The organism is Sphingosinicella sp. YJ22 (assembly GCF_011320075.1).
Classification (GTDB): Bacteria; Pseudomonadota; Alphaproteobacteria; order Sphingomonadales; family Sphingomonadaceae; genus Allosphingosinicella.
Window position 1 is genome coordinate 1 of sequence record NZ_JAANPA010000032.1, and the last position, 40,732, is coordinate 40,732.

At 68.3% G+C, this 40,732-nt stretch carries 35 protein-coding genes and 1 pseudogene; 17 read left to right on the plus strand and 19 right to left on the minus strand.

What is annotated here, in order from left to right:
• Positions 1 to 981: 2-oxo acid dehydrogenase subunit E2 (locus G7B71_RS11535; protein ID WP_166041014.1), on the plus strand; the 981-nt coding region annotated here is incomplete at its 5' end.
• Complete coding sequence (lpdA, locus tag G7B71_RS11540) at positions 981 to 2,396, plus strand: dihydrolipoyl dehydrogenase (protein ID WP_166041016.1); 1,416 nt, start codon at positions 981 to 983, stop codon at positions 2,394 to 2,396. The genes G7B71_RS11535 and lpdA, both read left to right, overlap by 1 nt.
• A 255-nt stretch (positions 2,397 to 2,651) precedes the next feature.
• Here the strand turns inward: lpdA and G7B71_RS11545 are convergent, their stop codons facing one another.
• Together G7B71_RS11545 and G7B71_RS11550 are read right to left on the minus strand one after the other, a co-directional pair.
• Entirely contained in the window at positions 2,652 to 3,311 is a 660-nt protein-coding gene (locus tag G7B71_RS11545) for a DUF4175 domain-containing protein (protein WP_166041018.1), read from the minus strand.
• Between the two features lie 884 nt (positions 3,312 to 4,195).
• Positions 4,196 to 5,236 carry a rod shape-determining protein gene (locus tag G7B71_RS11550; RefSeq protein ID WP_166041020.1) on the minus strand — a complete coding sequence of 347 codons (1,041 nt, stop codon included), beginning with the start codon at positions 5,234 to 5,236 and terminating at the stop codon, positions 4,196 to 4,198.
• A 210-nt stretch (positions 5,237 to 5,446) separates the two neighbouring features.
• Between G7B71_RS11550 and G7B71_RS11555 the strand changes: the two genes are divergently transcribed.
• On the plus strand, positions 5,447 to 6,361 hold the full coding sequence (locus G7B71_RS11555) for a hypothetical protein (RefSeq protein ID WP_166041022.1): 915 nt from the start codon (positions 5,447 to 5,449) through the stop codon (positions 6,359 to 6,361).
• Positions 6,362 to 6,407: 46 nt separating this feature from the next.
• On the opposite strand, the gene G7B71_RS11560 is transcribed toward G7B71_RS11555, so the two are convergent.
• From G7B71_RS11560 to G7B71_RS11590, 7 genes are all read right to left on the minus strand, one after another.
• Complete coding sequence (locus G7B71_RS11560; protein ID WP_166041024.1) at positions 6,408 to 7,457, minus strand: glutathione synthetase; 1,050 nt, start codon at positions 7,455 to 7,457, stop codon at positions 6,408 to 6,410.
• Positions 7,458 to 7,464: 7 nt separating this feature from the next.
• Positions 7,465 to 9,309, minus strand: coding sequence for a tyrosine/phenylalanine carboxypeptidase domain-containing protein (locus G7B71_RS11565; protein WP_166041026.1), 1,845 nt, complete (start codon positions 9,307 to 9,309; stop codon positions 7,465 to 7,467).
• Entirely contained in the window at positions 9,306 to 10,106 is an 801-nt protein-coding gene (locus tag G7B71_RS11570; RefSeq protein ID WP_166041028.1) for an N-formylglutamate amidohydrolase, read from the minus strand. Before G7B71_RS11570 ends, G7B71_RS11565 begins: the two co-directional genes overlap by 4 nt.
• Positions 10,107 to 10,230: 124 nt before the next feature.
• On the minus strand, positions 10,231 to 13,260 hold the full coding sequence (locus tag G7B71_RS11575; protein WP_166041030.1) for a hypothetical protein: 3,030 nt from the start codon (positions 13,258 to 13,260) through the stop codon (positions 10,231 to 10,233).
• A 205-nt stretch (positions 13,261 to 13,465) separates the two neighbouring features.
• A complete protein-coding gene (locus G7B71_RS11580) occupies positions 13,466 to 15,334 on the minus strand; it encodes an ABC-F family ATP-binding cassette domain-containing protein (RefSeq protein WP_166041031.1) in 1,869 nt (622 codons plus the stop codon).
• Positions 15,335 to 15,444: 110 nt separating this feature from the next.
• Positions 15,445 to 16,371: a leishmanolysin-related zinc metalloendopeptidase gene (locus tag G7B71_RS11585; protein WP_166041033.1), complete on the minus strand. Its 927-nt coding sequence runs from the start codon at positions 16,369 to 16,371 to the stop codon at positions 15,445 to 15,447.
• 129 nt (positions 16,372 to 16,500) lie between these two features.
• Positions 16,501 to 18,039: a toll/interleukin-1 receptor domain-containing protein gene (locus G7B71_RS11590; RefSeq protein WP_166041036.1), complete on the minus strand. Its 1,539-nt coding sequence runs from the start codon at positions 18,037 to 18,039 to the stop codon at positions 16,501 to 16,503.
• A 122-nt stretch (positions 18,040 to 18,161) separates the two neighbouring features.
• Between G7B71_RS11590 and G7B71_RS11595 the strand changes: the two genes are divergently transcribed.
• Positions 18,162 to 18,590, plus strand: coding sequence for a GFA family protein (locus G7B71_RS11595; RefSeq protein ID WP_166041038.1), 429 nt, complete (start codon positions 18,162 to 18,164; stop codon positions 18,588 to 18,590).
• Positions 18,591 to 18,600: 10 nt separating this feature from the next.
• Here G7B71_RS11595 and fixJ read toward each other — a convergent pair whose 3' ends face one another.
• Together fixJ and G7B71_RS11605 are read right to left on the minus strand one after the other, a co-directional pair.
• Complete coding sequence (fixJ, locus tag G7B71_RS11600) at positions 18,601 to 19,212, minus strand: response regulator FixJ (RefSeq protein WP_166041040.1); 612 nt, start codon at positions 19,210 to 19,212, stop codon at positions 18,601 to 18,603.
• Complete coding sequence (locus G7B71_RS11605; RefSeq protein WP_166041041.1) at positions 19,205 to 20,716, minus strand: PAS domain-containing sensor histidine kinase; 1,512 nt, start codon at positions 20,714 to 20,716, stop codon at positions 19,205 to 19,207. Before G7B71_RS11605 ends, fixJ begins: the two co-directional genes overlap by 8 nt.
• Positions 20,717 to 20,877: 161 nt before the next feature.
• Here G7B71_RS11605 and G7B71_RS11610 point away from each other — a divergent pair, with 161 nt between their 5' ends.
• From G7B71_RS11610 to G7B71_RS11635, 6 genes are all read left to right on the plus strand, one after another.
• Positions 20,878 to 21,567, plus strand: a complete 690-nt coding sequence (locus G7B71_RS11610) for an alternative oxidase (RefSeq protein ID WP_166041043.1) — start codon at positions 20,878 to 20,880, stop codon at positions 21,565 to 21,567.
• A gap of 58 nt (positions 21,568 to 21,625) precedes the next feature.
• Positions 21,626 to 21,994, plus strand: a complete 369-nt coding sequence (locus tag G7B71_RS11615; protein WP_166041045.1) for a response regulator — start codon at positions 21,626 to 21,628, stop codon at positions 21,992 to 21,994.
• Positions 21,995 to 22,011: 17 nt separating this feature from the next.
• Positions 22,012 to 22,419 (plus strand): group III truncated hemoglobin, encoded by a 408-nt coding sequence (locus G7B71_RS11620; protein ID WP_166041047.1) that lies wholly within the window; start codon positions 22,012 to 22,014, stop codon positions 22,417 to 22,419.
• A gap of 175 nt (positions 22,420 to 22,594) precedes the next feature.
• The gene (locus tag G7B71_RS11625; RefSeq protein ID WP_166041049.1) at positions 22,595 to 23,017 is read left to right on the plus strand and encodes a DUF2147 domain-containing protein; all 423 of its coding nucleotides are present in this window, start codon (positions 22,595 to 22,597) and stop codon (positions 23,015 to 23,017) included.
• A gap of 50 nt (positions 23,018 to 23,067) precedes the next feature.
• Complete coding sequence (locus G7B71_RS11630; RefSeq protein WP_166041051.1) at positions 23,068 to 23,313, plus strand: hypothetical protein; 246 nt, start codon at positions 23,068 to 23,070, stop codon at positions 23,311 to 23,313.
• A 63-nt stretch (positions 23,314 to 23,376) separates the two neighbouring features.
• Positions 23,377 to 23,778 (plus strand): cupin domain-containing protein, encoded by a 402-nt coding sequence (locus tag G7B71_RS11635; protein ID WP_166041053.1) that lies wholly within the window; start codon positions 23,377 to 23,379, stop codon positions 23,776 to 23,778.
• Between the two features lie 40 nt (positions 23,779 to 23,818).
• Here G7B71_RS11635 and G7B71_RS11640 read toward each other — a convergent pair whose 3' ends face one another.
• Positions 23,819 to 24,526, minus strand: coding sequence for a queuosine precursor transporter (locus G7B71_RS11640; RefSeq protein ID WP_166041055.1), 708 nt, complete (start codon positions 24,524 to 24,526; stop codon positions 23,819 to 23,821).
• A 171-nt stretch (positions 24,527 to 24,697) separates the two neighbouring features.
• Between G7B71_RS11640 and G7B71_RS11645 the strand changes: the two genes are divergently transcribed.
• Positions 24,698 to 25,975, plus strand: a complete 1,278-nt coding sequence (locus G7B71_RS11645) for a nucleoside transporter C-terminal domain-containing protein (RefSeq protein ID WP_166041057.1) — start codon at positions 24,698 to 24,700, stop codon at positions 25,973 to 25,975.
• 74 nt (positions 25,976 to 26,049) lie between these two features.
• A complete protein-coding gene (locus G7B71_RS11650) occupies positions 26,050 to 27,513 on the plus strand; it encodes an aldehyde dehydrogenase family protein (RefSeq protein WP_166041059.1) in 1,464 nt (487 codons plus the stop codon).
• Here G7B71_RS11650 and G7B71_RS11655 read toward each other — a convergent pair.
• Genes G7B71_RS11655 through G7B71_RS11670 form a run of 4 tightly spaced genes read right to left on the minus strand, consistent with a single transcriptional unit; the run spans position 27,510 to position 32,176 of the window.
• Positions 27,510 to 28,502: an LLM class flavin-dependent oxidoreductase gene (locus G7B71_RS11655; protein ID WP_166041061.1), complete on the minus strand. Its 993-nt coding sequence runs from the start codon at positions 28,500 to 28,502 to the stop codon at positions 27,510 to 27,512. The two genes, G7B71_RS11650 and G7B71_RS11655, sit on opposite strands and share 4 nt — an antisense overlap.
• Positions 28,503 to 28,507: 5 nt before the next feature.
• Positions 28,508 to 30,211 carry a hypothetical protein gene (locus tag G7B71_RS11660; RefSeq protein WP_166041063.1) on the minus strand — a complete coding sequence of 568 codons (1,704 nt, stop codon included), beginning with the start codon at positions 30,209 to 30,211 and terminating at the stop codon, positions 28,508 to 28,510.
• Positions 30,208 to 31,143, minus strand: a complete 936-nt coding sequence (locus tag G7B71_RS11665) for a lysylphosphatidylglycerol synthase transmembrane domain-containing protein (protein WP_166041065.1) — start codon at positions 31,141 to 31,143, stop codon at positions 30,208 to 30,210. Before G7B71_RS11665 ends, G7B71_RS11660 begins: the two co-directional genes overlap by 4 nt.
• 4 nt (positions 31,144 to 31,147) lie before the next feature.
• Entirely contained in the window at positions 31,148 to 32,176 is a 1,029-nt protein-coding gene (locus G7B71_RS11670) for a glycosyltransferase family 2 protein (protein WP_166041067.1), read from the minus strand.
• A gap of 248 nt (positions 32,177 to 32,424) precedes the next feature.
• Here G7B71_RS11670 and G7B71_RS11675 point away from each other — a divergent pair, with 248 nt between their 5' ends.
• The 3 genes from G7B71_RS11675 (at position 32,425) to G7B71_RS11685 (ending at position 36,576) form a co-directional block, all read left to right on the plus strand.
• Positions 32,425 to 33,669: a coenzyme F420 hydrogenase/dehydrogenase beta subunit N-terminal domain-containing protein gene (locus tag G7B71_RS11675; RefSeq protein WP_166041069.1), complete on the plus strand. Its 1,245-nt coding sequence runs from the start codon at positions 32,425 to 32,427 to the stop codon at positions 33,667 to 33,669.
• Positions 33,666 to 35,264 carry a hypothetical protein gene (locus tag G7B71_RS11680; protein ID WP_166041071.1) on the plus strand — a complete coding sequence of 533 codons (1,599 nt, stop codon included), beginning with the start codon at positions 33,666 to 33,668 and terminating at the stop codon, positions 35,262 to 35,264. The genes G7B71_RS11675 and G7B71_RS11680 overlap by 4 nt, the downstream gene beginning before the upstream one ends.
• 94 nt (positions 35,265 to 35,358) lie before the next feature.
• A complete protein-coding gene (locus G7B71_RS11685) occupies positions 35,359 to 36,576 on the plus strand; it encodes a glycosyltransferase family 1 protein (RefSeq protein WP_166041073.1) in 1,218 nt (405 codons plus the stop codon).
• Positions 36,577 to 36,579: 3 nt separating this feature from the next.
• On the opposite strand, the gene glpX is transcribed toward G7B71_RS11685, so the two are convergent.
• Positions 36,580 to 37,608 (minus strand): class II fructose-bisphosphatase, encoded by a 1,029-nt coding sequence (gene glpX, locus G7B71_RS11690; RefSeq protein ID WP_243406222.1) that lies wholly within the window; start codon positions 37,606 to 37,608, stop codon positions 36,580 to 36,582.
• Between the two features lie 66 nt (positions 37,609 to 37,674).
• The gene (locus G7B71_RS11695; RefSeq protein WP_166041075.1) at positions 37,675 to 39,075 is read right to left on the minus strand and encodes a Mur ligase family protein; all 1,401 of its coding nucleotides are present in this window, start codon (positions 39,073 to 39,075) and stop codon (positions 37,675 to 37,677) included.
• A gap of 49 nt (positions 39,076 to 39,124) precedes the next feature.
• Between G7B71_RS11695 and G7B71_RS11700 the strand changes: the two genes are divergently transcribed.
• Both G7B71_RS11700 and G7B71_RS11705 read left to right on the plus strand, forming a co-directional pair.
• A complete protein-coding gene (locus G7B71_RS11700) occupies positions 39,125 to 39,943 on the plus strand; it encodes an LD-carboxypeptidase (protein ID WP_166041077.1) in 819 nt (272 codons plus the stop codon).
• 125 nt (positions 39,944 to 40,068) lie between these two features.
• Entirely contained in the window at positions 40,069 to 40,323 is a 255-nt protein-coding gene (locus G7B71_RS11705; protein ID WP_166041079.1) for an SWIB/MDM2 domain-containing protein, read from the plus strand.
• A 74-nt stretch (positions 40,324 to 40,397) separates the two neighbouring features.
• Here the strand turns inward: G7B71_RS11705 and G7B71_RS11710 are convergent.
• Positions 40,398 to 40,732 (minus strand): annotated as a pseudogene (locus G7B71_RS11710) (TonB-dependent receptor); the annotation flags it as partial.

Below are 40,732 nucleotides of genomic sequence, written 5' to 3' on the forward strand. Positions count from 1 at the left end.
AAGGATGGCGGCGAGACCGGCGCCGGCCAGCCCGCGATCCCTGCGCCCGCGCCGGCTCCTGCGCCCGCTCCGGCTGCCGCCACGGGTGACCGAGTCAAGGCGTCGCCGCTCGCGCGCCGCCTTGCCGAACAGCAGGGCATCGATCTTTCCGGCCTGACCGGCTCGGGCCCGAGCGGCCGCATCGTCAAGGCCGACGTCGACGCTGCCGCCGGCAAGCCGAAGGCGGCCCCCGCCGCTGCCGCCGCTGCTCCCGCACCGGCCGCCGCGCCGGCCGCGCCGCTCGAGACCGACATCCCGCACGAGGCGGTCAAGCTCTCGAACATGCGCAAGACGATCGCCCGCCGCCTCACCGAGGCCAAGCAGACGATCCCGCACATCTATCTCACCGTCGACATCCGCCTCGACGCGCTCCTAAAGCTACGCGGCGAATTGAACGCGGGCCTGTCGAGCCGCGGGGTGAAGCTCAGCGTCAACGACATGCTGATCAAGGCGCTCGCCGTCGCCCTCGTCGAGGTGCCGGAGTGCAACGTCAGCTTCACGGCGGACCAGCTCATCAAGTACAGCCGCGCCGACATTTCCGTGGCGGTGTCGATCCCGGGCGGCCTCATCACCCCGATCGTCGCCGGCGCCGACGGCAAGAGCCTCAGCGCGATCTCCAGGGAGATGGCCGAGCTCGCCGGCCGGGCCAAGGAAGGCAAGCTGCAACCCCATGAATATCAAGGGGGAACCGCGTCGATTTCGAACATGGGGATGTTCGGCATCAAGTCTTTCGATGCCGTCATCAACCCGCCCCAGGGGATGATCATGGCAATCGGCGCGGGCGAGAAAAGGCCCTACGTCATCGACGACAGCCTGCAGATCGCGACGGTGATGAGCGCCACCGGAAGCTTCGACCACCGCGCCATCGACGGCGCCGACGGCGCCCGACTGATGAAGCTGTTCAAGGAACTCGTCGAAAGCCCGCTCGGGATGATCGCGTAATGGCTGACCAATATGACCTCATCGTCCTCGGCTCGGGGCCTGGCGGCTATGTCGCGGCGATCCGGGGGGCGCAGCTCGGGCTCAAGACGGCGATCGTCGAGCGCGAGCTGCTCGGCGGCATCTGCCTCAACTGGGGCTGCATCCCGACCAAGGCGCTGCTGCGCTCGGCCGAGATCTATCATTATATGCAGCACGCCTCGGCCTACGGCCTCGCGGCTCAAGGGATCAGCGCGGATCTCGACGCGGTGGTGAAGCGCTCGCGCGGCGTCGCGGCCCAGCTCAACAAGGGCGTCACCGGGCTGATGAAGAAGAACAAGATCGCCGTCCACATGGGCGAGGGCAAGCTGACCGGGAAGGGCAAGCTGTCGGTCACCGACAAGGACGGCAAGACCAGCGAGCTCAGCGCCAAGCACATCATCGTCGCCACCGGCGCCCGCGCCCGCGACCTGCCCTTCGCCAAGACCGACGGCAAGCGCATCTGGACCTATCGCCATGCGATGGTGCCGCCGGAGATGCCATCGAAGCTGCTGGTCATCGGCTCCGGCGCGATCGGCATCGAGTTCGCCAGCTTCTACAACGACATGGGCGCCGAGGTGACGGTGGTCGAGATGCTCGACCGGATCGTGCCGGTGGAGGATTCCGACGTCTCCGCCTTCCTCGAGAAGGCGCTGAAGAAGCAGGGCATGACGATCATGACCGGCGCCGGAGTCGAGAAGATCGAGGCGGGCGCGTCGGGCGTCAAGGCGAGCATCAAGGGCAAGGACGGCAAGGTCGTGACCGGCGATTTCAGCCACGTCATCGTCGCCATCGGCATCGTCCCCAACACCGAGACGATCGGCCTCGAGACGCTGGGCGTGAAGGCCGACCGCGGCTTCATCCAGATCGACCCCTATGGCCGCACCAATGTCGACGGCATCTGGGCGATCGGCGACTGCGCGCCGGGGCCGTGGCTCGCGCACAAGGCCAGCCACGAGGGCGTCACCGCCGCCGAGGCGATCGCCCAGGCGCTGGGCAACAAGGACGTGCATCCGCACCCGCTCGACAAGGCCAACATCCCGGGCTGCACCTATTGCCACCCGCAGGTCGCGTCGGTCGGCCTGACCGAGGCCAAGGCCAAGGAAGCGGGCCACGAGGTCAAGGTCGGCAACTTCCCCTTCATCGGCAACGGCAAGGCGATCGCGCTCGGCGAGGCGGAAGGCTTCATCAAGACGGTATTCGACGCCAAGACCGGCGAGCTGCTCGGCGCGCACATGATCGGCGCGGAAGTGACCGAGCTGATCCAGGGCTATACGGTCGGCAAGCAGGCGGAGCTGGTCGAGACGGACTTCATGAACACCGTCTTCCCGCACCCCACGCTAAGCGAGATGATGCACGAGAGCGTGCTGGGGGCGTACGGGCGGGCCCTGCATATTTAGCCTTCTGAGAGGTCGAGAGCGGCTGCTTTTGGCCATAAGTGGGCTGTCTGCTTTGGGCGGCGGTGCGCGAAAGCAGGCGTCACCGCTCGATGAGGGAGAGTGTGGGGTTACAACCCATGCGCCCGTTGAACATTTTGCTACTCGGCAGAGTTCGCAGACGCCTAGCAGGACCCATTGGCCGACCGCTCATTGATCCAAAACGCCCCGGCGAACATGCCGGGGCGCTTCGCTTACGCTACTTCACTCTCACGAAGATCAGCGGTTCATCGGATAGACGCGAACCACCGTCTGGGTACGGGCGTCGATCTGGTAGATCTGCCGTCCGTCGGTGCGGTAATAGGCGCCGTTGCCGTCGCGATACTGATCGCGATAGCGGCCCTGGAGACCGTAGAGCCCGCTCGATGCGCGCTGTCCGACTCTCAGGCCGCCGCCGCCGAACACGCTGTCGATCACTCCGCCGAGGCCCGAGCGCGGCTGCTGATACTGGCCCTCGTCGACGTAGCCGCCGCTCCACTGGCCGTCGCGGCCATAGCCGTCCTCACGGTCATAGCGGTCCCAGCGCGCCTGCTCGTTACCGTCGGCGCGGCGGATTCCCTGGCGAAGGTCGCGCATTCGGCGCTGAAGCTCGCCGCGCTCCTGACCGCTGATGCCGTTGCGGGCATATTGGCGCTCGAGCTGGGTAAGCTGGCGCAGCTGCTGACGAAGAGGCCTCGCTTCTCGGCGCGTGATCGATCCGCTTTGGACTCCGGCCTGCAGCCTCATCTGGAGCTGGTCGATTCGGGCCGACAGGTTCACATCGGCGTTGCCGCCGCGATAGTCGTTCTGCTGCTGGCCGCCATAGCCGGGCTGCGCGACCGCCGGTGCGGCGATGGCCAATGCCGAAACGGCTGCCATCGTTGCGATGAACTTGTTCATTAGAATTCTCCTGGAAGAACGCCCCCCGGGCGTCTGAAATCACTTGGCGCCCTGTCAGATGTCGCTCACCTGAACAGATTATTCGTGCAACGCGTATTAGGTCCGGAATAGACAGCCATAGAATAATTCAAGGTGGGTCGGCATATTTGTCTGGGGCAAATCATGTCGCCAACGCGTTATCCTTTTCATGAACATAGCCACGAACATAGCTCTGACGTCTCATATAGCCGCCATCAACTATGGCTTGGCGGCATTCATCGTCGCACTGCCGACGATGGTGATCCTGTATCGCTGGCTGCTCTGAGGCCCCTCACTCACGCAGGTCGTGGCGACCCGAGCCATGGCCTCCCTTCAGGCTATGCTGCAGGGTCCGGATCGCGCATGGCGAGCAGACGGGCCGTAAGTTGGCGAAGCACGCGGGAGCGGTGCGCATAGCGATTGTAGCGTGTTCCGACCCGTCCTTCGGAAAAGTCGCGAGCCAGGGCCTGCGTCATATCGCGGAGCGCCGCTTCAAGAGCGTCAGCCTCCGTAGTAGACCGATGACCCGTCGGCGTCGGAAGACGGGCGACGAGTAGGTTCCCGCCCTCATTTTCCCATCTTTCCAAGGCAGCCTGCCGTCGGCGGCGGCGCTGCCGATCGGCAGGGGCCACATAGGGCAAAAATTCCGGTGCGGCATGGCCCGGTGATGGTCGTTGATAGGAGATGTCCACTTTCCGCCTCCATCCTTGAGCGGGAGTGCAAATCATCTCTCAGTCGCGGCCATGCTCGTGAGATCGCACGCGATAGATATAATGTGGGGGCTCGGAAGCAGAATTGCCATCGACCGCGAAAGATTAGGGTTTCGAATCGTCGGCGCCGACTCGCACTAACCGGCCCCCAATATATCAGGTGGGGGTGAGCACGCCGGCATATCGGGAATCCTCGAGCGCTTGGCCGGCTCCCCGAGCCACGCAAAGGAGAGGATCTGCAGCCACCATGACCGGGACGCCCGTGGACAGGGCCAGAGCTTCGTCTAGGCGATGGAGGAGCGCTCCTCCTCCCGTCAGCACGATCCCTTGATCGACTATATCTGCCGCCAGTTCCGGTGCGGTGTTCTCGAGCGCAGATCGCACTGCGGTAAGAATCTGGCTGACTGGTTCGGCCAGCGCCTGTGCCACCTCGACCTGGTCGATGGCGATTTCCTGAGGCATCCCGGACGAGAGATGCCGCCCTCTCACCAGCAAGGTCCGAGGCGCGCCATCCGGCGTTAGCGCAGTGCCGATCTCGTGCTTGATCCTCTCTGCTGTCGCCTCACCGATCAGCAGATTGTGCTTTCGGCGAACGGCGCTGGTGATCGCGTCGTCCATCTTATCGCCGCCAATCCTGACGGACGTGCTGTAGGCGAGACCCTGAAGCGACAGGACCGCGACCTCGGTGGTCCCGCCTCCGATGTCGACGACCATCGCCCCGAGCGGCTCCGTCACCGGCAATCCCGCGCCGATCGCAGCCGCCATCGGCTCCTCGATCAGCAGGACTTTCGACGCGCCGGCATTGTCGGCAGCCTGGCGGATGGCGCGGCGGTCCACCGACGTGGCACCTGAAGGGATGCACACCACCATTGCCGGCCGTCGCGGGAGGCGCGACGGTCCACCATGAGCCTGGTCGATGAAATACTTGATCATTTGCTCGGCGACGTCGAGATCGGCGATGACGCCGTCGCGCATCGGGCGGACGACCTGAATGCCGTCGGGGGTCTTGCCCATCATCAGCTTGGCATTTTGCCCCACGGCCGCGACGCGCCGGATGCCGTTGACCCATTCCAGAGCCACGACCGACGGCTCGTTCAGGACGATGCCTCTGCCGCGCATGTGAACGACTGTGTTCACGGTGCCCAGGTCGATAGCCAGATCCTGGGATGAGCCCCACGGTAAACGGAACAATGTCATGGGTCGAATCCCGGCGACCCCGGCCAAACCGGCGCAGAGGGAAATCTGCTCTCGCACGAAGCGTGGCGCGTGTCGCGGCTAATGTCCGTTCCCAACGTGTTGATAACAGCGATTGGTCGTCCGCAATGGGCGCTTAGCTGACGTGCCCGCCTTGCTTGACAAATAGGAAATGTTCCTATTCCGTTCCATTCAAGAGAGCGGGAGCGGGACATGGCGGAGCAAGCGAAACGCGCGCCGGAGAAGGCGCCGCGGATGCGGTTGTCGCAGGAGCGGCGGGAGCGGTTCCTGGAGGTGCTGGGGGAGACCGGGAACCGGCGGCTGGCGGCGGAGGCGATCGGGGTGGAGCCTCGGCTGATGGACCAGAGGCGAAGGTTCGATCCTCTGCTCGACCGGCAGTGGCGCGAGGCGCTGGGGCGGGCGGAGCGGCGGCTCGCCGGGGCGGCGGGGCCGCTCGACACCGGGCGCGAATTCAACGTCATCCGCAAGGCGCCGAACGGGCGGACTCAGATCGTCACCGCCGGGCCCAAGCGCTGGTCGCAGAAAGTGGAGGCGCGGTTCCTGGCGGCGCTCGGCATGTGCGGCAATGTCGCGGCGGCGGCGCGGTCGGTCGGCTTCTCCGAGGGCGCGATCTGGCAGCGGCGGCGCAAATTCACCGCGTTCGCCCAGGCGATGGAGGAGGTGCTCGAGGAGGCGGAGATCCGCATCGAGTTCCGGCTGGCGGCGATGGGAAGCGACCTCGCGGCGGCCGGGCTCGACTCGTTCGCGGCGACGGAGGCGGCGGCGAACCGGTATGGGGCGGAGAACCGGGACGGCGCGGGTTCTTCGGACCATCCCCACCCCCGGCCCCTCCCGCAAGCGGGAGGGGAGACTCCGTTCGACGCGGACATGGCGTTCCGATTCCTCAAGTGGCGGGAGGCGAAGCGGCAGGGGCGGGCGCCGCGCCAGGGCCATGGCGCGCCCAAGCGGATGTCGTTCGAGGACTCGATCGCGCTGCTCGACAAGAAGCTCAAGGCGTTCGGCGCCCGGCACCGCAGGGAGCAGCTCGCGCAGGGCTGGGCCGAGGACGAGGCGGGCCGGATGATCCCGCCGGGCTGGGTGCGGAGCGAGCCGCCGGGCGACGCGTGACGGCAGCGGCCGCGGCGGCGCCAGGGGAGCGCGTCAGAGGCCCGAGTCAGAGGATCGCGAGATGGCGGTTGTCGAACGCGCTCTTGTATTGCGAGGCGATCTCGACCTTGCGCTCCATCGCCTCAAGCACCGGCACGCTGAAGTCGACGCCGGCGAGCCGCGAGCAGCTTTCGAGGTTGCCCGGCGAGAACACGTTCACCTCGAGGATCTTGTCGCCGACGATGTCGACTCCGACCAGGAACATGCCGTCGGCGACCAGCTTGGGCCGGATCAGCTCGGCGACGGCGAGCTCGGTGTCGCCGACCTCCACCGCCTCCGCCTTGCCGCCGGCATGGATGTTCGAGCGGATGTCGTCCTTGGCCGCGACCCGGCGAAGCGCCGCGAACTTGCCCTTAATCTGCAGCGGCGCGCCGTTCATCATGAACAGGCGGATGTCGCCCTTCTTGGCCGCGGGGACATAGGCCTGGGCGATGATGTAGCCGTCGCGGCCGATCGCTTCGATCATCTGGTTGAGATTGGACTGGTTCTCCGGATCGACCTTGAACACGCCGGATCCGCCCGAGCCCTGAAGCGGCTTGAGGATGATGTTGCCGCCATGGTCCTTGGCGAACGCCTTGATGTCCGACGCGTGCTTGGTGATCAGGGTCTCGGCGCGGGCCTCGGCCGGGAAGCTCTGGAAATAGAGCTTGTTGGTGGCCCTGCCGAGGCTGTCGGGATCGTTGAGGACGATGACGCCGCGCCGCGCCGCCTCGCGCCCGAACAGGATTCCGCTGTCCATCGCCCAGGGGGCGTTCTGGGCGTCGATCGACGGGTCGTTGCGAAGCATCAGGACGTCGATTCCCGCCATGTCGACGCGCTCGATCTTGCACGCCTTGTCGTCCTTCAGAGTCTCGAAGAAATCGAGGCGGCTCTTGTACTTGCGCTTGGGCAGGAAGCGCCCGTGCACGTTGAGGCTGTCGTCCGGGCTCAGCACGAAGTCCGACGGGGTGATATAGCAGACCCGGTGGCCGCGGCTGACCGCCTGGTGGGCCAGCGTCGTCGTGGTGTAATTCTCATATTCGCGCTCGATGTCGTTGACGAAGAAGCCGATCATCATCTCTCACTCACTCCACATCGAGTATGTTCTGAAGCGCCAGTCCGTCGCGCAGGCGGGCGACGCGCCGCTGGACATCCTCGCGGCCGAGGAATTCCGGCGTGAACAAAGGCGGGCGGATGAGGTTCCGCTGAAGCAGCTCCTCGATCGCGGAGACGTGGCCGGGCGCGATCTTGCCGATCCAGAACGGGTCGAGCGAGGCGCCCGACGCGACCAGCCCGATGACGTGCTGGAAGCCCTCCAGGTAGATGAAGTCCTTGACGAAGCCGCCCGAGCGGAACACCCGCGCGGTGATGTCGAAGGCCGGGCGCCGGCCGATGCCGTGGTCGTCGGACAGCATCCGGAACACCTCGACGAAATCGGCGCCGTCGAGCATGGCGTGGACCGCGAGCACGCGGCCGGCGAGCAGGCGCAGGCGCGCAGCGGTCAGCCCGCCGACGGCCCATTCGGCGAACACGCCGAGGCCTTCCTGAACCCCTTCATATTGCGCGAGGCCGGTGCGGAACACGGTCAGTCCCTGAGCCGCGCCGTTGCAATAGGTGAGCAGGTGGACGCTGACCTCGTGCGCCAGAAGCGGATCGAGCCGGCTTTCGAGCATCGAGGTGTTGCTCGCGATCATCAGCTTGCCGCCGGACACGATCAGGCTGCCGACGTCGTCGCGCACCTCGACCTCGGCCGCGAACCCCGGATCGATCGCCTGGTATCTGGCGACGAGGGCGCGGGCGGTGTCGGCAACCTCGGCGGCGCCGATCCGCCGGCTGGGCGGAGTCGGGGGATGCTGCGCGGCGAGGATCGCGCGGGCGTCGGCGAGCAGCCTGGTGGTGACGGTGCCGTAGTGGAGCAGCGACGCGGCCCGGAAGGCGCGGCTGTTGCGCGTCGCGAGCATCGTCAGCTGGTGATCGATCTCCTGCCGTTTCTCCGACAGCAGGCGTTCCAGCAGCGGATCCTCCAGCTTCGACAGGTCGACCGCGTAGAGCTCGCGCTTGGCCATGTCCGGATCGACGGTCAGCGGCCGGTAACGGAATTGCGGCGCCCGCTGCGCGCCGCCGTCGAGGAAGGTCTGCATCGCCTCGCGGGTGTTGATCGGCGACACCGACAGCAGGAAATCGAAGCTTCGCGCGACTCCGTCGAGCTTGCGGTCGGCGTCCAGCGCGGCGGCGAGGAAGGCGCTTCGACCGAGCGAGCGATAATGGTCGGGGGCGCCGGTCTTGCCCTTCGCCATGAACGCGCAGGCGGCTTTGAGCAGCGCGTCGCCGCACGCCGCGGCGAGCTCGTGGGTGATTTGAGGATAGAAGGTGTCGTCGCCGGCGCGATGGATCTGCGGAATGGCGATGGACAGGTGGTCGACGTCGGCGCCGCTCGCGCCGGTGTCGACCGGGCCGGCGTCGCCGGCCAGCTCGACGAAGGCCTGGCGAAGATCGATCTCGATCTCGGCGAGCGCCTTGGCGAGCGCGGCGAGCGCGCCTTGGGCGCGCTCCCCCGGCGACGCGGCGACCCGGAAGCGGAACTCGGGCAGGTCCTCGGAGCCGGCACGCGCCGGCTGCCACGCCGAGTCCTCGACGGTCAGGACGAGCAAGCGCTCGAAGCGCCGGGACATCGCCGCGGCGATCGCCGCGAGCGCCTGCGCGGCGAGGGCGTCGTCCTCGGGCGACCAGATCAGATAGGCCGGGCTGTTGACCGCGACCCGCCGGGCGATGCTTCGGCCTGGGCTGGCCGAGCGGTGAAGCACGATGAACGGGAGGTAGCGGTCGAAATGCACGCGGCCGCTCGTGCCGACCGCCTGGCGCAGCTCGCCGCGCTGCCCGAGCTTTGCGGCAAAGGCCGGGGCGTCGGAGAGAGTCGCGCTATCGGTCATGCCTGGAGCAGCTCCTCGGCCGTGGCGGAGATGTGGCTGACGAACGCGCGCATGTCGTCCAGCTCGGCGGGATCGGGCGCGCCGGTCCACTCGTCCATGAAGAACTTCTTGAACTCGAGCGCGATCGCGCAGCCCTGGCCCGGGAAATTGGCGTGGACGAAGCGCGTCTGCTCGCCCTTGCCCTGGAAGGCGACATTCTCGCGCACGTCGAGGCGGCGGCCGTTGAAGTCGAAGCCGCGCATCGCCTCGATCAGCGGGTCGAGCAGGAAGGCCCATTGCTCGCGCGGCATCGAGAAGGTGCCGATGTTGATGTCGGGCGCGTCGGCCTGCGGTGTCGCGGCGCCGCCGGGGCCGTCACGGCGATGGTTGTAGCTGTGGACGTCGATCAGAACGAAGCGGGGATGCCGCTCGGCGACCTCGCCGAGCAGGGCCCCGAGCATCCGGTAATAGTCCGCGTGCAGCGCGAGCGAGCGCTGCACCAGCCCTTCGTCGGGCGCGCCGGGCTGCCACACCTCCAGGCCCCAGGATTGCTCCGGCTTCACATAGACCGCGTCGGCGGCGGCGCGGTTGAGGTCGAATTCGAAGCGCGAGCGATGGACCACGATATGGGTGCCGACGTCGCGGACCGACTGCCCGGTGAACGGGTCTTCCTCGCGCAGGCGGTCGGCTTCGTCCAGCGCCATGACCCGCGCCACCTCGGGCCGCAGGTCGTGACCGTCGTGGATCGCGGTGGCGATGATCGGGCCGGAGCCGCGCTGCACGGTCCAGCAGGGTTCCGAGGAGATGTCGTTGACCATCCCCTGTTAGCGTTTTGAAGCCGTATCGGTTGCGTAAGCAAATCGACGCCGGCCACCAAAGGGCCGCTCATCCGCGAGGGACGCGGCTCGGGAGGAGGTCCGGCCTCCTCCCGAGCCTGCCGCCTTAGAAGCGCAGGCGCGCGCCGACGCGGCCGCTGACGCCCTCGATGTCGCCGAAGCGGCCGTCGGCCTCGGCATAGAGGTCGACTCGGCCGGCGGTGACCGCGAGGCCGCCGCCGAGCTGGCCGTAGGTGCGGCCGCCGTCGGCGGTGACGACCACCTCCTCGCTGCCGAGGTCGAACACGGTCCGATCGCGGCCGCCGAACTCGCGGGCGAGCGACATGGCGAGGAAGGGGCGGACCGGAAGGCCGAGGACTCCGTCGGCGACGCCCATGCGGAGGCCGACCTCGCCGGTCGCGACGGCGCCGTCCTCCCAGGCGATGTCGCCGTTGACGCTCTCCTGGTCGGGCAGGCTGACATGGACCCAGGACAGGCCGGCCGCGGGCTCGATCCAGATCCCGCCGACGTCGGCTCGGTAGCCGGCTTCGAGATCGACGCCGAGGCTGGTGCCGTCGCCGCTGCCTTCGAGCCCGACCGAGGCCCAGTTGGACTGGACGTCGATGAGATCGGCGCGGAGCATCGCGCTGGCGAACCAGCCGTTCGAGGCGAAGCCGGCGTAGAGGCCGGCATTGACGACGTCGAAGCGGCTGTTTTCGTCCTGGCCGAGGTCGATCCGGGCGGTGCCGTAGCCGGCGGTGACTCCGACCTGCCATGGGCCGAAGCCCTTCTCGGCGCCGAACTGGACGCCCTCGTGCGAACCGCTCCACTGGAGGTCGCGCGAGCCGCCGGCGTGGGACAGGCCGGTGGTGGCGTCGACGTCGCTTCCGACCGCCTGCATCCACACGCCGCCGGCTTCGCCGCCGCCGCGGGTGACGAGGAGATGGGTGGAGAGGGCGTCGGCGCCGAAGTGCCACAGGTCGCGGACTCCGGACGCCATCGCGCCGGCGAGATAGGCGGTGTCGCTGAGGTCGCTTTGCAGCCACCAGCTGTCCTGCCCGTCATAGTCGAGCGAGAACTGGACGAATCCGCGCCTCCGGCTGGCCTCGGCGAGAGTGAGCTCGGCGCCGCTGTCGGTGCCGGCCGAGCTGACCACGCGGAGGCCGTCGAGGCCGAGCCCGCTGCCGTTGCCGACGATGTTGAGGCGAAGAGCGCTGGTGCCCTCGAGGTCGCCGACCTCGACGAGGTCGGAGGCGCCGGCGACGATGTCGAGGTCGACGGCGAGCGTCGAGCCCGCGGCCCCGGCCAAGGTGCCGCTCAGCGTCAGGCTGTCGCCGGTGCGGCCGTTGGCCAGGCTGACCGTGCCGCTGTTCTCCAGGCGCTCCAGCCCGGCGAGGGTGATGCTGGTGGCGGCGCCGTCGCGAAGGGCGAGGAGGCCGCTGTTGACCAGCCGGTCGGCGCCGCCGCCGAACTGGCTGGTGCCGGCGGTGAGGAAGCGGCCGGCATTGGTGACGACGTCGTCGCCGCCGACGAAGGACATGCGGCCCAGGACGGTGCCGGTGGCGGCGATTCGGATGTCGCTGTCGCCCTCGACCCCGAAGTCATTGTCGCGGATGTCGAGGACCAGGCCGCTTCCGCTGGTCACGGTGCCGGCGATGTCGATGCGCGTCGTCTGCGACGATCCGGCCTGGATCGCGCTGGCCGCGCCGGACACGACGGCCCCCTCCTCGATGTCGATGTTGACGTCGCCGAGCCTGGCATAGGCGACGATGGCGCGGCTGTTCTGGGAGGTCACGCCGTCCCGAACGGTGAGCGAGACGTCGCCCTGGTCGGAATAGAGCCCCATCGCATAATATTCGGGGTCGGTGCTCGTCGAGACGACGCTGCCGACGGCGACATCGAGGTCGCCGATGGTCGAGGCGTTGATGGCGGTCCCCACCGTCTCCATGACGTCCGCTTCGATCGTCGCGGTGCCGCCGATGGCGAGGATGCCGTTCGCGCCGATGCCATAGGTGTAGATGCGGTTGGCATCGATCGCGATGTCGCCGTTGGTGATGACGGAGATCGCCTCCGCATAGTCGCCGAACGTGCCGGCATATTCGCGGACGACGATCGACACGTCGCCGAAGCTCTCGACCAGGATCGCCCGGCCGCCGGCGCCGCCGGCGCCGACTCCGTCGACGTCGATCGTGATCGCGCCGAACTCGCTCGCGGCGACGATTCCGCGCCCTTCGAGCCCGTCGGCGAAGACATAGCCGGCGTTGATGTTGACGTCGCCGCGGCTGACTCCGCCGATGCCGAGGCCATAGTCGCCGGAGACGAAGACGGTGTTGGCGTTGATGTCGACATTGCCGGTGTCGGAGAGGCCGATGATGCCCTGCGCTCCGAAGCCCTCGCCGATGGTCCTGACGGCATCGATGCTGACGTTCCCCGTCATGCTCTGCGCCCAGATCGCGGTGGTCAGGTCGCCGATTCCGTAGACCTCGCCGGCGATGATTCCGACATCGCCGTCGCCGACCGCGGTCGCGTTGATCGCCATCGCGCTTTCGCCGACGCCGTAGGCCTGGCCGGCGGTGATGGCGATGTCGCCGGAGCCGAAGGTGATCGCCGAGACGCCGCGGCCGCCGACGCCGGCGGCAAGGCCGACGTCGATGGTGATCGCGCCCTCGGCGCTGCTCGTGTCGATGCCGTTGATTCCTTCGACGTAATTGGCCGCGACGGTGACGTCGCCCTGGGCGCCGGCGCTGATGGCGACGCCGCTGCCGATGACCTGGTCAGCCCGGACGTTGACCGAACCCGAGGCGGACTGGACCTCCAGCGCCGGCCCGGTTCCGCCGAAGATGAAGGTCCCATCCTCCGCGAAGAAGGAGATCGCGCCGTCGCCGGCGACCTGGACCGTCGGATCGAAATCCGTGGAAAGCGAGCCGTCGACGATCACGCCCGACCTCAGGACCACGCCGTAATCGGTCGCGCCGGTGTAGCGGATGCTCGTGTAGGGCGGATCGGTGGCTTCGCAGACCACGGTGCCGCCGTCCGAGGCAGGGCCGCATTCGTCCTGCGCCGCCGCGGGAGAAGCGTGCGCCAGAGCGATCATGCTGACGAGGCCGAGGGACGCGGCCTTCGGGGCGCGGCGAGGGAAACGGGCAACAGGGTTCATTCAATCATTCTCCATCCAAGGCACGAGAGAGCATCCCGCCTCGTGGAGAAGCGGGGTGCGGCTGACTCGGAGCGGCCCTGGGGAGAAGGGTTTTCAGACTCCTGACCGTGGCAAGACGCCACGGCGCGCGCAAACCCGCACCCGCCGAAAATCGGCGGGCCGCTGGCCGATGGATGTGCGCAAGAAGGTCGCGAACGACGCCCCGCTAGGCGGCGATCGCCTCGAGGGCCTCGCTGGCGGCGAGCCACTCGCGCTCGGCCTCGGCGATCTTCGCCTCGATCTCGGCGCGGCGCTTCATCAGGTCGCTCATCTTGAGGCTGGCGAGCGAGGCGTCGGCGCCGGAGGGGTCGAACATCGCGCGCTCGATAGATCCGCGCAGATCGGTCAGCCGGGCGACTTCCGCCTCGGACTTCTTCGCCTGCTTGCGCAGGGTCGCCCCTTTCTCGCGGGCCTCGGCCGCGAGCCGGCGCGCTTCCTTCTTGTTGCCCTTGTCGCTTTTCGTTGCGGGCTTGGCGTCGCCGGTGAGGACGAAGCGGATATAATCGTCGATGCTGCCGTCATAGTCCTGCGCGGTGCCGTCATGGACCAGCACGAGGCGGTCGGCGGTCATCTCCAGCATGTGGCGGTCGTGGCTGACGATCACCACCGCGCCGGTATAGGCGTTCAAAGCCTGGATCAGCGCCTCGCGCGCGTCGACGTCGAGGTGGTTGGTCGGCTCATCGAGGATCAGCATGTGGGGCGCATCGCGTGTGATCAGAGCGAGCGCGAGCCGGGCGCGCTCGCCGCCCGAAAGCTTGCCGACCTTGGTCGTCGCCTTCTCGCCGGAGAAGCCGAACCGGCCGAGCTGACCGCGCACCGCCGCCGGCTTCTCGCCCGCCATCAGCCGGGTCATGTGGTCGAGCGGGGTGTCGTCGCTGCGCAGCTCCTCGACCTGATATTGGGTGAAATAGCCGACCCGCATCTTGGATGTCGCGGCCATGTCGCCGTCCATCGGCTTCAGCTGCGCGGCGAGCAGGCGGGCCAGGGTCGTCTTGCCGTTGCCGTTGCGGCCGAGCAGGGCGACTCGGTCGTCGGGGTCCAGCCGGAGGTTGAGCCGCTCGAGGATCGGCGTGTCGCCATAGCCGACGCTCGCCATGTCGAGCGTGATCAGCGGCGGCCGCAGCTCGTCGGGCTTCGGAAAATCGAACGAGAGCGTGGGGTCGTCAAGCACCGCGGCGATCGGCTGCATCTTCGCCAGCGCCTTGGCGCGCGACTGCGCCTGCTTGGCGGTCGACGCCCGGGCGCTGTTGCGGGCGACATAATCCTGGAGCTTGGCGCGCTCGGCGAGCTGCTTCTCGCGGGCCGAGGCCTGCTGGGCCTGGCGCTCCGCGCGCTGGCGCTCGAACGCGTCATAGCCGCCCGGATAGAGGGTCAGCTTGCCGGACGAGAGATGGAGGATGTGGTCGACGACATTGTTGAGGAAGTCGCGCTCGTGGCTGACGATGACGATCGTCGCCGGGTAGGAGCGAAGGAAATCCTCGAGCCACAGCACCGCCTCGAGATCGAGGTGGTTGGACGGCTCGTCGAGTAGCAGAAGGTCGGGCTCGGAGAACAATAGGGAGGCCAGCGCGACCCGCATCCGCCAGCCGCCGGAGAAGCTCTCAAGCGCGCGGTGCTGCATGTCCTCGTCGAAGCCGAGGCCGACGAGAATCCGCGCCGCCCGCGCCGGCGCCGAATGGGCGTCGATCGCATTGAGGCGCTCGTGGATCTCGCCCAGACGATCGGGGTCGTGGCTGTGCTCGGCCTCTTCGAGAAGCGCGGCGCGCTCGGTGTCGGCGGCGAGCACGGCCTCGAACGGAGTCGCGGTCCCGCCCGGCGCCTCCTGGGCGATATAGCCCAGCCGCGCGGCGCGCGGCATCTCGGCGCTGCCGCTGTCGGGATCGAGCAGGCCGGCGATCACGCGCACGAGAGTCGACTTGCCGGCGCCGTTGCGTCCGATCAGGCCGATGCGGCCACGCGGCGGCAGAGCGGCGCTCGCGCCGTCAAGGATCGTGCGCCCGCCAAGGCGGACGGTGATGTCCTTCAAATTGAGCATGGCGGCCCCCTAGCATCACCCGGCCGCCGGCCCAACCCCATGCGCGGGGAGCAAAAAGGGGAGCAGCCTAGCGGCCGCTCCCCGATTTTGACGAGAACGCTCCGCCCCGATCAGGCGAGCATGTAGGGGTCGGCGAGCGACTCGTAGTTCGGGTTGATGACGTAGCCCATGTCGGCGAAGGCGGCCGCGCTCATCGCGCTGAACGGATTGACGCCTTCGTTGATATAGCCGGTCATCAGTTCGTTGTTGAACGTCTCCTCGTCCCAGTGCGCGCCGGCGGTGCCGGAACCGCCGTCCTGCTCGACCGGAATGCCGGAGCCCGAGCCGCCCATCTCGAGAAATTCGGCGAGCGCGTTCTGGCCGGTGAACAGGCCGTTGGTGACGAGGCCGAGCCGGTCCCAGATCGAGCCGAAGCCGAGGCTGTGCGCCATTTCGTGGAGCACCACGTCGGCGAAGGCGTCGAGGCCCATCGCGTCGACGTCGGCGATGTCGAACTTCATCTGCGCGGTGGCGGGCAGCGAGTTGGAGGTGCGGACCGCGGTCGGCCCGGCCTGGCCGAGGATGCCGTACAGGCCGTCGATCGCGCCCAATTCGGCGGTGATCTTGATGTCGTCGATCACCGTCGTGACGCCCCGCGACCGCACGCTGACGTCCTGAAGGTCGCCGATGATCAGCGTCGACAGGAAATTGGCCGCGCTGACGAAGATGTCGTAATAGGCCTGAGTCCAGTTGCCGTTGAACTCGATGGTGATGTTGTAGCCGGCGGTGCCGTCGGCCGGGCCGCTGGTATAGGGCGCGAAGCCGGACGTGCCGCCGCCACCGCCACCGCCGCCGCCGCCGCCGGGACCACCGCCGCCGCCCTTGGCGTAGGCGACCTCGTCGGCATAGCGGGTGTGGGTGAGGTCGATGCCGACCAGGTCGCGGGTGCTGAGCGGGATTTCCGGCCTCAGGTCGATGCCGCGGGGGTGATCGAGCCCGAAGCCCGAAAAACCATTGTCGCTGTCGTAGTCGAGTAACTCAAACCGCTTCTTCGGCATTACTACTCTCCCTGGTCACAACCGGTACACCGCCGATTGCCGTTGTTGGGGGAGTGCAGCCTATTGGAATGCGGGCGTCACGCAAGCCTTTGATTTCGTTAATGTTTCGGGGCCGATACGACCCGCGGCTCAGCGTGTCGCGGGCTGGTCCGGGCTGTAGTGGCGGAAGGCGAGCGCGCGCAGGAACAGGGTCTCGCCGGTGATCCAATCCTGGCGCAGCAGATTCTCGTCGCCGAGATCGACGTCCAGCCAGGCGCGGATCACCGGGCGAAGCCTGGCGCGGTTGGACGCGTTCGCCCGGCGATAGGCGAGCACCGACGCGGCGCCGATCCAGGGCGACACCGGATGGCGGTAATTGTCGATGTAGCGCTCGCCATTTTCGAGCTCGACATAGGCTCCGGACGGGAAATGCTCGATCGCGGGCGGGAGCGTGTCGACCGAGCGGAGGAAGGCGCGGGCCGCCTGGTCGCTCTGGGTGCCGCCCGCGACCTCGGTCGCCACCGTCGCCATCGCCGCGAACACGAGATGCTCGGAGCGGCGCTCGTCATTGGGATAGTCGGCCCAGTTGGCGCCCGCCTCGGGGCCGCGGTTGAGCCAGTTGGTGGCGCGCCGGATAGCAGCGTCGACCCGCGGACGGGCGGCCGGCGGGACGATGCCGGCGCGGCGCGCCTCGGCCAGGGCAATGGTCAGCATCGCGGTGGCGTGGACGGCGGCATTGGCCTGCTGGCGAACGCCGTTGAGGCTGATCGTCCACCAGCCCTCGGCATGCTGGGCGGCGAGGATGGTCTCGAGCAGGCGCGGCGGCGCCGGGCGCCGATATTGCGCGGCGGTGACGATCACCCAGCCGTTGCCGATGCTGTTGGGGATGTCCTCCATGACGAAGCAGCCGCAGTCGGGCTGCTCGACGGTGGCGAGGTAGCGGAAATAGCCGTCGGCGAAGCTTCGGCTCTCCTCGGGCGCGGCGCTGATCAGCTGGCCGGCGAACCATGCCCAGCTCGTGCCGATCGCCTCCCGGTCTCCGCTCAGCGCCGTCTCGGCGCTTCGGGCCACCCGCTCGCGCGCCAGTCCCTCGCGCTCCACCGATGCGCTCAGCTGCTCGGCGGCGACCGGCGGCGCATCCGGGTCGATCCTGTATCTGAGCGTCGGCCAGAAGAAGGCCGCCAGCGCGGCCAGAAGCAGGATCGCGAGGACCGCCCCGATCGCGACTCGTTTGGCCCGCTTCGACCGGGCTTTGGGCCGCGGCGCGGCGGTGGCGCCGGCGCCGGCGCCGGGCTCGCCAATCCGCTCGCGCACCTCGTCGAGCAGCTTGGGCCTGGCCGCGTTGAACTCGCGCTGGCTTCGGCCGACCTTGAGCGCCTGGACGAGGAACAGGCCCATCGGAAAATCGGTCGGCGCGAGATCGTCGACCATCAGCGGAAGGAGGCCGCCGGCGTCGCGGGCGATGATCGCCTCGTGGCGGACGTTGGGCGAGGCGATGCTCGCCTTGCTCCACAGCACGATGGCGAGCCGCGAGCCGGTCAGCCGCTCGCGGATCCAGGTGTCCCAGTCGGTGCCGGCCGGGATCTCCTGGTCCCAGAACACGTCATAGCCCGCCTCGCCGAGGGCATCGCGCACGCGCTCGGCGACGGCCCGATCCTTGCTCGAATAGGAGATGAAGACGTCCGGCAATGCCCCCTCCCGATCGCTGCCGGGAGGCTAACCGACGCCCCGGTCGATTGCCAGCGGCGGCTCGGCTGTTGCATGATCGGGGCTCCGGCCGAGTCCGGGCCGGCAGCGATGGAGGGGATCGCATGACGGAGACGTACAAGGGCAGCTGTTTCTGCGGGAATGTCGAGATCGAGGCGACGGGCGCGCCGGCGGCCATGGGCTATTGCCATTGCGGGTCGTGCCGCGCGCATTCGGCGTCGCCGGTCAACGCCTTCACCTTGTGGAAGTCCGACGACGTTCGGGTGACCCGCGGCGAGGACAGGCTCGCCACGTACAACAAGACCGACTTCAGCGGGCGGCGCTACTGCGCGGATTGCGGCGGCCATGTCATGGTCGACCATCCCAGCCTCGGCCTGATCGACGTCCACGCGGCGACCATACCGGACCTCGACTTCCAGCCGGCGGTGCATCTCCACTATCAGGAGACGGTGCTGCCGATGAAGGACGGCCTGCCCAAATACCGCGACTTCCCGGCGGACGTCGGCGGCTCGGGCGAGACGATGGCCGAATAGGCGCCGCGATTCAGCCGGCCAGTTCGGCGATCGTCACCATCCGCACCAGCTCGGACAGGCTTCCGGCGGCCATCTTGGTCATCACGTTGGCGCGATAGACCTCGACCGTGCGGGGGCTGATGTCGAGATCGTGGGCGATGACCTTGTTGGCATGGCCCTGGACGAGGCCGTGAAGCACTTCGCGCTCGCGCTGGGACAGGGTCGCCATCTTCGATGAGACCTCGGCCTTCTCGGCGTCGCGCTGGCTTCGGCCGTCGGCGCGGGCGAGGGCGGAGCGGATCGCGCCGAGAATGGCGTCGTCGCTGAACGGCTTCTCGATGAAGTCGGCGACGCCCTGCTTCATCGCCTCGATCGCCATCGGCACGTCGGCGTGGCCGGTGATGACGATGACCGGGTGAGCGACGCCCCGCGCCTTCAGCCGTTCGATCAGCTGGAGCCCGCTCATCTCCGGCATGCGCACGTCGGTGACGATGCAGCCCGGCTCGATCCCCGGAACCGCCTTGAGGAACTCGGTCGCCGCGGCGTAGCTGCGCACCTTCATGCCGGCGCAGTCGATGAGGAATGCGAGCGAGTGGCGCGCCGAATCGTCGTCGTCGATCACGTGGATCACCGGCTCACTCATCGAACAATTCCTCCTTGCGGACCTTCTGCAGCGTGAAGTTGAAAACCGCGCCGCCGCCCGGATTGGGCTCGGCCCAGATGCGGCCACCATGCGCCTCGACGATGGTGCGCGAGATGGACAGGCCGACGCCCATGCCGGTGACCTTGGTCGTGATGAACGGCTGGAACAGTTGATTGGAGACCTCGGGGTCGATGCCCGGACCGGTATCGGCGACGCTGATCCGGACCATGTCGTCCTCGTCCGGCGCGACGGTGACGACGAGGTCGCGGCGGCCGTCCTCGCTGTCCGCCATCGCGTCGACGGCGTTGCGGATGAGGTTCAGCGCGACCTGCTGGACCTGGACCTTGTCGGCGAGGACCAGGTCGATGTCGGGGCTGAAGTCGAAGCGGACGCGGATGCCATGCTCCTTGGCGCCGACCAGAGCGAGGGCGCTCGCTTCCTCGATCAGCTTGGGAAGGCTCTCGATGCGCCGCTCGGTCTCGCCGCGGGCGACGAAATCGCGCAGGCGACGGATGATCTGGCCGGCGCGAAGCGCCTCGTCGGCGGCGCGGTCGACGGCGTCGGCGACCTTGTCGGTCGGAACCTCGTCGCGGGCGAGCAGCATCCTGCTGCCCTTCAGATAATTCGCGATCGCCGACAGCGGCTGGTTGAGCTCGTGGGCGAGGGCGGACGCCATCTCGCCGAGCGCAGTGAGGCGCGACACGCGAACCAGCTCTGTCTGAAGCTCCTGGAGGCGCGTCTCGGTCTGCTGGCGCTCGGTGAGGTCGCGAATGAAGCCGGTGAAGAAGCGGCCCTCGCTGAGACCCATCTCGCCGACCGCGAGCTCCATCGGAAAGGTCGAGCCGTCCTTCCGCTCGCCGACGACCAGGCGGCCGATGCCGATGATGCGGCGCTCGCCGGTGCGGTAGTAGCGCTCGAGATAGCCGTCGTGCTGCTCGCGATAGGGCGAGGGCATCAGCATGCTGACGTTGCGGCCGCGGACCTCGTCGGCGCTCCAGCCGAACAGGCGCTCGGCGGCGTGGCTGAAATTGTGGATGAGGCCGGCCTCGTCGATCACCACCATCGCGTCGGGCACGGTCTCCAGGATCGAGCGGAGATGGTCCTCGCGCTCAAGGAGGTCGCGGTTGATCGCCTCGGCGCGGCGGCGCGCGCGCTGGAACCATTCGCCGCCGGTGGTGACGGATAACCCGACCAGCACGAACACGCCGGCGCCGACCAGATTGCCGACTCCCAGCGGCCCCCCGAGCGCATCGGCGGCGAGCCCGGCCGCGGCGCCGAGCAGGGTCGCGAACACGCCCGGCCACAGGCCGGCGAGGGCGGCGGCGAGGACGACCGCGGGCACGAAGAAGATGAAGGTCGCGCGCTGGCCGAGCAGCGGATCGAGGCCCCAGCGGGCGGCGAGGCCGGCGCCGACGGCAGCAACCGCGAGCGCGCACGCCGCCGCGGGACCGAACCGGCCGTTCGCCACCTGCGGGCGCGCACGCTGGGCTGACAGCCGCTTCATCCTTCTCCTCTAGGCGAAGGAGGCCCGCCGCCGCGCCTCCGCGAAACTACTTAGGGGCAAGACCCGAATTTCGGGCCCTCGCTACCGCCAATAGAAGGAGCTCCGCAACGACCCAGTGACCAAGCGCCAGTGACCAAGCATTTGTTTCGAAAGGAAGTCCAGTGACCGCTCCGTTCATCGACCTCTCCGTCCACCACCAGCCCAAGGGCGTGTCCGACCGTATCGCGTTCGGCTTCACCAAGCTGCTGCGGTGGACCGCCGACACTTTCTTCGCCGAGCGCTACGGCCACCGCGCCGTCGTCCTCGAGACCGTCGCCGCGGTCCCCGGAATGGTCGGCGCGACCATCAACCACCTCGCCTGCCTTCGCCGCATGTGCCACGACAAGGGCTGGATCAAGACGCTCATGGACGAGGCCGAGAATGAGCGCATGCACCTGATGACCTTCATCGAGATCTCCAAGCCGACCCTGTTCGAGCGCGCGGTGATCATCGGCGTGCAGTGGGTGTTCTACTGCTTCTTCTTCCTGCTCTACCTGGCCAGCTCGAAGACCGCCCACCGCGTCGTCGGCTATTTCGAGGAGGAGGCGGTGATCAGCTATACCCACTATCTCGCCGAGATCGACGAAGGCCGTTCCGAGAACGTGCCGGCGCCGCAGATCGCCAAGGATTATTGGGGCCTGGCCGACGACGCGACGCTGCGCGACGTGGTTCTCGTGGTCCGGGCCGACGAAGCCCATCACCGCGACGTCAACCACAGCTTCGCCAATGAGATCGCCGGGCTGCCGCAGGGCAATATCGCGCCCTGCCCGCCGCACGCCGAGCTCCAGCCGAACTGGAAGCAGGCCGCCTGAGCGAGACCATCCGGGGCGGCGGGGCAACCCGCCGCCTCGTCACTCCATCGAGACCGACGTGACCCACCGCCCTCGAATCCTCCTCGTCGAAAGCGACCCCGCCCTGCGCGCCGCTCTCAAGTTCTCGCTCGAGCTCGAAGGCTTCGCGGTCGAGGATCATGAGAGCGGCGCCGGCATCGTCGCGCCGGCGGCGGATTGCCTGGTGCTCGACAACCGCATGGACAGCGGCACCGGCCTCGAATTGCTCGCCGCGCTCAAGAAAGAGGGGCTGTCGTCGCCGGCCATCATCCTGGCGAGCAACCCGACGCGGGCCATGTCGAGGGCGATTTCCGCGGCCGGGGCGCGGCTGATCGAGAAGCCGTTGCTGTGCGACGGCCTCGTCGCCGCGATCCGGTCCGTCATCGCGCCCAATCGCGCCGCAATCTGACGATACGAGACCAAGCCATGACTTCCCCGATCACCGAAGGCTCCCTGAAGCGGCTCGTCGACACCTTCTACGCGCGGGTGCGGCAGGACGATCTGATCGGCCCGGTGTTCAACGGCGCGATCGACGACTGGCCGGAGCATCTCGACCGGCTGCAGGCCTTCTGGTCGTCGGTCATGCTGACCAGCGGACGCTACAAGGGCCGGCCGCTGCCCGCGCACATCAAGCATGGCGACGCGATCAACCCGGCGAGCTTCGAGCGTTGGCTCGGCCTGTGGCGCGAGACGACGAACGCGCTGCTCGACGCGGAGAGCGCCGCGGCGATGCAGGAGAAAGCCGAGCGCATCGCCGAGAGCCTGATGCTCGGCATCCAGTTCCACCGCGGCGAGGGCGGCGCCTTTCTGGGCGGCGCGCGAAGCGCGGCCTAGCAGGCCCTGTCCTCACTCCAGGGCGCCACGCGGGAGGCGAACGATCGCCGCATTTGCGCCGCATCCCGCTCCTAACCGCCTGTTGTCGCAGCATATCTTCGGCTGTTGATATCGCTTGGCCGCGCACCTAGCTGAGCCGCGGGGCGCTTGTTCGAGAGCGGGTTGGGAGTTTCGTATGCGTAAGTTTGCCGTGACCGCGGTGGCCGCGGCCGCCTTGCTTGCCACGTCCGGAATGGAGGCTTCGGCGCAGACCAGCGACACGCGGCAGCTGGCCGGCGTGTGGCGCAATCCCAAGAACACCGTCCACGTCCGCATCCAGCCGTGCGGATCCAACGTCTGCGGCACGGTCGCCTGGGCGAGCCGGCAGGCGATCGCGGCGGCGCGCGAATCGGGGACTCCCAACCTGCTCGGCACCCAGCTGTTCCGCGAGTTCCGCCGCGAGAGCGAGGGCTATTGGGGCGGGCGCGTGTTCGTGCCCGACATGGGCCGGACCTTCTCCGGCACCCTGCGCCTGTCCGGTCCCAATGCGGTGGTCGCGCGCGGCTGCCTGATCGGCCGCTTCCTGTGCAAGTCGCAGACCTGGGTGCGGGTCGGCTGAGCCAACAGACCGGCGTGACGCGGCGGCGGCGGCGCGGTAAGGGCGACGTCATGACGATCCGTATCCTCGCCGCCGCGCTCGGCGCCCTCGCCCTTGCCGCCTGCGGCGATGCAGAGACCAACATCAGCAACAATGCCACGTCCAACGTGGCGGTGACCGGCGACCTCAACAGTGCGATCGGCGGCGACGAGCTGTCGCCGATCCCCGAGGCCGAGGACGATGCCGCGGCCAATCTGAGCGACACCAACCTCGCCGCTCCGCCGCCGGCCGTGCCGGGAGCGCAGAACAGCAACTAGGCGCTTCGGAACCCTTCCCGGCGGCGCGGCATTGACCGGCCGAGGGACCAAGGAGAGCGGACAATGAAGGGCTATGTCGACGACATCCAGGCGCGCACGCTGGAGAATGAGGATTTCCGGCGAGTCCTCTACACCGGCAAGCACCTCCAGCTTGTACTGATGACGCTGCCGCCGGGCTGCGACATCGGCGAGGAAGTGCACGAGGACCGCGACCAGTTCTTCCGCATCGAGGAAGGCCGCGGCTCAATCGTCATCGACGGCAAGGCCAACGAGGTCGAGGACGACTTCGCCGTGATCGTTCCGGCCGGCGCGCGCCACAATGTGATCAACGACGGCGACGCGCCGCTCAAGCTCTACACCATCTACGGCCCGCCCGAGCATCGCGACGGCACCGTCCACAAGGACAAGGCCCAGGCCGAGCGCGACCACGACAATGACGAGTGGAAGGGCGAAACCACGGAGTAGGTCAGAAGCGCCCGAATTCATCGCTCGGGACGAGCGGGTGCTAGGTGGTCGGCGTGCGATCCAGCGACCGGCCGAGCTTCACCGCGAGGACGATCAGCGGCGGCACCGCGACCGCCGACAGCACCACCTTGGCGAGCATCTGGCCGACGAGGAGCGGCTCGAGCGCCGCGAAGCCCGCCTGCGGATCGTAGAAGGCGACGGTGATGAAGATGAGGGTGTCGACCGCCTGGCTGAGCATGGCGGCGACCGCGGCGCGCAGCCACAGCAGGCCTCCGCCATCGCGCTTGAGGACGCTGAACACGTAGACGTTCAGGATCTGCGAGATGCCGTAGGCGGTGATTCCGCCGATCCAGATGCGCGGCGTCTGCGCCATCATCCGCTCGAATGCCGCCTGCGATTCCGGGGTCATGAACGGCGCGGCGGGCAGGCTCAGCACCAGCAGCGCCAGCAAGGTCGAGACGATCAACGGAATGAAGCCGAGAAGCACCAGCTGATTGGCGGTCCGCCGCCCGAACAGCTCGGCGACCGCGCTCGATACGGCGACGAGGAACAGGAAGGCGAAGATCCCGGCCTCGACGGCGAGCGAGCCGACTCCCAGCACGGTGCCCAGCTCGGAAATCGGCCCGAGGGTCACCTGCTTGTTGGCGAGCACGCCGGCGATGCACACCATGCCGCCGTAGAAGATCGACAGGACGAACAGGGAGCGGGAGATACCCGGCGCGGCGGGGGCGGTGGTCTCGGTGGTCATCGTCCCTGACTAGGGGCAGGAAAGCCACAGTGGCAAGGGCTTGTGTCGCCCTGTGTCGCGGCGTGAGACGCGCCCGCTTGCCTTCGCGCCAAGGCCGCGCCAATCTCCGCGCCGTCCCGCGCAGCCGCGCTCGTTCCAGCCAGGAAGGCACCCACCCTGAGCACGCATCCGTTGATCGGCATTGCCGGCATCCTCGTCATTCTCGGCATCGCCTTCCTGCTCTCCAGCAATCGACGCGCGATCAGGCTTCGGGTGGTCGGCGCGGCCTTCGCCCTGCAGGCCGGAATCGCAGTGCTCGTGCTCCAGACTCCGTGGGGCCAGCGGACGCTCGACACCCTCTCGACCGGCGTCTCCAACCTGCTCGGCTATGCCGGTAAGGGCACCGAATTCCTGTTCGGGCCGTCGGCGTCGAACCCGCTCGCCAACACCTTCGCGATCGCCGCCCTGCCGGTCATCATCTTCTTCGCCTCGCTGGTCGCGATCCTCTATTATCTCGGCATCATGCAGCGGGTGGTGCGCTGGGTCGGCGGCGCGATCGGCTGGGTGACCGGAATCAGCCGTGTCGAATCGCTGGGGTCGGCGGCCAACATCTTCGTCGGCCAGAGCGAATCCCCGCTCGTCATCCGCCCCTATCTCGCCGCACTCACCCCGCCGCAGCTGTTCACGGTGATGACCGTCGGCATGGCCGGAGTCGCCGGCACCATCCTCGCCGCTTATGCCAGCCTGCTCGGCCCCGCCGCGCTTCCCTATCTGCTCGCCGCCGCCTTCATGTCGGCCCCGGGCGGCATCCTGATGGCCAAGATCATGATGCCCGACGTGCCGCCCACCCAGGAGGAGCTTCCGCTCGCCGGGACGGCCGAGGCCGGCGCCGGCGGAGTGGTCGAGGAAAAGGTCGAGGTTGCCGAGACCTTCGAGGAGGGCGAGCGGCCCGCCAACGTGATCATGGCCGCAGCCCAAGGCGCTCAGGTCGGCGTCCGGCTCGCGGTGATGGTCGGCGCGATGGTGCTCGCCTTCGTCGCCCTGGTCGCTCTGGCCAACGGCCTGCTCGGAGGCATTGGCGCCCAGTTCGGCTACCCCGATTTGAGCTTCCAGCGCATCGTCGGCCTCGTCTTCCAGCCGGTCATGTTCCTGATCGGGATCCCGTGGAACGAGGCGGGCATGGCCGGCGGCCTGTTCGGCACCAAGGTGGTGCTCAACGAGTTCGTCGCATTCATCGACCTCGGCCAGCTCCAGGCGGCGCAGATCAGCGAGCGCAGCCGCGCCATCGTCACCTTCGCGTTGTGCGGCTTCGCCAATTTCAGCTCGATCGCGATCCAGATGGCGGTGACCGGGAGCCTCGCCCCCAACCAGCGCCCGATGATCGCCAAGCTTGGCATCAAGGCGCTGGTCGCCGGCAGCCTTGCAAACCTGATGAGCGCCGCGCTGGCAGGGCTGCTGCTTCCGGCCTGACGGATCGGCGGCCACTGGACTCGTCACCCGCGCGGTAGCAGAGCGGCGCCGAACATCCTCAATGGAGCGGCGCCGTGAACAGCTATTTGCGTCATTATATCGACGGCCAGTGGGTCGAGAGCGAGGGCGGCCGCCGGCACGAGGTGATCAGCCCGGCGACCGAGCAGCCGGTGTCCGAGGTGGTGCTCGGAAGCGCAGCCGACGTTGACAAGGCGGTGGCCGCGGCGCGGCGGGCGTTCGAGACCTTCTCGACGACGAGCAAGGAAGAGCGGGTCGCCCTGCTCGAGCGGATCGTCGCGGAATATCAGGCGCGGATGCCGCAGATGGCGCGGGCGATCAGCGAGGAGATGGGCGCTCCGATCTCGATGGCGAGCACGGCGCAGGTTGGCGCGGGGCTCGGCCACCTCGTCACCGGAATCGCGGCGCTGAGGGACTTCGAGTTCGAGGAGAAGGTCGGGCCGAACATGGTGCTTCGCGAGCCGATCGGCGTCGTGGCGCTGATCACGCCGTGGAACTGGCCGCTCAATCAGATCACTGCCAAGCTCGCGCCGGCGCTCGCCGCCGGCAACACCGTGGTGCTGAAGCCGTCCGAGCAGACTCCGGGCTGCGCCGCGATTTTCGCCGAGGCGGTACATGCCGCCGGTGTCCCGGCGGGCGTGTTCAACCTGGTGCAGGGCGACGGGCCGGGCGTCGGCACCGCGCTGGCGAAGCATCCGGACGTCGACATGGTGAGCTTCACCGGCTCGACCCGCGCCGGGATCCTCGTCGCCAAGAATGCCGCCGACACGGTCAAGCGGGTCCACCAGGAGCTTGGCGGCAAGTCGGCCAACATCATCCTGCCGGGCACACCGCTCGACAAGGCGCTGAAAGGCGCCGCTCTGCGCCTGCTGATGAATTCGGGCCAGAGCTGCATCGCGCCGATGCGCCTGCTCGTCCACCGCAGCCAGTATGACGAGGCGGTCGCCTGGCTTCGCGCCTTCTTCGAGAAGGCAGCGGTCGACGAGCCGCTCAAGGAAGGCCAGCATATCGGCCCGGTCGTGAACCGGCCGCAATATGAGAAGATCCAGGGCCTGATCGCCAAGGGCATCGAGGAAGGCGCCGAGCTGGTCGCCGGCGGCCCCGGCCGGGCCGAGGGCAAGGATTCCGGCTATTACGTCAAGCCGACCCTGTTCGCGGGCGTCACCAACGACATGACCATCGCCCGCGAGGAGATATTCGGGCCGGTGCTCGGGGTGCTGGTCTACGACAGTGTCGAGGAGGCGATCCGGATCGCCAACGACACCGTCTACGGCCTCGCCGCCTACGTGATGGGCGATCCGGCGCAGGCGCGCGACGTGGTGCGCAAGCTTCGCGCCGGAAGCGTGTTCGTGAACTCGGCCAATCTCGACCCGAACATCCCGTTCGGCGGCTACAAGCAGTCCGGCAACGGGCGCGAGTTCGGCAAATATGGGATCGAGGAGTTCACCGAGCTCAAGGGCATCATCGGCGCGCTGCCGGAGGGGGCGGTGCCGGACATTCCGGCAGAGGCGGCTGCCTAGGCAGGAACCGGAGCGAAGGACTCCGCAAGCAGGCGGTAGGATTTCAGCCGGGCCTGATGGTCGTAGATCTGGCTGGTGATCATCAGTTCGTCGGCCCCGGTGCGGGCGACGAACTCCTCGATTTGGCGGCGCACGCTGTCGGGATTTCCGATCGCCGAGCAGGACAGGACGTTGTCGATCATCGCGCGCTCCCCCGGCCCCAAGGTGTCGAGATAGCCGGCGACCGGCGGCTTGAGCTTGCCGGGATTGCCGGTGCGCAGGGCGACAAAGGCCTGCTGCATCGAGGTGGCGAGAAGCTCGGCCTCCTCGTCGCTGTCGGCGGCGAAGACGTTGTAGCCGAGCATGACATAGGGCTCGGCGAGCTGCGCCGAGGGCTGGAAGGTCGAACGGTAGACCTGGATCGCCTGCATCATCGCGTCGGGCGCAAAGTGGGAGGCGAAGGCGTAGGGCAGGCCGAGCATCGCCGCGAGCTGCGCGCCGAACAGGCTCGATCCCAAAATCCAGATCGGCACGTCGAGGCCTTCGCCCGGGACGGCGCGGACTCGGCGCGGCTCGGACGGGTGGAAATAGTCCATCAGCTCGACGACGTCGTTGGGGAACTGGTTGGCGTCGGTGGCGAGGTTGCGGCGCAAGGCGCGGGCTGCGGCCTGGTCGGTGCCTGGCGCGCGGCCGAGACCGAGGTCGACGCGGCCGGGATGGAGCGCGGCGAGCGTGCCGAACTGCTCGGCGACCTGGAGCGGCGACCAGTTGGGCAGCATGATCCCGCCGGCGCCGATGCGGATCGTCGACGTGCCTTCGGCGACATAGGCGAGGCAGACCGCGGTCGCAGCGCTGGCGACGCCCGGCATCGAATGATGCTCGGCCATCCAGAAGCGGTTGTAGCCGTGCGCCTCGGCGTGGCCGGCGAGATCGCGCGAATTGCGGAGGGCGGTCCCGACATCGCTTCCCTCGGGAACCGGCGCGAGATCGAGGACGGAGAAGGGGACCATCGCCGCTATATGGGGTTGCGGCTCCCGGTTACGAGGCAGCGCGCGTCGAGAAGCACCAATTCGCCGCGGTGCAGGGTGCAGCCGGCGGCGCGCTGCTGGAGGACAGACGGCTGGCGGGCGAGCATCGCGCGGGCCTCTCCGACCGCGCGGGGAACGACGGTGGCCCAGCGGTCCGGAAGCTCGCCGCTCTCCACGAGCGTGCGGTCGACGGCGATCACATCGACGCGGAAACGGCTGACATAATCGGCGAGAACGGCCGGGTCCGGCGCCGAGACTGCGGCGAGGCTCACCTCAAGCCTCTGCTGAAGCGGGCCGAAATAGCCGGTGTGATACGGAATCGAATGCTCGATCGTGGCGAGCGCCTCGCGGCCGGTCAGCGCGGGGATGAAGTCGAGCTGGTCGCTGACCCCGCCGATCATCGTGCCTTGAGGCATCGCGGCGACGCGCCGGATGGCGTCCGGATCGCTCGGGCGGTTGAAGCCGGGAAGGGGCGTCGCGAAGGCGGCGAGCAGGAACAAGCCGGTGAGGCCGCCGACGATGGCGAGGCCCTTGCGCCGGCCCTCGCCCGCCCAGCGGTCCAGCAGCAGGCCGAGCATCTGGCCGATGGCGAGGAATTCGAGAATCGACAGCGTGCGCTGGGTGAAGCGGCTCGGCAGGTGAAGGCTGAACGCGACGGCGAGCGCGGCGAGGAACCAGGCGACGCCGGCAAGGATCGCCCAGACATAGACGAGGTCGCCAGGCTCCTCGTCGGGCTGGTAGCGGGTGCGGCGCACCGCGTCCCAGGCAAGGAGCAACATCGGCAACAGCAGCAGGATGTTGGGGACGACCGCCCAGCGGGTCGACCAGCAGGGCACGATCTCGGGAAGGACGCCCATCCGCGCCGAGCAGAGATAGTCGATGTCGCCGTCGAGGCCGACGATGGTGCTCCGGCCCTCGGGCGTGCCGAGGTTGGGCATGGCGAGAGCCTCGCTGACGGTGAGCGAGGGCTCCCAACGGTCGGCGGAATCGGCGAGCGGAAGCGCGGCGAGCACGACCGCGCCGGCGGCGAGGCCGCCGAGCAGCCAGGACCTGAGGTCGAAATCGATCCGGAACGGGCGCCAACCGATGCGCGACAGGCCGATCATGGTGACCCCGACGATGGCGGTGCTCGGATAGAGTAGGCCGAGCACGAACAAAGCCGGGATCATCGTCCAGGCGCGACCCCGCAGCAGGCCGTCGAGAAAGACGAGGAACAGCGGCGTCGAGAAGGCGCGCGGGGTGGCGCTGTAGATCGAATCCTCGTGGATCACGAAGCCGATGACGAAGGCGGCGGCGACGAAGGCGGCGAGCGGGCGCTTCGTCATGAGCATCGCGACCCGCCACGCCATCCAGGCGGAGAGTGCGAGAAGGGCGAGCGGCAGGAGGCGCGCGAAGACGGTCGGCGTGAGGCCGACTGCCTCGGCGGCGCCGTAGATGGCGCGGTAGAAGGGCGGGCAGACCGACTGCCAATAATCGGCGATGAGGTCGCCCTGCATCGCCGCGGAATCGCCGAGACGGCTCATCCAGGCGAGGAACTGGCGGGCGTCGTCCTGGATCGTGAAGGGGGCGTAGGTCAGCGTGCCCGGCTCGAAGAAGGCGAGGTAGGTGTAGATGAGCGCGGTGACCGCGGTGAGGGCGTAGAGCAGGTTCCGCGAGGACCGCTCGTCGGAGAGCTGGAACATCGTCGTCATGCGCCTTGCTTGCCCTTGCGGTCGAGATAGTCGCCCATGAAGGGGAGGCCGGCGAGGGCGGGGAGGAGGTAGCGCAAGGTGGCGAGAACGCCGAGCACCGCGGCCTGCCCTGGCGACAGGAACTCGCGGTAGAGGAACAGGATGGCGGCGTCGCGCGTGCCGATGCCGGCCATGGTGAAGGGGAGAAGGCCGGCGAGGATCGCCAGCGTCGCGAACGCCATGTTGTCGACGAACGGCACCGGCGAGAGCGCCTGGGCGAACAGCCAGAATTGGGCGAGGTGACCGCCCCAGATGGCGAGCGACACCGCGACCACCTTGAGCGCGCGCGCGGGCTCGGCCCACAGCCATTGCGTACCGGCCTGCCACTCGTCGGCGAAGCCGGCGATCCAGGTGCCGGTCTTGCCTGGCGCCCAGCGGCCGATCAGGGCGATCGTTCGCGACGCGAGCTTACCTGGCGAGAGCAGGACGACCAGCATCGTGAGCAAAGCGGCGGTGCCGAGGGCGGCGAGCAGGTAAAGCGGCTCGCCGAAGCCGACCCAGAGCAGGGCGAGAACGCCCCAGAAGAGCAGGGCGGCCATGTCGAGCGAACGCTCCATGACGACCAGCGCGACGGCGAGCTTTGTGCCGAAGCCGTGGCGGCCGGTCAGAACGACGCCCTTGGCGACGTCGCCCATCTTGGACGGGAGGACGAGGTTGAGCGTCGAGGCGCCGAGGATCAGCCGGGTCGCCGCGCCGAGGCTGAGCGGCGCGCGCGACAGCATGCGCAGGCGCTGCGCCGTCACCATGGTCAGCGGGATCACGGTCGCGAGGCCGGCCGCGAGCCACCAGGGATTAGCGGCGGCGACGGCGGCGAGGATCGCGTCGACATTGACCTGCCACCAGATGATGGCGAGCAGGACGAGGCTGACCAGCAGCCCGATCGCTTTCTTCATGAGGCTAACGTGGCGGGCCGCCCATGATGCGGCCCGGCGGCGCGACGTCGGGGTGCGCGGCGCCCCTCTCGCGCAGCAGCCGCGCCGCAGTGTCGCGTTCGGCGCGGTCCTGGCGGTGCATATACTGGATGTCCTGGAGCAGTCGGCGGTTGATCGCGAACAGCTCCCCCAAAAGGCCGGCGACCCAGAACAGCAGGGCGGTGATCAGAAGCACCGCGGCGGCGACCAGGCTCGGCACGTGCGCCCGGTCCGTGCCGCCGAAATAGAGGATCAGCCAGCGCAGCATCAGCGCCGCTCCGAACAAGGCCAGCGGCAGCCCGAGGAGGAAGAAGGTCTTGCCCGGCTTGTAGACGAAGAAGGCCTTGAGGATCGACGAGATCGAGCGGCGGACATAGTCGCGGATCGACTTGACCAGCCGCGACGGCCGAGTCTCGCCATTCACCCGGATCGGCACCGAGACGATGCGGAAGTCGGAAAGCCCCGCCTGGATGATCGATTCCAGCGTGTAGGTGTAGCTGTCGAAGACGTTGATGCGCAGCGCGACGTCGCGGTGGAGGGCGCGGAAACCGCTCGGAGCGTCGGCGACGTCGGTCCGCGACACGATCTGGACGACGCGGCTGCCGAGGCGCTGCAGGAAGCGCTTGGTGCGGCTGAAATGCTCGATGTCGGGGATCGGGCGGGCGCCGATCACATATTGCGCCTCGCGGTCGAGGATCGGCTGGATCAGCTTGGGGATGTCGTCGGCGTTATACTGGTTGTCGGCGTCGGTGTTGACGATGATGTCCGCGCCTTCCGCGAGGCCGCGGTGGAGGCCGGCCATGAAGCCATGGGCGAGGCCCATGTTCACCGGCAGGTCGACGATATGATCGACTCCGTGCGCCTTGGCGACCTCGACGGTGCGGTCCTTGCTGCCGTCGTTGATGATCAGCCACTCGACCACGTCGACGCCCGGCACCTCGCGCGGAAGGCAGGCGAGCGCCTCGGGGAGCGACTCCTCCTCATTGTAGCAGGGGATCTGGATGATGAGCTTCACGGGAGGAAAGTTCGCTTGCGAGGTTGAGAATTGTGCGCGAGCTATCGCCCGCCGCGCGCCGCTGTCCAATCAAAAAGTTGCCGGGAGGGGCGGCGCCGCTCTAGAGGCGCCCGCAGCCAGGGAGTCCCGCCATTTCCATTGAGGTTCAAGACAGGGTCGCCGAGCGGCTTGAGCGCAAGGTCGTTCGGCCGGGCATCTGCGTCGGCTGCGGCGCCTGCGTCGCGCTCGACCGGACCGGAGCCTCGCGCATGGAGCGGACTCCGCGCGGGCCCCAGCCCGTCTTTGCGCCGGGCGCTGACCTGCCCGAGCTCGCCTGGGAGGCGTGCCCCGGCAAGGGCGTCGACTATCCCAAGCTCTACATCGACCATTATGGCCGGCTTCCGGACAGCTGGCTGGTCGGCAACATCGTCGCGACCCGCACCGGCCATGCCGCCGATCCGGCGATCCGCGCCGTCGGCGCGTCGGGCGGGGTCACCACCGCGGTGCTCATCCACCTGCTCGAGAGCGGCCGAATCGACGGCGCGATCGTCGTTCGCCAGGGCGTGCCGGCGCCGCTCGACGCGAGCGCGGTGATCGCGACCAGCCGCGACGAGATCATCGCCGCCGCGCAGTCGGTCTACATTCCGGTTTCGGTGCTCGACATCCTGCCGCGGCTTGAGCCGGGCAAGCGCTATGCCGTGACGCTGGTGCCGGAGCAGGCGGCGGCACTTCGGCGGCTGCAGGCGTCGGGCCATCCAAAGGCTCAGCAGATCGAGTTCGTGCTCGGGCCCTATACCGGCACCGCGCTCTACCCGGCGGCGATCGACAATTTCCTTCGCTCGCACGGGGTGAGGAAGGACGACCCAGTCACCAGCCTCGAATGGCGCGCCGGCGAGTGGCCGGGCTATCTCGAGATCCGCACCAAGAGCGGCAAGGTGCTTCGCTCGAAGAAGGTCTATTACAACTTCCTCATTCCCTTCTTCGTCACCCGGGCGAGCCTGCAGAGCATGGATTTCGCCAACGAGTTTTGCGACCTGTCGGTAGGCGACGCCTGGTCGCCGAAGTTCGAGGCGGAAGGCGGCGGCCATTCGGTGGTGGTCACCCGAAGCGCGAAGATGGAGGCGGTGATCGCCGAGATGGTGGCGGCCGGTCAGCTTGCGCTGGAGCCCGAGGACAACCTCAAGGCGACCGAGATGCACGGCCACATGATCGACTTCAAGAAACGCGGCGGCCACATCCGCAATACGTGGCGCCGCCGCTGGGGCCGTGCCGCGCCCGATTACGGCATGCGTCCGTCGCATGTGCCGGCCTCGCGCAAGGCGGTGGAGCTCGCCATTTCCGGCCTGTTCGTCGTCGGCGGCACCGGCCTCGCGCGCGGCGTGCTGCGCATGATCCCGGAGAAGGTCATCGGTCCGGTGTTCAACAAGATGCGCCTGTCGTGGAAGAATCTGAGCAAGCCGACCAAGCGCAAGGGCCTGGCCGACTTCAAGATGATCGTCGACGAGCGCGAGTGACGGGTCTCGACCTCCACGCGCCGCTGGAGCGCCTTGCCCGCAGCTGGGCGCCGCGCATCCTGACGCAGCTGTGCCGCGACGCGACCTCGCCGCTCTATGGCTGCGCCGACCGCAACTGGTGGCACTACAAGATCCGCGACTTCCCCTCGATCATCCTCCAGCAGGCGGGCTACGCGATGCACCTCGCCGGGCAGCATCCGGCGTGGAGCGCGGACAAGGTGGCGCTGGACGCTGTCGCGGCGGCGAGCGCACGCTTCTGGAACGAGCGGGCGAAGAAGCATTACGCGTTCGAGGAATATTATCCTTGGGAGCAGGGTTACCCGCCGCTCGCTTTCTCGACGCTGGCGATGGCCAAGCTCGCCGCGGCCGGCGTGGTGCCTGTCGAAGAGATCCGCCCAGGCCTTCTCGTCGCGGCGCGGCAGCTGCGCACGCGGGTGGAAGAGAAGGCAGGCAACCAGCAGGTCGCCGGCCTCGCAGCCTTGGCGTGGATCGACAAGGTCCTGCCCGGCGACGCCGATCCCGCCGCATTCGCTCGTCAGAAGGCGGCGACGCTCGCGCTGCAGCATGAGGAGGGCTGGTATTGGGAATATGACGGCCCGGACCTCGGCTATCTCGCCGTCACCATCGACTGCCTGTGGGACCTCTACGACGCCACCGGCGACCAGGATTTTCGCGCCAGCATCGCCAGCGCGCTGAGCTTCACCGCCCAGTTCGTGGCCGCCTCGCCGCGCGGCATCGGCCAGCACAACAGCCGCAACACCGATTACCTCGTGCCCTACGGCATCGTCCGCTCGGCGCTGGAAGGCGAGGGGGCCGAGAAGCGCGATGCGGCTCTGATCGCGGTCACCGCATTCGCGAACGCCGACCGGCCCGACCATTTCTTCGCCGCGGTCGATGACCGTTACATCTGCCACTATATCGGCCAGTCGGTGTTCCGCTCGCTCCTTCTGCTGCGCGATCGCCCGCTCGACAGCCTGCCGTCCGCGCCGCCCAAGCCGCGCCTGATCCCGGGCAGCGGCCATTATCTCGAGCCGGGCCTGGTCGTGTCGTGCCGTAAGGGCGGCATCCTCACCGTCACTCGGGGCGAGGCGGAAGCGAGCGACTTCGGCTGGATCGTCGAGCGCGGCGCCAAGCAATATGTCAGCCATTGGTGGAGCGACGCCTGGCGCTTCACGCAAGATGCAGGGGGGATCGTCGTCGAAGGCGAGATGTTCCCGCACAAGGAGCGCCTGTCGACGCCGCCCAAGCATATCGTGCTGCGCATGCTGAGCTTCGTTCTCGGCCGCCGTCTCACCGCGCTCCTCAAGCGCGTGCTGATCTTCAAGCGCGGCGGCACCGGCCTCGGCTTCACGCGGCGCATCTCGTGGGATGCTGAGGGCGTGGAGATCGACGACCGGATCACCGGCCTTCAGCCGTCCGACCGTCTCGTCCGCGCCCCGCGTGCGTCCAAGCGTCACGTCGCCAGCGCCGACAGCTTCCACCGGCAAGATCTCGCGCTCGACCGCGGCTTCGTCCGCGAGGAGGAGCGCAGCGAGGCCGGCGGCGAGGTCCGCATCGTCACGCGCCTCCGCCGAGGCGTTGCTTCAAGCCGCTAAGCCGCCATTTTTCTGCCGCGTGCGTCGCCTACATGAAGGGGAACGTTGCTTTGACCCTGCCGTTGGCAGGTGCGGCGCAGGAGGCGTCGGACGAATGAAAGAGGCGAAAGGGAAAGCGGCGGGGCTCCGCATCGCGCTGTTTTCCGGCAATTACAACATCACCCGCGACGGCGCCAATAAGGCGCTGAACCGCCTCGTGCGCTACCTGATCGACAATGGCGCGCAGGTCCGCGTCTATTCGCCGACCGTGAAGGATGCCGCGTTCGAGCCGGCGGGCGAGCTGGTGTCGGTGCCGTCCTTCCCGATCCCGTTCCGTCCGGAATACCGCCTGTCGACCGGTCTTCCGAAGCGCGTCCGCGACGATATTCGCGCCTTCAACCCGAACCTGTTTCACCTCTCCGCGCCCGACATGCTCGGCCACAAGGCGCAGAGCTTCGCGCGCGAGCTCGGGGTGCCGGTCGTCGCCAGCCTCCACACGCTGTTCCAGACCTATCTCGATTATTATTATCTCGGTTTTATGCGGCCGGCGATGGAGCGCGGCCTCAACCGCTATTACGGCCGCTGCGACTGGGTGCTGGTGCCCAACGATCCCCTCGCCCGCGAACTGCAGCGCGACGCCGGGCTCGAGGATCATGTCCGGATCTGGAGCCGCGGCGTCGACCATGAAAAGTGGCACCCCGGCCGTCGCGACATGGCCTGGCGCCGCTCCCAGGGTTTTGCGGATGACGAGACCGTGGTTCTGTTCTTCGGCCGCGTGGTGAAGGAGAAGGGTCTCGACATCTTCGAGGCCACTGTCACCGAGCTTCGCGAGCGCGGCCACAAGGTCCGGCCCCTGATCGTCGGCTCCGGGCCGGCCGAGGACGACCTCGCCAAGAGCATCGGCGAGGCGGTGTTCACCGGTCATGTCGAGGGCGACGCGCTGTTCCGCGCCGTCGCCAGCGCCGACATCCTCGTCAATCCGAGCACCACCGAGGCGTTCGGCAACGTCAACCTCGAGGCGATGGCCTGCGGTCTCGCCGTGGTCAGCGCGATCGCTCCGGCCGCCGAGGCGATGATCGAACATGGCCGCACCGGCCTGCTCGTGCCGCCGCGCGACGTCGGCGCCTGGGCGGATGCGGTCGAGGGGTTGATCTGCGATCCGTCGCGGCGGATCGCGCTCGGCCGCGCCGCTCACGAGGAATCGCAGTCCTACCGCTGGTCGTGCATCCTCGACCGGGTGATCGACACCTATCGGGTGGCGATCGAGGCCGGTCCCCGCGCCGGCGGCCGCCGCCCGGTCAGCCGCCGGTTCAGGAAGCCCGCTACCGCCTAGAGCTTAATCGCAGTGGAGGCCGGGTTCCTTGCGGTGCTCGCCCCTCACCCAGCGCACCGTGCCGGTCGAGGCGCGCATCACCACGCTCTCGGTGGTGACACAGCCGCGGCGGCGCTTGACGCCTTCCAGCAGGCTGCCGTCGGTGACTCCGGTCGCGGCGAAGATCACGTCGCCCTTGGCGAGATCGTTGAGATGGTAGATGCGGTCGAGGTCCTCGACGCCCCAGCGGTCGGCGCGGGCGCGCTCGTCGTCGTTGCGGAACACCAGCCGGCCCTGGAACTGGCCGCCGACGCAGCGCAGCGCCGCCGCGGCAAGAACGCCCTCCGGCGCGCCGCCCTGACCCATATAGACGTCGACGCTGGTGTCCGGATCGGTGACCGCGATCACCCCGGCGACGTCGCCGTCGGGGATGAGCTGGATGCCGCAGCCGAGCGACCGCAGCTCGGCGATCAGATCGGCATGGCGCGGCCGGTCGAGCACGCAGGCGATGATCTCGTTGGGCTGAACGCCCTTGGCGGCGGCGATGGCGCGGATGTTGTCGGTCACCGACTTGCCGAGGTCGATCGTGCCTTCGGGATAGCCCGGGCCGATCGCCAGCTTGTCCATGTAGACGTCGGGCGCGTTCAAGAGGCAGCCCTGCTCGGCGATGGCGAGCACCGCGAGCGCGTTCGGCCCCGCCTTGGCGGTGATGGTGGTGCCCTCCAGCGGATCGAGCGCGATGTCGATGCGCGCCGCGTTCGGATTGTCGCGGCCGGCGCCGACACGCTCGCCGATGAACAGCATCGGCGCCTCGTCGCGCTCGCCTTCGCCGATCACCACGGTGCCGTCGAAGTCGAGCTGGTTGAGCGCCTCGCGCATCGCCTCGACCGCGGCATGGTCGGCGGCCTTCTCGTCGCCGCGGCCGATCAGGTGCGAGGCGGCAACGGCGGCGGCCTCGGTCACGCGCACCATTTCCAGCACAAGCACGCGGTCGAGCGCGTTGCTGGCCGTGGTCCCCGTCGCGGCGCGCGCCGCCTGCATCGTGTCAGTCATAAGGCTCCCGTTCGTGTCTTTGCGCCGGCGATAGGCCAGCCCTGTTTCGGAGTCGAGCAACCGGAGTCACGCCAGGCGGTCGACGAGATCCTGAGCGAACAGGCTTAGCGTGTCGTCGCGCGCGCCCATGACGATGATGCGGTCGCCCGGGCGGGCGAGCTCGGCGAGCCGCGCCCCGGCGGCCTCGCGCTGCGCGACATGCTCGGCATTGCGGCCGCGCGCCTTGACGCCCTCGACGATGGTCTCGCTGCCGACCGATCGGTCGGTGGTGCCGCCATGATAGACCGGGTCGGGCATGATCAGGATGTCGTCGCCGCCGAGCTCGTCGGCGAAGGTGTCGACCAGCTCCTTTCCCATTGTCCGGAGCGGGCCGTAGCCGTGCGGCTGGAAGAAGATCAGCAGCCGGCCGGGAAAGGCGTGGAGCGTGCGCAGGGTCGCGGCGATCTTGTCGGGATTGTGCCCGAAATCGTCGATCACGGTGACTCCGCCCGCTTCGCCGACTTTCTCGAAGCGGCGGCGAAGCCCGGTGAAGCCGCCCATCGCCTGGCACGCCTCGGCCAGCTGCACCCCGGCGGCGGCGGCCGCTGCGATCGCGGCGAGCGCGTTGGCGGCGTTGTGGCGGCCGGGGACCTGGAGGTGGAGCGGCGCGCTCTCGCCGGTGCGGCGGTCGGTCACGGTGAGCGCGAGTCCGAACGGCTCCTCGGTAAGTCCCGAGCCGCTGATGTGGGATTCGGCGCCGTTGAGGCTGTAGGTGACGAGCTTCTCGGCCGGCAGCGCCGCCGCGAGCAGGCGGACCTCGTCGTCGTCGAGATTGAGCACGACCGTCTCGGCCTTGGCGGCGAAATCGCCGAACAGGTGCCTCAGCTCCTCCAGCGATTTGTGGTCCAGCGTCACGTTGTTCAGCACCGCGACCCGGGGATGATAGAGGACGATCGTGCCGTCGCTCTCGTCGACCTCGCTGACGAAGTCGGGACCGCGGCCGACCAGCGCGCTTGCGAAGGGTTGCTCGGGCGACACGAAATTCTTCATGATCGCGCCGTTCATGACGGTCGGATCGCGGCCGACGGCATGGAGGATCCAGCCGATCATGCCGGTGACGGTCGACTTGCCCGAGGTGCCGCCGACGGCGATGCCGGTCTCGGCCTCGTTGAACAGCTTGGCGAGCAATTCGGCACGGCCGAGCCGCTCGGCCCCGACCTCGCGCGCCCTGATCACGTCGGGGACGCTGTCCTCGACAGCGGCGGAGGCGATGAGGATCTGGTCGGAGCCGGTGATCCCGGACCCGTCCTGCGGAAAGAGCGGAATGCCGCGCGCACGCAACGACTCGAACTTCGCCGCGAGCTTGCCCTGGTCGAGCGTGCGGTCGGAGCCGGCGACCGTGCCGCCGCGGCCCTGAACGATCAGCGCCAGCGGCATCATGCCGCTGCCGCCGATCCCGCAGAAGAAATAGCGTTTGTCGAGGTTCATCGCGCCGCCCTATTGGCAGAGGCGAGGAACTTCAAACGGGAACCGGTGAATGCGGATCGGCGTCGTCGCGCCCAGCGGGCGTTTCGTCCGGGACAGCGCGCAAAGGGTGGCGGCGATCGCGGCCGCGGCCTTCCCCGACGTGGAGCTGGTCTTCCATCCGCAATGCTTCCGCGAGGACAACCACTTCGCCGGGACCGACGCCGAGCGTCTGGCGGCGTTCGTCGAGACGGCGAACGACCCGGCGTTCGCCGCGATCTGGTTCGCGCGCGGCGGCTACGGCGCGTGCCGGATCGCCGAGGATGCGGTGGCGGCGCTTGGCGCTGCGGCGCGCGACAAGGCCTATCTTGGCTATAGCGACAGCGGCTGCCTGCTCGCCGCGCTCTACAAGGCGGGATTTCCGCACGTGGCACATGGCCCTCTCGTTCACGACGTTGCGCGGGAAGGTGGCGCCGCACCGGTGTCTCGGGCGCTCGCCTGGCTGGCCGAGCGGTCGCCGGACTCGCTCGAGCCCGGGTTGGAGCGCGGCACGGCCTATGCGGCGTTCAACCTCACCGTGCTCGGGCTGCTGACCGGGACCGCGCTCGAGCCGGACCTTGGCGGCCATGTGCTTCTGGTCGAGGACGTGTCGGAACACGCCTATCGCACCGATCGCGCACTGTTCCATATCACCTCCCAGCCGCAGCTTCGCCGCCTCGCCGGGATCCGCCTCGGACGGGTAACCGACATTCCGGAAAACGACCCAGATTTCGGCGTCACCAGCGAGGGCATCGCGCGCTACTGGTGCGAGCGCTCCGGCATTCCCTATCTCGGCCGGGCCGATATCGGTCACGATGTGGACAACAAAGTGGTGCCGTTCGGCGTGTTCTGAAGGACACACTTTCCCATGGGAGCCCTCAGAGACGGCCTCTGTTCACCACGCTGTGACGCACTCCACTTGCAAACTGATTTGTATTGGTTCTAATCGAGCGCACAGGTTCACAGGAGGGAATGTAAATGGCGAATGCGCAACAGAGCGGTCTGCAGCGGCCGGTCACGCCGTCTAAGGATCTTGCCGAGATCACCGGGAGCGCGCCGCTGCCGCGCAGCCAGATGGTCAAGAAGGTGTGGGATCACATCAAGGCGAACAATCTGCAGAACCCGCAGAACAAGCGCGAGATCCTGGCCGACGACAAGCTGAAGAAGATCTTCGGCAAGGACAAGGTGTCGATGTTCGAGATGAACAAGCACCTGTCCAAGCACGTCAGCTAAGACAAGCTACCCTTTTCAAGGGCATCCGCCCGTCCGGGACCTCCCGGGCGGGCGGATTTCTTTTGGGGCTAAGCTCAGCCGCGGATGCGCAGGCCCAACCATAAGGTTCGCGGCGTCGCGCGTTCGATCGTCCCGTCGGAGCCGATTGCCGCCTCGACCCGCGCGTCAGTCACATTCTCGCCGCGCGCTTCGAGCGCCAGGCCGCGCGACACCGGCCACAGCAAAACGGCATCAAGAGTGACGGCGTCATCCAGCGCCTGGCGGTTGCGGTCGTCCTCGAACTGCGAATCGACATAACGGGCGCTGAGCGAGGCGCGGGCGCCGTCGCGCGGCGTCCAGGCGACGGTGGCGGCGGCGCTGTGGCGCGGGGTCTGGGCGGGCCTCAGGCCGTCGAGCGGCGCGGCGGGGC

What these genes read in the sequence shown, in the direction of transcription:
- G7B71_RS11570 (WP_166041028.1), bottom strand. Translation starts at nt 10,106, where the DNA reads ATGGTCAACGACATCTCCTCGGAACCCTGCTGGACCGTGCAGCGCGGC.
- G7B71_RS11560 (WP_166041024.1), bottom strand. Translation starts at nt 7,457, where the DNA reads ATGATGATCGGCTTCTTCGTCAACGACATCGAGCGCGAATATGAGAAT.
- G7B71_RS11695 (WP_166041075.1), bottom strand. Translation starts at nt 39,075, where the DNA reads ATGAACCTCGACAAACGCTATTTCTTCTGCGGGATCGGCGGCAGCGGC.
- glpX (WP_243406222.1), bottom strand. Translation starts at nt 37,608, where the DNA reads ATGACTGACACGATGCAGGCGGCGCGCGCCGCGACGGGGACCACGGCC.
- G7B71_RS11685 (WP_166041073.1), top strand. Translation starts at nt 35,359, where the DNA reads ATGAAAGAGGCGAAAGGGAAAGCGGCGGGGCTCCGCATCGCGCTGTTT.
- G7B71_RS11665 (WP_166041065.1), bottom strand. Translation starts at nt 31,143, where the DNA reads ATGAAGAAAGCGATCGGGCTGCTGGTCAGCCTCGTCCTGCTCGCCATC.
- G7B71_RS11620 (WP_166041047.1), top strand. Translation starts at nt 22,012, where the DNA reads ATGACTTCCCCGATCACCGAAGGCTCCCTGAAGCGGCTCGTCGACACC.
- G7B71_RS11585 (WP_166041033.1), bottom strand. Translation starts at nt 16,371, where the DNA reads ATGCCGAAGAAGCGGTTTGAGTTACTCGACTACGACAGCGACAATGGT.
- G7B71_RS11595 (WP_166041038.1), top strand. Translation starts at nt 18,162, where the DNA reads ATGACGGAGACGTACAAGGGCAGCTGTTTCTGCGGGAATGTCGAGATC.
- G7B71_RS11660 (WP_166041063.1), bottom strand. Translation starts at nt 30,211, where the DNA reads ATGACGACGATGTTCCAGCTCTCCGACGAGCGGTCCTCGCGGAACCTG.
- G7B71_RS11605 (WP_166041041.1), bottom strand. Translation starts at nt 20,716, where the DNA reads ATGAAGCGGCTGTCAGCCCAGCGTGCGCGCCCGCAGGTGGCGAACGGC.
- G7B71_RS11550 (WP_166041020.1), bottom strand. Translation starts at nt 5,236, where the DNA reads ATGACATTGTTCCGTTTACCGTGGGGCTCATCCCAGGATCTGGCTATC.
- G7B71_RS11625 (WP_166041049.1), top strand. Translation starts at nt 22,595, where the DNA reads ATGCGTAAGTTTGCCGTGACCGCGGTGGCCGCGGCCGCCTTGCTTGCC.
- G7B71_RS11675 (WP_166041069.1), top strand. Translation starts at nt 32,425, where the DNA reads ATGGAGCGGACTCCGCGCGGGCCCCAGCCCGTCTTTGCGCCGGGCGCT.
- G7B71_RS11705 (WP_166041079.1), top strand. Translation starts at nt 40,069, where the DNA reads ATGGCGAATGCGCAACAGAGCGGTCTGCAGCGGCCGGTCACGCCGTCT.
- G7B71_RS11545 (WP_166041018.1), bottom strand. Translation starts at nt 3,311, where the DNA reads ATGAACAAGTTCATCGCAACGATGGCAGCCGTTTCGGCATTGGCCATC.
- G7B71_RS11575 (WP_166041030.1), bottom strand. Translation starts at nt 13,260, where the DNA reads ATGAACCCTGTTGCCCGTTTCCCTCGCCGCGCCCCGAAGGCCGCGTCC.
- G7B71_RS11640 (WP_166041055.1), bottom strand. Translation starts at nt 24,526, where the DNA reads ATGACCACCGAGACCACCGCCCCCGCCGCGCCGGGTATCTCCCGCTCC.
- fixJ (WP_166041040.1), bottom strand. Translation starts at nt 19,212, where the DNA reads ATGAGTGAGCCGGTGATCCACGTGATCGACGACGACGATTCGGCGCGC.
- G7B71_RS11565 (WP_166041026.1), bottom strand. Translation starts at nt 9,309, where the DNA reads ATGACCGATAGCGCGACTCTCTCCGACGCCCCGGCCTTTGCCGCAAAG.
- G7B71_RS11635 (WP_166041053.1), top strand. Translation starts at nt 23,377, where the DNA reads ATGAAGGGCTATGTCGACGACATCCAGGCGCGCACGCTGGAGAATGAG.
- G7B71_RS11555 (WP_166041022.1), top strand. Translation starts at nt 5,447, where the DNA reads ATGGCGGAGCAAGCGAAACGCGCGCCGGAGAAGGCGCCGCGGATGCGG.
- G7B71_RS11700 (WP_166041077.1), top strand. Translation starts at nt 39,125, where the DNA reads ATGCGGATCGGCGTCGTCGCGCCCAGCGGGCGTTTCGTCCGGGACAGC.
- G7B71_RS11630 (WP_166041051.1), top strand. Translation starts at nt 23,068, where the DNA reads ATGACGATCCGTATCCTCGCCGCCGCGCTCGGCGCCCTCGCCCTTGCC.
- G7B71_RS11655 (WP_166041061.1), bottom strand. Translation starts at nt 28,502, where the DNA reads ATGGTCCCCTTCTCCGTCCTCGATCTCGCGCCGGTTCCCGAGGGAAGC.
- G7B71_RS11580 (WP_166041031.1), bottom strand. Translation starts at nt 15,334, where the DNA reads ATGCTCAATTTGAAGGACATCACCGTCCGCCTTGGCGGGCGCACGATC.
- lpdA (WP_166041016.1), top strand. Translation starts at nt 981, where the DNA reads ATGGCTGACCAATATGACCTCATCGTCCTCGGCTCGGGGCCTGGCGGC.